The 57,671-nt window shown below is 52.0% G+C and carries 51 protein-coding genes and 1 other annotated feature (1 of these 52 cut by a window edge); of the genes, 29 read left to right on the forward strand and 22 right to left on the reverse strand.

The window, feature by feature from the left end; translation table 11 throughout:
* Nucleotides 1–304: 304 nt before the first annotated feature.
* The 5 genes from tmaR to ACN28R_RS09295 all read right to left on the reverse strand — a co-directional run bounded on the left by tmaR (nt 305) and on the right by ACN28R_RS09295 (nt 4,414).
* Complete coding sequence (gene tmaR, locus ACN28R_RS09275) at nt 305–622, reverse strand: PTS system regulator TmaR (protein ID WP_048639190.1); 318 nt, start codon at nt 620–622, stop codon at nt 305–307.
* Nucleotides 623–721: 99 nt separating this feature from the next.
* The gene (locus ACN28R_RS09280) at nt 722–1,480 is read right to left on the reverse strand and encodes an iron ABC transporter ATP-binding protein (RefSeq protein ID WP_048639191.1); all 759 of its coding nucleotides are present in this window, start codon (nt 1,478–1,480) and stop codon (nt 722–724) included.
* Nucleotides 1,477–2,484: an iron chelate uptake ABC transporter family permease subunit gene (locus ACN28R_RS09285; RefSeq protein WP_095834224.1), complete on the reverse strand. Its 1,008-nt coding sequence runs from the start codon at nt 2,482–2,484 to the stop codon at nt 1,477–1,479. Before ACN28R_RS09285 ends, ACN28R_RS09280 begins: the two co-directional genes overlap by 4 nt.
* Nucleotides 2,474–3,433: an ABC transporter permease gene (locus tag ACN28R_RS09290; RefSeq protein ID WP_048639193.1), complete on the reverse strand. Its 960-nt coding sequence runs from the start codon at nt 3,431–3,433 to the stop codon at nt 2,474–2,476. The genes ACN28R_RS09285 and ACN28R_RS09290 overlap by 11 nt, the downstream gene beginning before the upstream one ends.
* A gap of 21 nt (nt 3,434–3,454) precedes the next feature.
* Complete coding sequence (locus tag ACN28R_RS09295; protein ID WP_048639194.1) at nt 3,455–4,414, reverse strand: siderophore ABC transporter substrate-binding protein; 960 nt, start codon at nt 4,412–4,414, stop codon at nt 3,455–3,457.
* Nucleotides 4,415–4,521: 107 nt separating this feature from the next.
* On the opposite strand from ACN28R_RS09295, the gene ACN28R_RS09300 reads away from it, so the two are divergent.
* Both ACN28R_RS09300 and sbcB read left to right on the forward strand, forming a co-directional pair.
* Nucleotides 4,522–4,803, forward strand: coding sequence for a hypothetical protein (locus ACN28R_RS09300; protein WP_145957971.1), 282 nt, complete (start codon nt 4,522–4,524; stop codon nt 4,801–4,803).
* A gap of 13 nt (nt 4,804–4,816) precedes the next feature.
* Nucleotides 4,817–6,244 (forward strand): exodeoxyribonuclease I, encoded by a 1,428-nt coding sequence (sbcB, locus tag ACN28R_RS09305; RefSeq protein WP_095834226.1) that lies wholly within the window; start codon nt 4,817–4,819, stop codon nt 6,242–6,244.
* A 206-nt stretch (nt 6,245–6,450) separates the two neighbouring features.
* Here the strand turns inward: sbcB and ACN28R_RS09310 are convergent, their stop codons facing one another.
* Both ACN28R_RS09310 and ACN28R_RS09315 read right to left on the reverse strand, forming a co-directional pair.
* Nucleotides 6,451–7,815, reverse strand: coding sequence for an APC family permease (locus ACN28R_RS09310; protein ID WP_095834227.1), 1,365 nt, complete (start codon nt 7,813–7,815; stop codon nt 6,451–6,453).
* A gap of 507 nt (nt 7,816–8,322) precedes the next feature.
* Nucleotides 8,323–9,078, reverse strand: coding sequence for a flagellar brake protein (locus ACN28R_RS09315; RefSeq protein ID WP_145957996.1), 756 nt, complete (start codon nt 9,076–9,078; stop codon nt 8,323–8,325).
* Between the two features lie 600 nt (nt 9,079–9,678).
* On the opposite strand from ACN28R_RS09315, the gene ACN28R_RS09320 reads away from it, so the two are divergent.
* Nucleotides 9,679–11,610 carry a methyl-accepting chemotaxis protein gene (locus ACN28R_RS09320; RefSeq protein ID WP_095834229.1) on the forward strand — a complete coding sequence of 644 codons (1,932 nt, stop codon included), beginning with the start codon at nt 9,679–9,681 and terminating at the stop codon, nt 11,608–11,610.
* 73 nt (nt 11,611–11,683) lie between these two features.
* On the opposite strand, the gene ACN28R_RS09325 is transcribed toward ACN28R_RS09320, so the two are convergent.
* Nucleotides 11,684–12,511 (reverse strand): SDR family oxidoreductase, encoded by an 828-nt coding sequence (locus ACN28R_RS09325; protein WP_048639976.1) that lies wholly within the window; start codon nt 12,509–12,511, stop codon nt 11,684–11,686.
* Nucleotides 12,512–12,678: 167 nt separating this feature from the next.
* On the opposite strand from ACN28R_RS09325, the gene hisL reads away from it, so the two are divergent.
* From hisL to ACN28R_RS09400, 15 genes are all read left to right on the forward strand, one after another.
* Entirely contained in the window at nt 12,679–12,726 is a 48-nt protein-coding gene (hisL, locus tag ACN28R_RS09330) for a his operon leader peptide (protein WP_121514178.1), read from the forward strand.
* Nucleotides 12,702–12,823 (forward strand) — a sequence feature (His leader region). Its footprint overlaps the gene before it by 25 nt.
* Before the next feature lie 124 nt (nt 12,824–12,947).
* A complete protein-coding gene (gene hisG / locus ACN28R_RS09335; RefSeq protein ID WP_048639200.1) occupies nt 12,948–13,847 on the forward strand; it encodes an ATP phosphoribosyltransferase in 900 nt (299 codons plus the stop codon).
* A 5-nt stretch (nt 13,848–13,852) separates the two neighbouring features.
* Complete coding sequence (gene hisD, locus ACN28R_RS09340; protein ID WP_095834230.1) at nt 13,853–15,178, forward strand: histidinol dehydrogenase; 1,326 nt, start codon at nt 13,853–13,855, stop codon at nt 15,176–15,178.
* Nucleotides 15,175–16,245: a histidinol-phosphate transaminase gene (hisC, locus tag ACN28R_RS09345; RefSeq protein ID WP_048639202.1), complete on the forward strand. Its 1,071-nt coding sequence runs from the start codon at nt 15,175–15,177 to the stop codon at nt 16,243–16,245. Before hisD ends, hisC begins: the two co-directional genes overlap by 4 nt.
* A gap of 15 nt (nt 16,246–16,260) precedes the next feature.
* Nucleotides 16,261–17,328, forward strand: coding sequence for a bifunctional histidinol-phosphatase/imidazoleglycerol-phosphate dehydratase HisB (gene hisB, locus ACN28R_RS09350; RefSeq protein WP_095834231.1), 1,068 nt, complete (start codon nt 16,261–16,263; stop codon nt 17,326–17,328).
* Nucleotides 17,328–17,918, forward strand: a complete 591-nt coding sequence (gene hisH, locus ACN28R_RS09355; protein ID WP_048639204.1) for an imidazole glycerol phosphate synthase subunit HisH — start codon at nt 17,328–17,330, stop codon at nt 17,916–17,918. The genes hisB and hisH overlap by 1 nt, the downstream gene beginning before the upstream one ends.
* A 6-nt stretch (nt 17,919–17,924) precedes the next feature.
* Nucleotides 17,925–18,662 carry a 1-(5-phosphoribosyl)-5-[(5-phosphoribosylamino)methylideneamino]imidazole-4-carboxamide isomerase gene (hisA, locus tag ACN28R_RS09360; protein ID WP_095834232.1) on the forward strand — a complete coding sequence of 246 codons (738 nt, stop codon included), beginning with the start codon at nt 17,925–17,927 and terminating at the stop codon, nt 18,660–18,662.
* Nucleotides 18,644–19,420 carry an imidazole glycerol phosphate synthase subunit HisF gene (hisF, locus tag ACN28R_RS09365; protein ID WP_048639206.1) on the forward strand — a complete coding sequence of 259 codons (777 nt, stop codon included), beginning with the start codon at nt 18,644–18,646 and terminating at the stop codon, nt 19,418–19,420. The genes hisA and hisF overlap by 19 nt, the downstream gene beginning before the upstream one ends.
* Nucleotides 19,421–19,431: 11 nt before the next feature.
* Nucleotides 19,432–20,043, forward strand: coding sequence for a bifunctional phosphoribosyl-AMP cyclohydrolase/phosphoribosyl-ATP diphosphatase HisIE (gene hisIE, locus ACN28R_RS09370; RefSeq protein ID WP_048639977.1), 612 nt, complete (start codon nt 19,432–19,434; stop codon nt 20,041–20,043).
* Between the two features lie 311 nt (nt 20,044–20,354).
* On the forward strand, nt 20,355–21,116 hold the full coding sequence (locus ACN28R_RS09375) for an IclR family transcriptional regulator (RefSeq protein ID WP_183096751.1): 762 nt from the start codon (nt 20,355–20,357) through the stop codon (nt 21,114–21,116).
* A 42-nt stretch (nt 21,117–21,158) separates the two neighbouring features.
* Entirely contained in the window at nt 21,159–22,787 is a 1,629-nt protein-coding gene (locus ACN28R_RS09380; protein ID WP_095834234.1) for an OPT/YSL family transporter, read from the forward strand.
* Between the two features lie 52 nt (nt 22,788–22,839).
* Nucleotides 22,840–23,769, forward strand: a complete 930-nt coding sequence (locus tag ACN28R_RS09385) for a DUF1177 domain-containing protein (protein WP_095834235.1) — start codon at nt 22,840–22,842, stop codon at nt 23,767–23,769.
* 11 nt (nt 23,770–23,780) lie between these two features.
* The gene (locus ACN28R_RS09390; RefSeq protein ID WP_236840209.1) at nt 23,781–24,455 is read left to right on the forward strand and encodes an AroM family protein; all 675 of its coding nucleotides are present in this window, start codon (nt 23,781–23,783) and stop codon (nt 24,453–24,455) included.
* A 16-nt stretch (nt 24,456–24,471) separates the two neighbouring features.
* Nucleotides 24,472–25,164 (forward strand): dipeptidase PepE, encoded by a 693-nt coding sequence (gene pepE, locus ACN28R_RS09395; RefSeq protein WP_095834237.1) that lies wholly within the window; start codon nt 24,472–24,474, stop codon nt 25,162–25,164.
* A 33-nt stretch (nt 25,165–25,197) separates the two neighbouring features.
* Nucleotides 25,198–25,839: an aspartate/glutamate racemase family protein gene (locus ACN28R_RS09400; RefSeq protein WP_095834238.1), complete on the forward strand. Its 642-nt coding sequence runs from the start codon at nt 25,198–25,200 to the stop codon at nt 25,837–25,839.
* A gap of 147 nt (nt 25,840–25,986) precedes the next feature.
* Here ACN28R_RS09400 and ihfB read toward each other — a convergent pair whose 3' ends face one another.
* From ihfB to serC, 5 genes are all read right to left on the reverse strand, one after another.
* Nucleotides 25,987–26,271, reverse strand: coding sequence for an integration host factor subunit beta (gene ihfB / locus ACN28R_RS09405; RefSeq protein ID WP_048639213.1), 285 nt, complete (start codon nt 26,269–26,271; stop codon nt 25,987–25,989).
* Between the two features lie 92 nt (nt 26,272–26,363).
* The gene (gene rpsA, locus ACN28R_RS09410; RefSeq protein ID WP_308198086.1) at nt 26,364–28,070 is read right to left on the reverse strand and encodes a 30S ribosomal protein S1; all 1,707 of its coding nucleotides are present in this window, start codon (nt 28,068–28,070) and stop codon (nt 26,364–26,366) included.
* A gap of 84 nt (nt 28,071–28,154) precedes the next feature.
* Nucleotides 28,155–28,832, reverse strand: a complete 678-nt coding sequence (gene cmk, locus ACN28R_RS09415) for a (d)CMP kinase (RefSeq protein ID WP_048639214.1) — start codon at nt 28,830–28,832, stop codon at nt 28,155–28,157.
* Nucleotides 28,833–29,026: 194 nt separating this feature from the next.
* Nucleotides 29,027–30,316, reverse strand: a complete 1,290-nt coding sequence (aroA, locus tag ACN28R_RS09420; RefSeq protein WP_048639215.1) for a 3-phosphoshikimate 1-carboxyvinyltransferase — start codon at nt 30,314–30,316, stop codon at nt 29,027–29,029.
* Between the two features lie 93 nt (nt 30,317–30,409).
* Nucleotides 30,410–31,495: a 3-phosphoserine/phosphohydroxythreonine transaminase gene (gene serC, locus ACN28R_RS09425; RefSeq protein WP_048639216.1), complete on the reverse strand. Its 1,086-nt coding sequence runs from the start codon at nt 31,493–31,495 to the stop codon at nt 30,410–30,412.
* Nucleotides 31,496–31,743: 248 nt separating this feature from the next.
* On the opposite strand from serC, the gene ycaO reads away from it, so the two are divergent.
* The 4 genes from ycaO (at nt 31,744) to pflA (ending at nt 38,190) form a co-directional block, all read left to right on the forward strand.
* Nucleotides 31,744–33,507 (forward strand): 30S ribosomal protein S12 methylthiotransferase accessory factor YcaO, encoded by a 1,764-nt coding sequence (gene ycaO, locus ACN28R_RS09430; RefSeq protein WP_048639979.1) that lies wholly within the window; start codon nt 31,744–31,746, stop codon nt 33,505–33,507.
* Between the two features lie 468 nt (nt 33,508–33,975).
* On the forward strand, nt 33,976–34,833 hold the full coding sequence (gene focA, locus ACN28R_RS09435; protein ID WP_048639217.1) for a formate transporter FocA: 858 nt from the start codon (nt 33,976–33,978) through the stop codon (nt 34,831–34,833).
* Between the two features lie 57 nt (nt 34,834–34,890).
* Complete coding sequence (gene pflB, locus ACN28R_RS09440) at nt 34,891–37,176, forward strand: formate C-acetyltransferase (RefSeq protein ID WP_095834239.1); 2,286 nt, start codon at nt 34,891–34,893, stop codon at nt 37,174–37,176.
* 273 nt (nt 37,177–37,449) lie between these two features.
* The gene (pflA, locus tag ACN28R_RS09445) at nt 37,450–38,190 is read left to right on the forward strand and encodes a pyruvate formate lyase 1-activating protein (RefSeq protein WP_048639219.1); all 741 of its coding nucleotides are present in this window, start codon (nt 37,450–37,452) and stop codon (nt 38,188–38,190) included.
* A gap of 98 nt (nt 38,191–38,288) precedes the next feature.
* Here the strand turns inward: pflA and ACN28R_RS09450 are convergent, their stop codons facing one another.
* From ACN28R_RS09450 to lrp, 6 genes are all read right to left on the reverse strand, one after another.
* Nucleotides 38,289–39,440: an MFS transporter gene (locus ACN28R_RS09450; protein ID WP_095835769.1), complete on the reverse strand. Its 1,152-nt coding sequence runs from the start codon at nt 39,438–39,440 to the stop codon at nt 38,289–38,291.
* 324 nt (nt 39,441–39,764) lie between these two features.
* Nucleotides 39,765–41,060, reverse strand: coding sequence for a serine--tRNA ligase (gene serS / locus ACN28R_RS09455; protein ID WP_048639220.1), 1,296 nt, complete (start codon nt 41,058–41,060; stop codon nt 39,765–39,767).
* 109 nt (nt 41,061–41,169) lie between these two features.
* Nucleotides 41,170–42,513 (reverse strand): replication-associated recombination protein A, encoded by a 1,344-nt coding sequence (locus ACN28R_RS09460; protein ID WP_095834240.1) that lies wholly within the window; start codon nt 42,511–42,513, stop codon nt 41,170–41,172.
* A 7-nt stretch (nt 42,514–42,520) separates the two neighbouring features.
* Nucleotides 42,521–43,132, reverse strand: coding sequence for an outer membrane lipoprotein periplasmic chaperone LolA (gene lolA / locus ACN28R_RS09465; protein ID WP_095835770.1), 612 nt, complete (start codon nt 43,130–43,132; stop codon nt 42,521–42,523).
* Nucleotides 43,133–43,307: 175 nt separating this feature from the next.
* On the reverse strand, nt 43,308–46,637 hold the full coding sequence (locus ACN28R_RS09470) for a DNA translocase FtsK 4TM domain-containing protein (protein ID WP_095834241.1): 3,330 nt from the start codon (nt 46,635–46,637) through the stop codon (nt 43,308–43,310).
* A 116-nt stretch (nt 46,638–46,753) separates the two neighbouring features.
* A complete protein-coding gene (gene lrp / locus ACN28R_RS09475; protein ID WP_005967536.1) occupies nt 46,754–47,248 on the reverse strand; it encodes a leucine-responsive transcriptional regulator Lrp in 495 nt (164 codons plus the stop codon).
* A gap of 194 nt (nt 47,249–47,442) precedes the next feature.
* Here lrp and ACN28R_RS09480 point away from each other — a divergent pair, with 194 nt between their 5' ends.
* The 6 genes from ACN28R_RS09480 to infA all read left to right on the forward strand — a co-directional run bounded on the left by ACN28R_RS09480 (nt 47,443) and on the right by infA (nt 53,701).
* Entirely contained in the window at nt 47,443–47,661 is a 219-nt protein-coding gene (locus tag ACN28R_RS09480; RefSeq protein WP_048639223.1) for a hypothetical protein, read from the forward strand.
* 118 nt (nt 47,662–47,779) lie between these two features.
* Nucleotides 47,780–48,742: a thioredoxin-disulfide reductase gene (gene trxB / locus ACN28R_RS09485; protein WP_048639224.1), complete on the forward strand. Its 963-nt coding sequence runs from the start codon at nt 47,780–47,782 to the stop codon at nt 48,740–48,742.
* 219 nt (nt 48,743–48,961) lie between these two features.
* On the forward strand, nt 48,962–50,728 hold the full coding sequence (gene cydD / locus ACN28R_RS09490; protein WP_095834242.1) for a heme ABC transporter permease/ATP-binding protein CydD: 1,767 nt from the start codon (nt 48,962–48,964) through the stop codon (nt 50,726–50,728).
* Nucleotide 50,729: 1 nt separating this feature from the next.
* Complete coding sequence (cydC, locus tag ACN28R_RS09495; protein ID WP_095834243.1) at nt 50,730–52,469, forward strand: heme ABC transporter ATP-binding protein/permease CydC; 1,740 nt, start codon at nt 50,730–50,732, stop codon at nt 52,467–52,469.
* Nucleotides 52,470–52,661: 192 nt separating this feature from the next.
* Nucleotides 52,662–53,366 carry a leucyl/phenylalanyl-tRNA--protein transferase gene (gene aat, locus ACN28R_RS09500; RefSeq protein ID WP_095834244.1) on the forward strand — a complete coding sequence of 235 codons (705 nt, stop codon included), beginning with the start codon at nt 52,662–52,664 and terminating at the stop codon, nt 53,364–53,366.
* 116 nt (nt 53,367–53,482) lie between these two features.
* Complete coding sequence (gene infA / locus ACN28R_RS09505) at nt 53,483–53,701, forward strand: translation initiation factor IF-1 (RefSeq protein ID WP_002211347.1); 219 nt, start codon at nt 53,483–53,485, stop codon at nt 53,699–53,701.
* Between the two features lie 188 nt (nt 53,702–53,889).
* Here the strand turns inward: infA and clpA are convergent, their stop codons facing one another.
* Entirely contained in the window at nt 53,890–56,166 is a 2,277-nt protein-coding gene (gene clpA, locus ACN28R_RS09510) for an ATP-dependent Clp protease ATP-binding subunit ClpA (RefSeq protein WP_095834245.1), read from the reverse strand.
* 29 nt (nt 56,167–56,195) lie between these two features.
* Complete coding sequence (gene clpS / locus ACN28R_RS09515) at nt 56,196–56,516, reverse strand: ATP-dependent Clp protease adapter ClpS (protein WP_048639229.1); 321 nt, start codon at nt 56,514–56,516, stop codon at nt 56,196–56,198.
* Nucleotides 56,517–56,864: 348 nt separating this feature from the next.
* On the opposite strand from clpS, the gene cspD reads away from it, so the two are divergent.
* Nucleotides 56,865–57,089, forward strand: a complete 225-nt coding sequence (cspD, locus tag ACN28R_RS09520) for a cold shock-like protein CspD (RefSeq protein WP_048639230.1) — start codon at nt 56,865–56,867, stop codon at nt 57,087–57,089.
* 310 nt (nt 57,090–57,399) lie between these two features.
* On the opposite strand, the gene ACN28R_RS09525 is transcribed toward cspD, so the two are convergent.
* Nucleotides 57,400–57,671, reverse strand: the final stretch of a protein-coding gene (locus ACN28R_RS09525) for an ATP-dependent endonuclease (protein ID WP_048639231.1). It continues 1,393 nt past the right edge of the window; 272 of the gene's 1,665 nt are visible here — the last part of the coding sequence; the start codon falls outside the window, past its right edge — the gene reads right to left on this strand; its stop codon occupies nt 57,400–57,402.

Here is a 57,671-nt window from a genome sequence, read left to right on the forward strand (position 1 = left end):
CATCACAGGCATTCAGCGCAGTGCAAAAATCCATTGCTGAGAGGCGGCGCGCAACCAATATTATCCATTGCAACAATGCCCCAGGCGCATGCGGGGAGCGTCCCATTGCGCATAGATAGCGATAGACGGCAGGCATAGTAATACAGCAGCGATCCGCCTCATAAACAGGGAAAACATCATGGAGGGGAAGATAGTAAAAACTCGTCTTGATAGAAAATGGTTTAGGGGCGACAACAAAAAGGGATCGCGAATGCGATCCCTGACAGATTGGATACAGCGACAGCAGCGATGTTCGCTGCTGCGGTTATTTCACTTCACCCATCGCTTTCAATTTCTTGGACAATTCACGACGTTCTTTCGACAGGTCGGCATTCTTAATGATGTAATCGTCAACGCGATCTTCATAGTCGCTGCGCATACTGGCGATGATCCCCTGAATATCTTCAATGCTCATACCCGGCTTGATATAGTCGCTCAGGTTATCAAGCAGTAAAACACGCTTCTGGTTATCACGAATTTTCTTTTCGTTATCAATAATTTCTCGCTGCAGTTTATTTTTACGACGGAACATACGAACAAACTCCAGTACATCCTGGAAACAAGGCTTAGTATCCTTATCCATTTTTCTACCCTTACTTAAGTCATACACAGATTCTTCTATAACGCTAACCATACAGGTTAGCAGCTATCTGCGACAAGATGGATTTTCGGAATCCGGTAATTATCGATAATACACGGCAATACGCTGATTATGAATCTTTTCAATGGCGACCTCGGTGTCGAAAATATCTTCAAGCACCTCGGGAACCATGATTTCTTCCGGCGTGCCATTATAGATAATCCGTCCCTGGCGCATGGCGATAATGTAGTCGGAATAGGTAGAAGCGAAATTGATATCGTGGATAACCAGGACGATGGTTTTTTTCAACTCATCCGCGGCGCGGCGAATCTGTTTCATCATGGCCACCGCGTGCTTCATGTCCAGATTATTGAGCGGTTCATCCAGCAGCACATATTCCGTATCCTGACACAAGACCATGGCGACATAAGCTCGTTGCCGCTGCCCGCCGGACAACTCGTCAAGAAAACGATCTCTGAATTCGGTCAGATTGAGAAATGCCATCGCCGCTTCAATGCGCGCGCGATCGTCAGCATTTAAGCGGCCTTTGGTATAGGGATAACGGCCGAATCCCACCAGTTCGGCAACGGTTAACCGGCTGGTAAACTGATTCTCTTGCCGTAACACAGACAGGCAGGTCGCCAGTTTATCGCTGGGCGTCGTCGTCACGTCCATTCCGTTGACGCTAACCTGGCCCCGATCGGCATCCAGCAATCGGCTGATGATTGACAAGAGCGTCGATTTCCCAGCGCCGTTGGGGCCGATAATTGAGGTAACTCCCCCTCTGGGAATGGTGGCCGTGACGTTTTGCAAAACCGCCACATTATTGTAAGTTTTAGTTACATCACCGATTTCAATCACAGGGAAACCTTCCTAAGTAACAACAAAATAAACAGTGAACCGCCGATAAATTCAATGACCACGGACAACGCGCCGGACATCCCCAACAGATGTTCAAGAATCAACTGTCCGCCGACCAGTGAGATAACCCCCAGCAGAAACGCGGCCGGCAGCAGAAAACGGTGTTGGCTGGAACCGATAATCAAATACGCCAGATTGGCCACCATGAAGCCCAAAAAGGTCAATGGCCCGACCAACGCCGTCGAAACCGACACTAATACGGAAACCAACAGCAGAATCACCGTTACGCTACGTTTGTAATCCATGCCCAGATTAATCGCGCTATTACGTCCCAGCGCCAACACATCGAAGCGGAAACGCATTCGCCAAATCACGATACCGATAATCACCGAGATCACCGCCGCCAGCCCAATCAACTCGGGAGCGGCGCGGGTAAAGGTGGCGAACATTCGCCCCTGCAAAATAGCGAATTCATTGGGATCCAGTAACCGTTGCATCAGGTTGGCGATACTACGGAACAACGTTCCGCAGATAATGCCCACCAATAAAACCAGGTGCAAATTGTTGCGGTTGCCGGTGAACAGCCAGCGATAAAGAACCGCGGAAAACAGCACCATCAACAGCGTTTCAAAGAAAAATTTCCCCTGAACGCCCAATGCGGGAATACCCTGTGGACCAAAAACGAAAATAAATGAGGTTTGAATTAAAACAAACAGCGCCTCAAATCCCATAATGGAGGGGGTCAGGATTCGGTTATTGGTCACCGTCTGAAACAGCACGGTCGATGCGCTGGCGGCAAACGCCACCAACAGCATGGTAATAAGCATCAATCCACGATGCGTTAGGATATAACGCAAGTTACTGCCAAGATTGATGGTCATAAATATCACCATCACGCCCAGCGACAAGACGCCAAGCAGCAACAACCGGCGAGGCGAAGACAACCCACGCCGTTTGGCATGGGTTACGGATGGCGTTACCGAATTAGCTTTATTAACTGACATGACGTTTTTTATTTAACAGCAGAAGAAGAAAAACGATAGCCCCGATAACACCCAGGATGACGCTGACCGGTATCTCAAAAGGATACCGGATTATCCGGCCAACGATGTCACACAGTAAGACTAACCCACCGCCCAGCAGACAAACCCACGGAATGGTTCGGCGTACATTATCGCCCATCAACATGCTGATAAGATTGGGCACAATAAGGCCAAGGAAAGGCAGCGCTCCCGCCACCACCACCACCACGCCGCTGACGACGGCCACTATCGCCAGTCCCATCAGCATAACCTGCCGATAGTTGAGTCCGACATTAACCGAAAACTCACGTCCCATACCCGCAACGGTAAAGCGGTCGGCGATCCAGCAGGCGGCCAGCGTCAGACAACCGACCAGCCACAGCAGCTCATACCGCCCCTGCAAAATGCCGGAAAAATCCCCTGACTCCCAACTGCCGAGCGCCTGCAACAGATCGTAATACATGGCGCCGAACGTGGTGATCGCGCTGATAACCGCGCCAAGCATAATGCCCACCAGCGGCACCACCAATGCGGATTTCAATACAATCCGTCTCAGCAATAGCATGAACAAAAGCGTGCCGCCCATCGCAAACAGACTGGCGACAATCATTTTGACAAACACCGGGGCGGAAGGCGCCAGCACCATCATGACCAGCAGGCCCAATCCCGCGGACTGGGTCGTCCCGGCCAATGACGGCTCCACAAACCGGTTTTGGGTCAACAGTTGCATGATCAAGCCGGCCACACTCATGGCGCTTCCCGCCAAAAGCAGAGCCAGCGTGCGCGGCACTCGGCTGATAAAGAAAATATCGCGCATGGACTGATCGGTCCAGACTGCCTGCATACTCACTCTGCCAGCCCCCAAAAAGAGGCTGGCAACGATCATGGCAAGCAGCAGAATGATACCAAGCGCAAAGTAGAGAGGTTTCATTGTTCCTGCCACGGTCAGCCGTTATTTTTTATCCAATGCGTTGTTTACATCCGCAATCAGATTTTTATAACTTTGCAGGCCTGAAGAGATATAAATGGAAGTGGAGTCCAGATAAACAATGTGCTTGTTTTGCCATGCGTTGGTTTTATGAACCAATGGGTTATCGAGCACCTGCTGCGCCGACTCCCCGCCTGCCCCGGTCCGCCCGATGGCGCTGTCGCGATCCAGTACGAACAACCAATCAGGATTCACGCTCAGTAAAAACTCCGAGGTCACGACGTTGCCGTGCCGCCCGGAACCCGCTTCAGGAAATTCAGCGGCCTGTTTAAATCCCAGTTCATCAAATATAAAACCAAAACGCGATCCCGGACCATAGGCCGACATCTTTCCGCCGGAGACCATCAGCACCAGCGCCGTTCCCGCATTGGCGGATTTTTCACGAGTCTGGGCAATCTGCTGTTTAAATTCTTCCAGCTGTTTTTTTGCTTCATCTTCTTTGCCGAAAATAGAACCCAACTGTTCTACCCGCTGGCTGAAGCTGGTCATAAACTGTTTTGGATCAACGTTAAGGGAGATGGTCGGCGCAATGCCGCTCAACTTCTCGTAAGCGTCCGTGGCTCGGCCGCCGGCGATAATCAGATCGGGCTGGGCGCTGCTGAGCGCTTCATAGTTCGGCTCAAATAATGTGCCGGCATTGATATATTCGCTACCGCGGTATTTGGCAAGGTATTCGGGCAAATGCGTGCTGGTTTGCGGGACGCCGGCGATATCGATTTTCAGGGCATCCATGGTGTCCAGAATCGCGGGATCAAAAACAATGACTTTTTTAGGATGTAATGGAACCTCGGTGGTCCCCTGCGCATGCTCGACGCTTATTGTTTTAGCCGCTTCGGATGAAGAAACCGCCTGATCGCAACCAGACAGCGCGAGTAATGACGCCAGTAATGTAGTCTTCAGCGCAAAAGCCACGTTTACCTGCATTATCTTTTTCTCCCATTGGTTATTATTCTGGACAATAACGTTTAGACAATAAAAAACCTGATTATCATTCGTATTAACAGGAGGAATTGTAACTGAGGATAATGTACATGCCTAGCAATTATGCCCCTAATGAATTTGACCCACGTCAGGAAAGCGACATAGAAAACAGTATTTATAGAACTATTTCTGCCAATAAAAGGACGACCCCGATAACCGGAGCGTTAATGACGACACGAACCGGCATAAAAAACATCCAGGCGCGTTTGACTAGGCTTTTGGGGAGCCGCTTCGTTGATGACGAAACAGGAACGCAACACGGTCATTCAATGATATCCTTGGCATATTCCCAGCTATCTCTGCCAAACCTGGCGCACAAACCAATCATTTAAGCTCAATGTAAATATGGCCGATAAAACACAACCTACGTTTTTTATTCATGATTATGAAACCTTTGGCAAGCATCCGGCCCGCGACCGGCCCGCGCAGTTTGCCGGGATACGAACCGATCTGGATTTCAACATCATCGGCGATCCGTTAGTGATCTATTGCAAACCGGCGGACGATTATCTACCGGAACCGGAAGCGGTCATGATAACGGGGATTACGCCGCAAGCAGCGCTGGACAAAGGCGTGAACGAAGCGGAATTCGCCCGTCAGATTCATGAAGCATTCAGCGTGCCCGGCACCTGCATCATGGGTTACAACAACATCCGTTTCGATGACGAAGTCAGCCGCAATATCTTTTATCGTAATTTCTATGATCCCTACGCCTATAGCTGGCAGAACGGCAACTCTCGCTGGGATCTACTGGATGCGCTGCGCGCCTGTTATGCGCTGCGCCCCGAGGGGATTGTCTGGCCGGAAAATGATGATGGCTTGCCCAGCTTCAGGCTCGAGCATTTAACCGCGGCCAACGGCGTATCCCATGAACATGCCCATGACGCCATGTCCGACGTCTACGCCACCATCGCCATGGCTAAACTGCTGAAACAGGCGCAACCCAAACTTTTCGATTATCTGTTCCAGTTGCGTAATAAAAACAAAGTCAGCGCGCTGATTGATATCCCGCAAATGAAGCCATTGGTTCATGTTTCCGGCATGTTTGGCGCGGCGAGAGGCAATGCCAGTTGGGTGGCCCCCCTCGCCTGGCATCCGGATAACCGTAACGCCGTCATCATGTGCGATCTCGCCGGCGACATAACGCCGCTGCTGGAGTTGGATGCGCCTGCATTACGTGAACGTTTATATACCCGCCGGGATCAACTGACCGCCGCTCAAAGCGCCGTTCCCATCAAGCTGGTTCATATCAATAAATGCCCGGTGCTTGCTCCCGCCAGTACGTTGCGTCCCGAAGATGCCGAGCGGTTGGACATCGATCGTCAACGCTGTCTGGATAATTTAAAACTGCTGCGGCAAAACAGTCAGATCAGGGAAAAAGTGGTGGCGTTGTTTGCCGAATCACCGGCCTTTAGCACGCCGGATGATGTCGACCTGCGCATCTATGATGGCTTTTTTGGCGACGCCGATCGCATGGCGATGAAAATCATTCAGGAAACCGCGCCGAATAACCTTCCCGCGCTGGATCTAAAGTTTGTCGACGACCGCCTGGAACCTCTGCTATTCCGCTATCGGGCCCGCAATTACCCCAACACGCTGGTTGATGGCGAACAGCAACGCTGGCTGCAACATCGCCGGACGGTATTTACCGCAGAGCGGTTGCAGGAATACATCGCGGAGTTGGATACGCTGTATCAGCGTTATGATGGCGATAAACAAAAAACCGATCTCATTAAAGCGCTGTTTGCCTATGCGCAGACCTTAACCAGCTAACGGCCAATTATCGAAAAAAAGCGGAGAGTGATTTCTCCGCTTCAGATTGTCGATAAAGCCTATTATTAGGGGAAACACGGGGGGAAGTTCCCGCAGGGACGCCTCACCCCCGTGGTCGCCCCGGGTATCTCGGCTTCACAGACAGGTTTGTCATCAAACTCAAGAGGAGAATGAATTTTCCGCTTTCCAATTTAAACATCCTGCGCTTAAACCGGTTCTTCACTGCACTGCGGCACCGGTTGACGGAAACTACGCGTCACGAAGGCCAGATAAAGCAGCCCAATCGCCCCCCAAATCAGGCCCAGCGTCATGGAACTTTTTTCCAGGTTGACCCACAGCGCGCCAACGGTCAAGGCGCCCAATACCGGTAAGATAAGATAGCTGAAGGTCTCTTTTAGCGTCCGGTTACGGCGTTCACGAATATAAAATTGTGAAATCACCGATAGATTGACGAAGGTAAACGCAACCAGCGCGCCAAAGTTAATCAACGCCGTCGCCGTATCCAGTTCAAAAGATACCGCCGACAAGGCGATGGCGCCCACCAGCAAAATATTCAACGACGGCGTATGTAATTTCGGGTTGATATAGCCGAAGAAGCGCTCAGGAAATACGCCGTCACGCCCCATGACGTACATCAGGCGAGATACCCCAGCATGCGCGGCCATACCTGATGCCAGAACGGTTACGCAGGAAAAAACCAAAATGATTGACTGGAAAAACTTCCCGGCGACATACAGCATAATTTCAGGCTGAGAGGCTTCTGGCTCCTTAAACCGGGAGATATCCGGGAAATAGAGCTGTAAAAAATACGAAACGACGATAAAAATCAATCCGCCGATTAAAGCCGTCAGAAAAATCGCTTTCGGGATAACTCTGCCGGCATCCTGCGTCTCCTCGGACAGTGAACTGATGCCGTCAAATCCCAGGAAAGAGAAACAAAGTATTGTGGCTCCGGTTATCATCGGCACAACATGCGCATTGTCAGACCAGAACGGCCTGGCGCTGACCAGCGTACCGCTCCCCTCGCCATGATAAACGCCATGAATCACCAGCCCCAGAAACACCGCCATAATCGCGACCTGAACAACAACGATGATAGAATTAAGATTGGCGACAACAGCGATGCCGCGCAGGTTAAATAGCGTCATCAAGCCAACCAGCGCCGCAACAAAAATCCACGAAGGCACGCCGGGGAAAATGGCGGCAAGATAAATTTTTGCCAGCAGAATATTAATCATCGGCATGAACAGATAATCCAGCAATGACGACCACCCCACCATAAAGCCGACGTGCGGGCTGATAGCCTTCTGGGCATAGGTATACGCGGATCCGGCGGAGGGGAAACGGCGAACCAGTTTGCCGTAGCTTAATGCGGTAAACAAAATACCCGCTAACGCAAAAGCATAAGCGGTGGCGACATGCCCGTCGGTCAGCCCGGAGACAATACCGAAGGTGTCAAAAATAGTCATCGGCTGTAAATAAGCCAGCCCCATCATGACCACCGGCCATAGCGTGAGATTTTTTCTTAATTGTGCACGCGGTGAGGAAGAAACGCCGTTATCAAGCGACATAGCATACTCCTCCTTTATTCATGACAGATGCGTTGCCTGCCACGGATACGGCGTGATATGGCCTGGAGAGAGAAGAGATAAACGATGAATTATTTAAACAGGGCTCGCCGAGGTAACGACGAAAGGAGAGAACTGAAACACTGTCAGACATCAACAGCGGCTGGCGAGTAGCGCCATAATCACCGTTTTTGCAACACAAACCGGCGGGCACCGGCACGAAATTTACTGATTGCCCCATCTTTCCTTTCCTCACCGTGGCTCACTGGCACACACAAACAGACTTATCTATCCGGAACGCTATCCGGCCTCTTAGTTGAATACATAAATGCAAAAAAATAACCGACGCGATTAAACGTCGGTTATTTGCAAGGCGCGTATTCTGCACCAGCCACTCCCGTCTGACAAGACACTGAGAGTTTCGGCATCAATTTTATTTATATCTTGTAGTTATATCCGCTTGGATAGCTGCTTCGTCATGCTGTCGGTACAAACGGTACGGCCGCTGACTCACAGCTCCTGAAACTTTTTCTTCTTCTCAATCTGCAATCTTTCAAACTCAAAAATAACCTGCTGCAAGTCACGCTCTTGAGCGGCGGACAGCGACAGGAATTTAAAACTCAGGCGCTGAGTGATTTTCACTTCCCCTTTACTATCCACATCTTTTATCGTCGACTGGCCGACAAACTGCATATCCAGGTGGAAGCCGCCATAATCATTGAGATCCATCTCAACATCACGGATGAGATCCCCTTTATTTAATAGGCCGGAGACATCCCGATCGGTACAAAGGCTCAATCCGCCAAGCGAGAGATCCTTCATCGTGAATTGGAATTGGCTATCATCCGGTAACTTTCCCCGGCACAATAGCGGCGGCCAAAACGGTGTATTGATGCGAAAATAGGTTCTGCGTTGAATAAGATAAAGCTGTTCGGGTATACCAGAACTGAAAGCGGGCAGTCCTTGAAAATCAACCAATTGAGATATATCCGCTTTGAACTCGACTCTCGCCCCCGCCGGTTCGGCGACAAAGGACAACGTTCCTGCGCCCAATGCCCGGCTATTTTCATGCTCAACGCCACCCAGATCAAAAATGAAAATCCCTTCGTTGGGTAATACATCAAGAATTTTACTGATGAACTGGCCGCGAGAATGATAGACCATGAGGGTTATGTCATTTTTCTTTAGATCACGCAGCGTTGCACAGATAGCCAGTTTATTACGTTTAACAAACTGCTCTTTCAAGTTCTCATCCACAACTGTTATCTCCACCATTAGCCAATGGTTTATACCGGCTATTTTTAAATCATTGGCGTCCCTAAATCACAGGCATTGCCCCATCGAAACTGCCGAAAATCCTGGTTAAATCGACGCCCTGCTGATTCATCGCCGCCTATTTAAACGGTACTTGCATAAGCGCGTCAGGATCTTTTCGATTAGCGTCTTGCCGCACCTTGAAATCAATTAACGTTTTATTGCTACGCCAGCCAAATCGCGCGACACAGAAGCCTCCGGATGGTATCGGCAATTTTGCATTCAAATTTAGGACAATCCATCAGAAAAGATATTTTTACAAAAAAATTCAAAAGGTTATAACACATCCCGGAGGACGTCAGGCGTTCGGCCTATCAGCGCCGCAAAGCTCCCCGGTTTCGATCATGACCGCGACCCCTGAGGCTATCGGTTATCCGCATAGTATTTATTGTTTAAACGCCCAACGCAATAATAACTTCGTCACAAAATTTCATCATGCTCATTTATAGCGCTAATACTTTGGTTACCTATACCGATAATTCACTCAGGTCAGAACTCAATTAACCGTTGGCATCGTTTATTACGCGCGCATCTTACTGATGGAGAAAGGCAATGCATTATCTGATTAATCGGATCCGTAATATTAAAATATCTCATAAGCTCTATATTGGATTTGGCGTTATTCTACTACTGGTTATTATTGCATCATTACTCAGCGTTAGCAGATTTAAATCAATCCGACAGATTTATGAAAAAACCAATCTGATATACAATATCAACATTGAGGTTTTCCAGGCAAAAATTAATAGATTAAAATATTTCTATTCCGCAGATGAGCAGTCGCGTCAGGTCATGTCTGACTACATTAAGCATGCATCAGCGCTCACTGATGAGGCCCACCAGCTATCCTGGAGTGACGAAGAGAAAGTCTACGTTGACAATATTGGTCAACATTTAAATGAATTCCAGCAATCAATCAGCAATATGGCAGAAGCGACTAAAAAAGTCGTCGCCTACAGAGAAAATATAAATACGCTCAACCATCAAAATATAGCGCGAAACTCAGACAATCGCTCTGTTAACGAATCACTTGATGGCAATAGCGAGAATAGCCTTGATACGTTTATTTTTTTAATTTCCGGGATTAAAAATCGGGCATACGAGCTTCAGCTCAAAGAAACAGATACGGCATTGAATGAATTATCAGAAAGTTTCGGGAGCGCCGAAAAATTTTATCAAAATTTAATACCGGCGTTATCGATGGAAGACAAAGCCGTTGCCGATGAATTATGGCGTTATGCCCTTAATTATAAAAAACTCAACGAAGATTATTTCACTGCATTGAACGGTCTGAAAAAAGCCGAAGACGCGGTTAAAGTCGCCGGGGATAAAAGCAGCGCCGCGATTAAATCCATCATCAATATCGTCAAAGGGAAAAATGATGCACTGGCCTATGAGTCGGCGAATATCACGACTATCATTGGCTTGATAGCCGTCGTTATTGGCATCATCACCGCCGTCGGCGTTACCCGGCAAATCACCAAGCCGGTTATCCGCAATCTAGCGCTGGCCGAGCAGATTGCCAGCGGCGACCTCACCGCCTCCATTGTTGTTGACCGGCATGATGAGCTAGGGCAATTAACGGCCGCCATGGCGCGGATGAATGAGAACCTTCGGCGAATGATTAGCGATGTACGCGACAGTGTCGACAGCGTCACCGATTCAGCGGCCAAAATCGCCGTCGGGAATAACGACTTATCATCCCGCACGGAACAGCAGTCAGCCGCGGTGGTTGAAACCGCAGCCAGCATGGAACAACTGACGTCAACGGTTAAAAACAATGCGGATAACGCCCGACAAGCCAGCCAGATAACGGCGGAAGCCTCGCAGAATGCCCATAAAGGCGGGGAAGTCGTGCAGAATGTCGTCAACACGATGGATGACATTTCCGCCAGTTCGAATAAAATCGCCGATATCACGGCCGTTATTAACAGTATCGCTTTTCAAACCAATATCCTGGCCTTAAACGCCGCCGTTGAAGCGGCGCGCGCCGGCGAGCAAGGCCGTGGATTCGCCGTTGTCGCCAGCGAAGTCAGAAACCTTTCCCAACGCAGCTCTCAAGCGGCGAAAGAGATCGCCACACTGATATCCGAGTCAGTCTCGCGCATTGATGTAGGCAGCAAACTGGTCGCCGAAGCGGGTACGGCCATGAAGCAGATCGTCTCTTCGGTAGCAAAAGTAAACGACATCATGGGCGATATTTCCTCCGCCTCAGACGAACAGAGCCGTGGCATTGAACAGATAGCAAGAGCAATCAGCGAGTTGGATACGACGACTCAACAGAATGCGGCGCTGGTTATGGAATCGTCCATCTCGGCCAACTCATTGGAAGAGCAATCCTCTTTGTTGGAAAAAATGGTCGCGCACTTTCGTCTGTATGAAAATGAAGACCGCAGCGCGCAGCGCATGGCCAGCCTTGCCTCTTTACAACCCAACACCAACACGTTGCTGCAGGCCAACCTTGATACGGAAAAAGTACGTTAACCCATTGATAGTATAAAATAGTGAATACCGCCCTGATTAGCGGCCGATAATCAGGGCGACATTCGTCCCATCGCTATCCCAGCGGCATGATCATGGGATCCGGATATTGATAATCAAAGCCGAGTTCACGGCAAATACGCTGACCATCAATCAGACGCCCTGCCGACGTATCGTTATCCGCAACAAACTGCGGAGGAGTTAAATGCAGTTTACGCGCCTGAGCGGGGTAATACTCCTGCTTGGCGGGATGTTGCGGCGCGCATAGGTTATACAGATGACCGCCATTCGGCAGCTTTAATAATAGCTGGATTGCCGACAGCACATCTTCCTGGTGAACCAGATTCACACCGTGCGTTCCCCCGCTCAGCCCGGTCTTTCCCGCCAGAAAACGGCCGGGATGACGATCAATGCCCACTAACCCGGCCAGCCGCAGGATATCTACCGAAGTATCAGGTAAATGCTGTAGCCACTGTTCAAGCGACATCAAAACCTTGCCGGCAACCGATACGGGTTGCAACGGCGAGTTTTCCCGCACGTTGCCGGCGGTATTGCCATACACGGATGTCGAACTGGTGAAAATAATCCGCGCGACATTAAAAACCCGAGCCGTATTCACCAACGCCTGTACCGCCAGCACATAGTTTTCACCGCCCTGCACCGTGCGGCTCGCCGGTAGCGTAATCACCAACGCATCAACCTGTAACAGGTTTTTTAACTCATCCGCATCGCATTCCAGTTCCGGCGTCAGCCGGAGCTGATAGCATTCAATACCGCTCAGACGCGCCGCTTCAACGCCATCAATCGTCGTTTTGCTGCCCACCACCTGATAACCATGACCATTCAACGCCAATGCCAGCGGCATACCCAACCAACCCAGACCGACAATCGCCACTTTTTTCATCATTAGCTCTCCCGCATCACCACAAAATACATTTTATTCCTACTATCTGGGACACTCTATATGACTAATCGTCCCACCTGGCGCAAAAAAGGGTTGCGCTGATACCTGCACATGGTTTAGGTTATTCAACGGACAATTGATATATTGATACAACCAAGAGATATTTTATGACAAGCGTTCTGTTTAACCACCATCATCACCATCACCCTGACTAGTCTTTCAGGCGATTGGTGCTGGAAGACGTTTAAATCTTCCAGTGGCGCAGAGCGAAAAGAGAGCCCTCGGAAGATTGACTTCCGAGGGTTTTTTTATGGTGTGCGATCCCGAAACGCCACCCTACGGGCCGTTGCGGCGCAACGTTAAAAAACGTTCCCGACGTTTTTTTATGGCCCTACTTTTTAAAATAGTTTTAATTTGACAGGTTAATGAGGTTTCCATGCTGGATAAAACACGTTTACGGATAGCAATGCAGAAGTCAGGTCGTCTGAGCGATGATTCACGAGAACTGCTGGCACGCTGCGGTATTAAAATCAACTTACATCAACAGCGCCTCATTGCTTTTGCGGAAAACATGCCGATTGATATTCTGCGCGTCCGTGACGATGATATTCCGGGCCTGGTAATGGATGGCGTGGTCGATTTGGGAATCATCGGCGAGAACGTACTGGAAGAAGAGCTGCTCAATCGCCGAGCGCAAGGCGAAGATCCACGCTATTTTACGCTGCGCCGTTTGGACTTCGGCGGCTGCCGCTTATCACTGGCAATGCCGCTGGATGAGCAATACACCGGTCCGGAATGTCTGCAAAACAAACGTATCGCCACTTCCTACCCCCACCTGCTTAAGCAATATCTCGACAAAAAAGACATCAACTTCAAATCCTGCCTGCTGAACGGTTCAGTCGAAGTCGCTCCGCGCGCGGGTCTGGCCGACGCCATTTGCGATCTGGTTTCAACCGGGGCCACGTTGGAAGCTAACGGCCTGCGTGAAGTTGAAGTTATCTATCGCTCCAAAGCCTGCCTGATTCAACGCGACGGTGAAATGTCGGCGGACAAACAGCAGCTCATCGATAAATTGCTGACCCGCATGCAGGGCGTTATCCAGGCGCGCGAATCGAAATACATTATGTTGCACGCGCCGAGCGAACGACTGGATGAAGTCGTCGCCCTGCTGCCGGGCGCGGAACGGCCGACCATTTTGCCGCTGGCCGGCGATCAGAGCCGCGTCGCCATGCACATGGTCAGCAGCGAAACCCTGTTCTGGGAAACCATGGAAAATCTGAAATCGCTCGGCGCCAGTTCAATTCTGGTATTGCCGATTGAAAAAATGATGGAGTGATAGCAATGGCTGACAGCAACACGATGACCAGCTTCAATACCATTATTGACTGGCAACGTTGTTCCGCCGAGGAGCAACGCCAATTACTGACCCGTCCGGCCATCTCGGCATCGGATCGCATTACCGGCATTGTAGAAGACATCCTGAAAAGCGTAAAAAACCGCGGCGATAGCGCCCTGCGCGAATACAGCGCACAGTTCGATAAAGTACAGGTTGATTCAATCCGCGTTAGCGCGCAAGAGATTACCGCCGCTTGCGAACGTCTTGATGAAGAGGTAAAGCAGGCGATGGCGACGGCGGTGCGCAACATTGAAACGTTCCACAATGCGCAGAAGCTATCGGTGGTCGATGTGGAAACCCAGCCGGGCGTCCGCTGCCAGCAGCTAACCCGCCCGATCGCCACTATCGGATTATATATCCCCGGCGGATCAGCGCCGCTGCCTTCAACGGTATTGATGCTGGGAACGCCCGCGCGCATCGCTGGCTGCAAGCGTGTCGTGTTGTGTTCGCCACCGCCCATCGCCGATGAAATTCTCTATGCCGCGCAGCTGTGCGGCATTCAGGAAGTTTTCCAACTGGGCGGCGCCCAGGCGATTGCCGCCATGGCGTTCGGCAGCGAAAGCGTCCCCAAAGTCGATAAAATCTTTGGGCCGGGCAACGCCTATGTCACCGAAGCCAAACGTCAGGTTAGCCAGGATTTGGCCGGCGCGGCGATTGATATGCCGGCCGGGCCGTCCGAAGTGCTGGTCATCGCCGACAGCGGCGCCACGCCGGCATTTGTTGCCGCCGACCTGCTTTCACAGGCTGAACACGGCCCCGACTCGCAGGTGATTCTGCTGACGCCCGATGCCGCCCTGGCAAAAGCGGTGGCCGAAGCGGTAGAACAACAGCTGTTGCTGCTTTCACGCGCCGACATCGCGCGCCAGGCGCTGTCCAGTAGCCGGGTCATTGTGGCGAGAGATCTGGAACAGTGCATTGAAATCAGTAACCGCTACGGTCCGGAACACCTGATCATTCAGACGCGCGACGCGGAAAATTGGGTTGACCAGATCACCAGCGCCGGCTCGGTATTCCTTGGCGACTGGTCGCCTGAATCCGCGGGGGATTACGCCTCCGGGACGAATCATGTCCTGCCGACGTATGGTTATACGGCAACCTACTCCAGCCTGGGGCTGGCCGATTTTCAAAAACGGATGACGGTACAGCAACTAACCCCTCAAGGGTTGTTGCAGTTGGCGCCGACCATTGAGACGCTGGCTCAGGCCGAGCAACTCACCGCCCATAAAAATGCAGTCACCCTGCGTGTCGCGGCCCTTAAGGAGCAAGCATGAGTATTGAGCAACTGGCCCGCGCCAATGTGCGCGCGCTGACGCCCTATCAGTCCGCCCGTCGTCTGGGCGGCAGCGGCGATGTGTGGTTAAATGCCAATGAATACCCGCAGGCGCCGGAATATCAGCTGACGCTTTCAACGCTGAACCGCTATCCGGAATGCCAGCCGAAGATGGTGATCGATCGCTACGCCGACTATGTCGGGTTGCCTCGGGAGCAGGTATTGGTCAGCCGCGGCGCGGACGAAGGCATTGAACTGCTGATCCGCGCATTTTGCGAACCGGGTAAGGATGCCATTCTGTTCTGCCCGCCGACCTACGGCATGTACGCGGTCAGCGCCGAAACTTTCGGCGTCGAGCGTCGTACGGCGCAAAGCACCGAAGACTGGCAATTGGACATGTCTTCCATTGAGCGGCAGTTGGACGGCGTGAAGCTGGTTTATGTATGCAGCCCGAATAATCCGACCGGCAACCTGGTCAAACAGGAAGATCTGCGTCGCCTGCTGGATCTGACCCAGGGCAAGGCGCTGGTGGTGATCGACGAAGCCTACATCGAATTCAGCCCCCAGTCCTCCACCATCGGCTGGCTGTCGGACTATCCGCATCTGGTCATTCTGCGCACGCTGTCAAAAGCCTTTGCGCTGGCCGGGCTGCGTTGCGGCTTTACGCTGGCTAACGCGGATGTTATCGCCTTACTGCTGAAGGTGATTGCGCCTTATCCGCTGTCATTGCCGGTTGCCGACATCGCCGCCCAGGCGCTGAGTACCCAGGGGGTGGCGAAAATGCGGAAAAACGTGGCCGAAGTGGTGGAAAACCGCCGCTGGCTGGCCGAGCAGCTAGCGACGCTGGACTGCGTGGAAACCGTGTTCCCCAGCGAAAGCAACTATTTGCTGGTGCGTTTTACCCCTTCCTGTCAGGCGTTCAAGATTCTGTGGGATCAAGGTATTATCCTGCGCGACCAAAGCAAACAGCCTGGACTGGCTGACTGTTTACGCATCACTGTCGGCAACCGTCATGAATGCGAACGCGTCATCGATGCATTGCGGTCATTGCCCGGAATCAACGCTTAATCTCAAGGAGCCAACGTGAGCCAGAAATACCTCTTTATCGACCGTGACGGAACATTGATCGCTGAGCCGCCCGAAGACTTTCAGGTCGATCGCCTGGATAAGCTGGAGTTCGAGCCGGATGTGATTCCGTCATTGCTGGCATTACAAAAAGCGGGATTCCGCCTGGTCATGATCACCAATCAGGATGGACTCGGCACATCCAGTTTCCCGCAGGAAACGTTTGATCCGCCCCATAATCTCATGATGCAGGTTTTCACTTCCCAGGGCGTTCGCTTCGAGAAGGTGTTGATCTGCCCGCATTTCCCGGCCGATGACTGCGATTGCCGTAAACCGAAAACGGCGCTGGTGACGGAGTATCTGCAAAGCGGCGCTATCGACTCGGACCATAGCTATGTGATTGGCGATCGGGAAACGGATCTGCAACTGGCCCAGAACATGGGCATTACCGGTCTGCGCTATCAGCGTGAAGGTCTAAACTGGCAAACCATCGCCAGCCAGTTGACGAAACGCAACCGTCACGCCCATGTCAGCCGCGTCACGCGTGAAACCGCGATTGACGTCAACGTCTGGCTGGATCAGGAAGGCGGCAGTAAGATCAATACCGGCGTCGGCTTTTTCGATCACATGCTGGATCAGATCGCCACACACGGCGGTTTCCGCATGAACATCGAAGTGAAAGGCGACCTGTATATCGACGATCATCACACGGTGGAAGATACCGCGCTGGCGCTGGGAGAAGCGCTCAGCAAAGCGTTGGGCGATAAACGCGGCATCGGCCGTTTTGGTTTTGTGCTGCCGATGGATGAGTGCCTGGCGCGCTGCGCGCTGGATATTTCCGGGCGTCCGCATCTGGAATACAAAGCGGAGTTCAATTATCAACGCGTGGGCGATCTGAGCACCGAAATGGTTGAACACTTTTTCCGTTCGCTCTCCTATGCCATGGCTTGTACGCTTCATCTGAAAACCAAGGGGCGTAATGACCATCATCGCGTCGAGAGCCTGTTTAAGGTCTTTGGCCGGGCGCTGCGCCAGGCAATCAAAGTTGAGGGCGATACGCTGCCGAGTTCAAAAGGAGTGCTGTGATGAAGGTTGTCATTCTGGATACCGGCTGCGCCAACCTCTCCTCGGTCAACTACGCCGTACAGCGTTTGGGCTATCAGCCGATTGTCAGCCGGGAAGCCGACGTCGTACTGCATGCCGACAAACTGTTTTTACCCGGCGTCGGCACGGCGCAGGCGGCAATGAACCAGTTGGCCGAACGCGATCTGATCGATTTGATTAAAGCCTGTACCCAGCCGGTGCTGGGTATCTGTCTCGGCATGCAGTTGCTCGGCACCTCCAGCGATGAAAATGGCGGCATCCCGACATTGGGTATTGTCGATACGCCGGTCAAGCTCATGAAGGACTGCGGTTTGCCGCTGCCCCACATGGGCTGGAATCAGGTTATACCGCAAGCCGGGCACCGTCTGTTTCGGGACATTGATGAAGGCGCATACTTCTATTTCGTCCACAGCTACGCGATGCCGGTCTGCCCGCATACCATTGCGCAGGCGAACTACGGGGAAGCCTTCACCGCCGCGGTCGAGAAAGACAATTTCTTCGGCGTGCAGTTTCACCCTGAACGTTCCGGCGCGGCCGGCGCCCAGTTGCTGAAAAACTTTCTGGAGATGTAAATCGTCATGATTATTCCCGCATTGGATCTGATAGACGGACAGGTTGTTCGTTTACATCAGGGCGATTATGGACAACAGCGCCAGTACGGCAGCGATCCCCTGCCGCGGTTGCAGGATTACCAGCGGCAAGGCGCCCAGGTGCTGCACCTGGTCGACCTGACCGGCGCAAAGGATCCCTCCGCACGTCAAATTCCGCTGCTGAAAACGCTGCTGTCCGGCGTAAGCGTACCGGTGCAGGTCGGCGGCGGTATCCGCACCGAGCAGGACGTGGAAGCGCTGCTCAACGCCGGCGCCAGCCGCGTGGTTATCGGTTCCACCGCCGTAAAACAACCGGCGCTAGTGCAACAATGGTTTACCCACTATGGCGCCGACGCGCTGGTGCTGGCGCTGGATGTGCGCATTGACGCCCACGGCGTCAAACGGGTGGCTATCAGCGGCTGGCAGGAAAACTCGGAGGCCACGCTGGAGCAAACCGTCGAACAATATCTGCCGTTTGGCCTGAAACACGTGCTGTGTACCGATATCTCGCGTGACGGCACGTTAAGCGGTTCCAATGTCGAACTCTATCGAGAAGTCAGCCAACGCTACCCGCAGGTCGCGTTTCAGGCGTCCGGCGGCATCGGCAACCTGGCGGATATCGCCAACTTGCGCGGCAGCGGCGTACAGGGCGTGATCGTCGGACGTGCGCTGCTGGAAGGCAAATTTAACGTAGCGGAGGCCATTTCATGCTGGCAAAACGGATAATCCCCTGTCTGGATGTACGTGACGGACAGGTCGTCAAAGGTGTACAGTTCCGCAACCATGAAATTATCGGTGACATCGTCCCGCTGGCGCAGCGTTACGCTCAGGAAGGCGCGGATGAACTGGTATTTTACGATATCACCGCATCATCAGACGGTCGCGTTGTTGACAAAAGCTGGGTATCCCGCGTGGCGGAAGTCATCGATATCCCCTTCTGCGTGGCCGGCGGTATCAAGAGCGTAGAAGAAGCGGGGCAAATTCTCTCTTTCGGCGCGGATAAAATTTCCATCAACTCGCCGGCGCTGGCCGATCCGGACTTGATTAGCCGTCTGGCCGATCGCTATGGCGTACAGTGTATCGTGGTGGGAATTGATACCTGGCATGATGCGGCAACCGGCCGTTATCACGTTAATCAATACACTGGTGATGAAAAACGCACCAAAGTGACAACCTGGGAAACCCTGGACTGGGTGCAGGAAGTACAAAAACGCGGCGCCGGAGAAATCGTCCTGAATATGATGAATCAAGACGGCGTGCGCAACGGTTATGATTTAGATCAGCTAAAGCTGGTCCGTGAAGTATGTCATGTTCCACTCATTGCTTCCGGCGGCGCTGGCACCATGGCGCATTTCCTGGCTGCCTTCCAGGATGCTCAGGTTGATGGCGCGCTCGCAGCGTCGGTTTTTCATAAGCAGATCATTAATATTGGTGAACTGAAACACTATCTTAAGCAACAAGGCGTGGAGATTCGGGTGTGTTAAGCGAACAGCGTATTTTAAGTGACGAACAACGAAACCAACTGGATTGGGAAAAAACCGACGGACTGATGCCCGTTATCGTGCAGCATGCCGTTTCCGGTGAAGTCCTGATGCTGGGTTATATGGATCAAAACGCGCTGAAAGCGACCGAAGACAGCGGCAAAGTGACGTTTTTCTCACGAACCAAACAACGTTTATGGACCAAGGGCGAAACTTCCGGCAACTTCCTCAATGTCGTGTCGATTACGCCGGATTGCGATAATGATACGCTGCTTGTTTTGGCGAATCCCATCGGCCCGACCTGCCATCTGGGCAAAAACAGTTGTTTCTCTCCGGCTGCCAGCGAATGGCTGTTTCTGTATGAGCTGGAACAACTGCTGGGTGAACGCAAAAGCGCCGATCCGGCCAGTTCTTATACCGCGCGTCTGTATGCCAGCGGTACCAAACGCATTGCACAGAAGGTCGGTGAAGAAGGTCTGGAAACCGCGCTGGCCGCCACCGTTCACGATCGTGAGGAATTGACCAATGAAGCGGCCGATCTAATGTACCATCTGCTGGTACTGTTACAGGATCAGGATCTATCGCTTGCCAACATTATCAATCGCTTACGCGAACGGCATCAATAATGTTCACCCGAGCATTCCGTGCGCGGAATGCTCGGTTCAACCTCTTCATCGATTATCCCACACGATTCGCCTTCACCTTCCGCTGTCGCCAGACTGCACCGCATTAGTTCAGATAAACGGCCAAAATAGTGCCGCGCACAATAATGATGCATCCATTTTGACCGGTTTCCCAGCCCGTTAATCATCCTGTCGGCGGACAGGGATCCGCATTTTTATTAGTAATCAAATGATAGCGATTGCGGCATAAATCATGGCATAGAACATGCTTAGTTCTATAAAAAGGAACCAGGTTCCATTTTATGAGACTTCATATGAGCATATTAAATACCACCGCCGCCATCCTGAATTTAATGAGTCAGCTTAAACGGGGCATTACCGCCAGTGATGTGATTACGCATTTACAGTTGCCTAAAAGCACGACGTCCCGAGTATTGAAACAACTCTGTGAAACCGGATTTCTGAGCAAAGATCCACATAGCGCAACCTATAGTCCGGCATTAATGTTGCTGGAGGTCGCTTATCTGGCTCACCGCACCTCGTCGCTTACCGACGATATTGAGCAGGCGTTACGCACCTTATGTCACTCCACCGGCCATACCGGCTACCTTTCCGTATTGGACGGACCGGATGTTCTGGTTTTGCGGGTCATTCCCGGTCGTCATGCATTACAGGTCATTACCTATCCGGGAACCCGTTCTCCTTCATGGGCGACATCCACCGGGCGCGCGTTGCTCTCTCGTTATAGCAGTCAGCAGTTGCTGAGTTATTTTGACGAAACGCTGACGCCGGAGAATAAAAATCAGATTCCTTTCGCTCGTCTTCAGGAACAACTCCAAACGGTCAGGCAGCAGCGCTGGTCTTCCGCCATTAACGAAGCGGTCTCGGGCACCGCCTCGATCAGTTGTTCGGTAAAAAATCCGCAAAGCGGTGAAACCATCGCGTTTTGTCTGACCTTTCCAGCCAGCATGGCGAATGAACAGGAGATAGAGAGTCTCGCCAGACGACTCACCAGCGCCGCCATGCCGATTGGCAAAAAATATGGCGACCCGTACTGGTTACAGAACCCTTTATAAAAAATTAAGCGCGTTATTTTTACATTTTAGGAGTGAGATTACATGTCAGGTCATTCATCCCTCCACCAGGCGGAAAAACCGGGGAAAGAACGGCATCACAGCAGTTTTAATCCACTGACGTTGGTGTTTCTGGTCATATTGAGTCTGTTTGGCGCGGTCATCGGCATTCAACTGTTAACGACGCTGGGGGTTACGCCCAACACCTCGATTATCGGCGCATTGATCGCCATGATCATCGCCCGTATTCCACTGCAGTTGTTACGCCGTTTCCGCTCGATTCACATTCAGAATCTGGCGCAGACGGCTATTTCATCGGCGACGTTTGGCGCGGCCAACAGCCTGTTGCTGCCTATCAGCGTAATGTGGCTGTTTGGCAGACCGGATCTGGTGATTCCGGTATTTATCGGCGTCGCGCTGGCCATGCTGCTGGACGCCTACCTGCTTTACCGCATGTTCAATACTTCGGTATTCCCGGCTAGCGGCACCTGGCCGCCGGGAGTGGCGGCGGCGGAATCGATCAAGGCCGGCGATCAGGGCGGCAGTCAGGCAGCAATCCTTAGCGCCGGGCTGGTTATTGGCGCTATCGGTTCCTGGTTTAAATTACCGATGTCGGCGCTGGGTACGGCCTTTATCGGCAACATCTGGGCGCTTTCGATGTTTGGCGTCGGCCTGTTGCTGCGCGGCTATAGCCTGCCCCTTTTAGGCATTGATATTAATAAAAATTATATTCCCCACGGTATGATGATTGGCGCGGGTATCGTGGCGCTGTTTCAGGTTATCGTGCTTATTCGCGGCCGGAAAGACCCCCAGGCCTCCTTAACGGCCGCATCGCTGAAAGCCGCTAATGATGACCGCCGGCACATTCTCAGCGCGATCCGCCTGGGAGCGATTGGCTATATTGCCCTGGCGATGCTGATTGCGGCGGGCACCGGTCTGTACAGTGAAATGTCGGTGGGCATGTTGCTGGCGTTCATTCTCTACGCCGCTTTTGCCGCTTTTATCCATGAGCTGATCGTCGGACTGGCGGCAATGCACTCCGGCTGGTTCCCGGCTTTCGCGGTTGCCTTGATCACCTTGATCATCGGTATGATGATCGGCTTCCCCTTGCTGGGATTAGCGGTGCTGTGTTCCTTCTCCGTCGCCACCGGCCCGGCCTTCGCCGACATGGGCTATGACCTGAAAGCCGGTTTTATCCTGCGGGATAACGGCGCCGATGCCGCTTTCGAATTGGAAGGCCGCCGCCAGCAGCTATATGCCGCGCTGATCGCTTTCGTTATCGCCATCCCGGTGGTCTATTTCTCCTATCAGAGTTACTTCCAGAATAATTTGGTTCCTCCGGTCGCCAAAGTGTATGTCGCGACCATTCAGGCCGGCGTCTCCATGGATATCGCCAAATCACTGCTGATCTGGACGGTGCCGGGCGCATTGATCCAATGGCTGGGGGGGTCAAAGCGCCAATTGGGCGTGCTGCTCGCCACCGGCCTGTTGATTGCCAACCCGCTGGCGGGATGGGCGGTGCTGCTGGGTATCACGCTGCGCTTGCTGATTATCAAAATTGGCGGAGAAAAAATGCGTAATCGGATGGAGGTTTTTGCTGCCGGTCTGATTGCCGGAGATGCGATCTTCAATTTCTTTAGCTCCATTTTTTCCAGCAAAATCAGTGGCAAATAACGGAAATATAACGACGTTATACCTGAATACACTTATTAGATGAGAGAATAAAATGAGTTTTTTTCAAACCTTACAAGCATTCGAAGCCCTTGATAGCGCCGCGGCCAGCGGAAAAACCGTCGTTGAACTGCTGTCCGCCTATCCGGACGTTGAAGTCAGCGTGACGGAATTCAAGGGGGACAAAGGAAAAACGGATTTCGTCAAAATCATCGTTCCCGGCAATAATGGTAAACGCAAAGGCGGCCAGGCGCCGACGATCGGCATCGTCGGTCGGCTAGGCGGCATCGGCGCGCGCCCGGAACGTATTGGTCTGGTTTCCGACGCTGACGGCGCCGTCACGGCGATTGCGGCGGCATTAAAGCTGGCCCATATGCAAACCAAAGGCGACGCCTTGCCAGGCGATGTGATTATCACAACGCACATCTGCCCGGATGCGCCAACCCGCCCGCACGAACCCGTAGACTTTATGGACTCGCCGGTCGATACCGAAGAGATGAACGCACAGGAAGTTATGCTTGAAATGGATGCGGTCTTGTCTATCGATACCACCAAAGGCAACCGTATCATCAACCATAAGGGCTTTGCTATTTCCCCAACGGTGAAACAGGGTTACATCCTGCGTATATCTGAAGATTTACTGCGCATTATGGAGATGACCAGCGGCAAAGCGCCCGTCACCTTCCCTATCACCACACAGGATATTACCCCTTACGGCAACGGCGTGTTCCATCTCAACAGCATCCTGCAACCCTCTATTGCGACCGATGCGCCGGTCGTCGGCGTGGCGATCACCACCGAAAGCGCGGTTCCAGGCTGCGGTACCGGCGCCAGCCATGAGGTCGATATCGCTGCGACCGCAAAATTCGTGGTGGAAGTCGCCAAAGAATTTACCCGCAAAACCTGCCGGTTCTTCGATCAGGCGGAATACGACCACCTACTCGAACTTTACGGTTCACTGGCTCATTTGCAAAAACGCCAATAAGGAAGATGACGATGCCTCTGCTTGGTACATTGACGATTGGTCAGGCTCCGCGCGCCGATATTACGCCGATACTGGAGTCGCATCTGCCGGCAGGAACGCCGTGCATTCATGCCGGCGTGCTGGACGGTTTAGATAAAGCGGCCATTGAGCGGCAGTTCGCGCCACAGCCGGATGATGCGGTTTTGACCAGCCGTTTGCTGGACGGCAGCGCCGTTATTCTCGGTAAAACGGCCGTACATCAGGCGGTTCAACAGAAGCTGGACGATCTGGAGCAGCAAGGCTGCACGCTTATCATACTGCTGTGTACCGGTGAGTTTCATGATCTAGCCTGCCGACAGGCCTGGCTGATTGAGCCAGACAGACTGGTGCCCCCGGTTGCCGCCACGCTAATCGGCCAGCGCCAGGCCGGTATACTGGTGCCGCTGGTAAAACAGATAGCCAGCGAAGGGGAAAAATGGCGCGACATGCAACGTCCGCCACGCTATGCCGCCGTCTCTCCCTATGACGGCAGCCGGGATGAGCTGGTGCAGGCGGCGCGCTCATTAAAAAGTCAGCAGGCAGAGGTCATCATTATGGACTGCATGGGCTATACCGAATGGCACCGGCAACAGGTCGCTGAAGCCACCGGCTTGCCAGTGTTACTGTCCAACGCGCTAATCGCCCGCCTGGTCGCCGGGCTAATTTAACAATAGGAAATAGCTGATGAATCTATTATTGCTCAGTAATGGGACATTACCGGGAAAAGGTTATCTGGAACATGCGCTGGACCCTATTCAGAACATCACGAAAAACCGAAAAAATGCGCTGTTTATTCCTTTTGCCGGTGTGACAATAAGCTGGGATGACTATACGAAAAAAGTACAACAGGCATTATCCACGCTCGATGTCGCCATTACCCCGGTTCACACAACAGAAGATCCGCAACAGGCGGTACGCGATGCCGATATCATCATCGTCGGGGGCGGTAACACCTTCAATCTGCTGAAGTGTTGCCGGGAGCGGAAGCTGCTGACGGCGATCCGCCAACGCGTTCAGCAAGGCGCCGCATATATTGGTTGGAGCGCTGGCGCCAATCTTGCCTGCCCTACGATTTGCACCACCAACGATATGCCCATCATCGACCCGCAAGGATTTGATGCGCTGAATCTGATCGACTTCCAGATCAACCCGCATTACACCAACAAACTTCCCGATGGACATCAGGGGGAAACCCGCAACCAGCGGTTAGCCGAACTGTTGATGGCGCAACCCGAGATCGCGATCGTCGGGCTGCCGGAAGGCGACTGGCTGGTGGTTGACGATAAAAAAATCCGCCTCGAAGGCCCCTACTCCGCAGCCTTGTTTAAGGCGCAACAGCCGCCGCAAACGCTGGATTGCGGGGAATTGCGGCTATAAAGCTCGCTACTCTTTATAATATGAGAGGACATCATGACGCTTGGAATTATTCGTGTACTCACCACGCAGGATCGCTCCCTGCTCGATGAGCACGGCCGCCTGTTACAACAGGAATACGGTTTGCAATCCATCAGTCGCTGTATTCCCGATCAGCATAACGGCATTTTTGACCGCAACAGCGAGGCCATCGCCGTCCCTAAAATCATCGCGCTCGGCCAGTCTTATCAACAAGAAGGATGCCAGGCCATCTTTCTCAGCTGTGCCGCCGATCCCGGTCTGGAGCAACTTCGCCAGGCCGTCTCCATACCGGTAATTAGCGCGGGCAGCGCCTGCGCCCGCATCGCGGCCAACCTTAGGCTGCCCGTTGCGGTTATTGGTATCGGCAGTCAAGCGCCTGCGCCGTTTCGCCGCTTATTGGGGGAAGATGTCCCCTATGCCCGTCCGGATGGCGTAACGCAAACCACGGACTTGCTCACCCGGCAAGGGAAAGAGAGCGCGTTCGCCTGTGCGCAAAAACTCCATCGCGATGGCGCGAAAGTCATCGCGTTTTCCTGCACCGGCCTGTCGACTATCGCTTTAGCGCCGCGGATCAGGGAAGAAATAGGATGTGTCGCCATTGATGCCGTTAGCGCCGCAGGCATGTTTGCAATCGAGTGGTTGGGTGAGCCGGCGTAATATCGAGACAGAGCGCGATTGTCAGCGTTGCTGACGGCGGGCCAAGGTAGGGTTGCCCGCATAAAAAATGGCACCTTTCAGGTGCCATTCTACAAATCATCTTGCAAGCAAAACTACAGTAATTATCAACTGATGATTAAGGTTGAATTAACCGTAGATATTGGCGCGGTCGCGCAGTTCCTTACCCGGTTTGAAGTGAGGGACATACTTGCCTTCCAGCTCAACTTTCTCACCCGTTTTCGGATTACGACCAACGCGTGGTGCACGGTAGTGAAGTGAAAAACTGCCGAACCCACGGATCTCAATGCGATCACCTTCGGCCAATGTTGTGGCCATCTGCTCAAGCATCTCTTTCACTGCATCCTCAACCACTTTGGCCGGGATATGAGATTGCTGTCCAGCAAGTCTTTCAATAAGTTCAGACTTGGTCATGGTTCCTCCAAGTGCATGGATTAGGGTAAATAACCACAATAACTTACTACCGTTTCAAGAGTGAGCAACTCGCGTTGCCCACTCCACCGTTATTACTCGCCTTTTGCTGCTTTGAAAGCTTCAGCCATGGCGTTAGAGAAGTTACCATCTTCCTGTTTGTTAACAGAAGCGATAGCGTCTTTCTCGTCTGCTTCGTCCTTAGCACGAACGGACAGGCTGACAACGCGGTTCTTGCGATCAACACCGGTGTATTTTGCTTCAACGCTGTCGCCAACGTTCAATACCAGCGTTGCATCTTCAATGCGGTCGCGAGAAGCTTCAGAAGCACGCAGATAGCCTTCAACGCCGTCTGCTAATTCAACTGTAGCACCTTTGGCGTCAACAGCAGTAACTTTACCAGTAACAATAGCACCTTTCTTGTTCAGAGACAGGTAGTTATTGAACGGGTCTTCAGCCAGTTGCTTCACGCCCAGAGAGATACGTTCACGTTCTGCATCTACCTGCAATACAACAGCGGCGATTTCATCACCTTTCTTGTATTCGCGAACGGCTTCTTCGCCGGCAACGTTCCAGGAGATATCAGACAAGTGAACCAGGCCGTCGATGCCGCCGTCCAGGCCGATGAAGATACCGAAGTCAGTGATGGACTTGATCTTACCTTCAACGCGATCGCCTTTGTTGTGGGTTTCAGCAAATTGCTGCCACGGATTGGCTTTACATTGTTTCAGACCCAGAGAGATACGACGACGTTCTTCGTCGATATCCAGAACCATAACTTCCACTACATCGCCAACGTTAACAACTTTGGACGGATGGATGTTTTTGTTGGTCCAATCCATTTCTGAAACGTGCACCAGACCTTCAACGCCTTCTTCGATTTCAACGAAGCAGCCGTAATCAGTCAGATTGGTTACACGACCAGTCAGACGAGTGCTTTCCGGGTAACGCTTAGCGATAGCAACCCATGGATCTTCGCCCAGCTGTTTCAGGCCCAGGGAAACACGAGTACGCTCGCGGTCGAATTTCAGCACTTTAACAGTGATTTCATCGCCCACATTGACGATTTCGCTCGGATGTTTAACACGTTTCCAAGCCATATCAGTGATATGCAGCAGGCCGTCAACGCCACCCAGATCAACAAACGCACCGTAGTCGGTAAGGTTCTTAACGATACCTTTGACTTCCATGCCTTCCTGCAGGTTTTCCAGCAGTTGATCGCGTTCAGCGCTGTTTTCAGATTCGATAACCGCACGGCGGGAAACCACAACGTTGTTGCGTTTCTGATCCAGCTTGATAACTTTGAACTCAAGCTCTTTGCCTTCCAGATGCAGCGTGTCACGAACCGGGCGAACGTCAACCAGAGAACCTGGCAGGAACGCACGAATGCCGTTCAGCTCAACGGTGAAACCGCCTTTAACTTTACCGTTGATAACACCGGTAACAGTCGCAGCTTCTTCGTAAGCTTTTTCCAGCATCAACCATGCTTCATGGCGTTTAGCTTTTTCACGAGACAGCAGCGTTTCACCGAAGCCATCTTCGACAGCGTCCAGAGCTACGTCTACTTCATCACCAACCTGGATTTCCAGTTCGCCCTGGGCATTTTTGAATTGCTCTACCGGAATAGCTGATTCAGATTTCAAACCGGCGTCAACCAGTACAACATCTTTATCAATAGCAACAACAACACCACGAACGATGGAACCAGGACGGGTTTCGATTTCTTTCAGGGATTCTTCAAAGAGTTGAGCAAAAGATTCTGTCATGTTGATAATCTTAGGAGTCTTCAATTTAACGTCCATCTGGCGTCCTGCTCGATGGGGTTGTTTAACATGCCTCGCTGTTCATCCTTACAGCAAGGTAAAAATTCATTGGTTTATATGTGCTTACACAAGCACTTCGCGGGAATACGCCAGCGCTCGCGCAATCACTTCGTCGATTGTCATTTCTGTCGAGTCCAGCACCAGCGCATCGGCTGCCGGCACCAAAGGCGCGACGGGGCGATTGCGATCGCGGTCATCACGCTCTCTTATCTCAGATAAAAGACGTTCAAAGTTAACACTAAAGCCCTTCTCTTGCAACTGCAGCATGCGTCTCTGCGCGCGTTCCTCCGCGCTCGCATCCAGGAAAATCTTTACCGGCGCATCGGGAAATACCACCGTTCCCATATCACGCCCGTCGGCAATCAGCCCCGGCGCTTCGCGAAATGCGCGCTGCCGCCGTAATAATGCTTCGCGAACGCGGGGAAAAGCCGCCGCCTGCGAAGCCGTCATGCCTACGTCTTCGGTGCGGATCTCGTTACTGACGTCCTCACCTTCTAAAATCACCTTTAACTGTCTGTCATCAGAAATAAAACGTACATCCAGGTGGGAGGCCAGAGGAACCAGCGCTTCTTCTGAAAGAATATCCACCTGATGGTGTAAAGCCGCCAGCGCCAGAACACGATAAATCGCCCCGGAATCCAGCAGATTCCACCCTAATGCCTCCGCCAACGCCTTACATAACGTACCTTTACCCGCGCCACTCGGTCCGTCAACCGTTATTACCGGTGCAGTCACCGTCATTTCTCTCTCCTATACATAAGGAATTCCGCTAATGTCATTCGCGACATTACGATGCTTCATTATACGCATCAACGGCGGGAAACGTTATATTAATGCCGGACTGAAAAGGAAAAATTAAGAAAATGCCTGATGGTAGAGAACTGATTTTGAGCGCTGAAGGCACGGTTCACACCGTGCCTTGCATGACGAAATGACTACGCCCGTTCGCTCAGCCGGGCAAGCTGTTCAAAATAATCCGGGAAGGTTTTCGCGGTGCACTTTGGATCCATGATGGTGATCGGCGTATCCGACAATGCCACCAGTGAAAAACACATCGCCATACGGTGATCGTTATAGGTGTCGATTGCCGCGGATTTCAGATGGGCGGGTGGCGTGATGCGAATATAATCTTCCCCTTCTTCAACTTCCGCCCCCACTTTGCGCAATTCCGTCGCCATCGCGGTAAGACGATCGGTCTCTTTTACCCGCCAGTTATAAATATTCCGCAACGTAGTGGCGCCACCCGTTGCAAACAGCGCCGTCGTCGCGATCGTCATGGCGGCATCAGGAATGTGGTTCATATCCATATCAATCGCGTGAAGTTCGCCACGCTGGCATTCAATATAGTCATCGCCCCAGCGGATCTTCGCCCCCATTTGCTCCAACACATCGGCAAAACGAATATCGCCCTGAACGCTTGAACGACCAACGCCGGTAACGCGAATCGTGCCGCCGCGGATCGCGCCCGCAGCCAGAAAATAAGACGCCGAAGACGCATCCCCCTCCACCAGATAATCTCCCGGCGAACGGTATTGCTGACGGCCAGATACGTAAAACTGCTGGTAATTGTCGTTGCGCACCTCGATACCAAACGTTTTCATCATGTTCAATGTGATATCGATATAGGGTTTGGAAACCAGCTCACCCTGAATACGGATATGGCTATCCTGGGGAGCCAGAGGCGTGGCCATCAATAGCGCGGTCAGAAACTGGCTGGATACGCTGCCATCAACGCTGATTTCACCGCCCTGAAACCCGCCCTGTAAACGTAACGGCGGATAGTTTTCCTGTTCCAGGTAATCCACTTTTGCGCCGCCCTGGCGCAAGGAATCAACCAGGTGGCCAATAGGACGTTCTTTCATCCGGGGTTCTCCCGTCAGAATGATATCGCCTTTGGTCAAACATAGCGCCGCCGCCAGCGGACGCATGGCCGTTCCGGCATTTCCCAGAAACAGCTCTAAAGGCTTCAGAGCTTTTAATGCGCCGCCCAAACCGATAATTTCACACTGAGTACGGCTGGTAGAGAGGTGATAAGTCACACCCATCGCCTGCAGCGCATTCAGCATATGGCGAACGTCATCGCTGTCCAGCAAATTCGTCAGCCGCGTCGTTCCTTCAGCCAGGGCTGCCAGCAATAGCGCACGATTCGATACGCTTTTTGAACCAGGGAGGTTGATCGTGCCGTTAATCAATTTAACCGGCTGTAGGGTCAGGGATTCCTGCATGTGAAACTTATTCTCCAAACGTGAACACAGAAACCCCGGTTATACCGGGGTTTCTTCATCAATTAACCATAACCGATTTTTTACGGCAAACCATTATCCGTGACGACGTTCGAAGTCCGCCATGAATTCAGTCAGTGCCTTAACGCCTTCCAACGGCATGGCGTTATAGATAGAAGCGCGCATACCGCCCACGGCACGGTGTCCTTTCAGCGCGTGCAAACCAGCGGCCTGAGCCTCTTCCAGGAAGACCTTATCCAGCTCAGCGTTCGCCAGCAGGAAAGGCACATTCATACGGGAGCGATTGGTCACGGCCACATCGTTGCTATAGAAGCCGCTGTCATCAATGGCGCTATAAAGCAGATTAGCCTTATCCTGGTTGCGTTTTTCCATTTCAACCAGGCCGCCTTGCTCTTTCAACCATTTAAACACCATACCTGACAGATACCAGGCAAAGGTCGGTGGGGTGTTAAACATGGAGCCATTGTCAGCCAGAATCTGATAATCAAGGATCGAAGGCAATTCACGACGCGCTTTACCCAGCAAATCCTCGCGCACGATAACCAGCGTCAGCCCTGCGGGACCAATGTTTTTCTGCGCGCCGGCATAGATCACGCCATAACGACTCACATCAATGGGGCGGGATAAGATACTGGAAGAGAAGTCGGCCACCACGATTTTGTCGCCGAAATCGGGTTCTTCTTCGATCGCCAAACCATCAATGGTTTCATTGGGGCAGTAATGAACGAATGCGGAATCATCGGACAATACCCACTCGCGCATCGGTTTTGCGCTGCGCAGGCCATCTACGCGCGTTTTCACATCCACGACATTCGGGGTACAGTATTTTTCCGCTTCTTTAACGGCGCTGTGCGCCCAATAACCGCCGTCGATATAGTCAGCCTGCGTTTTATCTCCCAACAAATTAAGCGGTACCGCCGCAAACTGCGCGCGGGCGCCGCCATGACAGAAAAGCACTTTGTAATTGGCAGGGACTTTCAGCAAATCGCGCAAATCCTGCTCAGATTCGGTAGCGACCTGCATAAATTCTTTACTGCGGTGGCTGATTTCCATTACCGATGTACCCAGGCCATGCCAATTGCACAGTTCCTGTTCAGCCCGACGTAATACTTCAACCGGCAGCATTGCTGGACCGGCGCTAAAATTAAAAACCTGAGTCATTTCCCCTCACCACATCTCAGAAATAGCGATTATTTTATCACAATGGTTCAAGACACACTGTTTTAGTCTAGTATCGGTTTTATCACTCGACACTTATGGCTGCAATGCTTATTGCGTTTTGCCCCACAAAACGACTGTTGATAGGTTGCATCTCATCCTATGTTATCAATCTGTTACAGAATGAATAGAGTCCGCGTTAAAAAGCCCGTATCATGCACCTCTTATTCAAACAGACAAAAGTGAAGACCATGACCCAAACGTTCATCCCAGGCAAAGACGCCGCCCTGGAAGACTCCATCGCCCGTTTTCAGCAACAGCTCCAAAACCTGGGGTTTAATATCGAAGAAGCTTCATGGTTGAATCCTGTGCCTAACGTCTGGTCGGTCCACATTCGCGATCGTGACTGTCCTCTTTGCTTCACCAATGGTAAAGGCGCCAGCAAGAAAGCGGCTTTGGCTTCCGCCCTGGGGGAATACTTTGAACGCTTATCGACCAACTACTTTTTTGCGGATTTTTACCTCGGAAAAGCCATAGCACAGAGCGAGTTCGTTCATTATCCCAATGAAAAGTGGTTCCCCATGCCGGCTGATAACTCGCTGCCGGAAGGGATTCTGGACCCCCGCCTGCGTGAATTTTACGATCCGGAAAAAGAACTCGGCGCCAGCGATTTAATCGACCTGCAATCGGGTAACGCCGATCGAGGGATCTGCGCATTGCCTTTTATCCGCCAGTCCGATTTACAGACGGTCTATATTCCGATGAACATCATCGGCAATCTGTATGTGTCCAACGGCATGTCCGCCGGCAATACGGCCAATGAGGCGCGAGTTCAGGGATTATCCGAAGTCTTTGAACGCAGCGTCAAAAACCGCATTATTGCTGAGTCAATCAGCCTGCCGGACATTCCGCAAACGGTGTTAAACCGCTATCCAGGCGTGGTCGAAGCCATCGCCACGCTGGAAAAAGAAGGCTTCCCCATCTTCGCTTACGATGCTTCTCTTGGTGGACGCTATCCGGTTATTTGCGTTGTGCTGTTCAATCCGGCAAATGGAACCTGTTTCGCCTCATTTGGTGCGCACCCAGACTTTGGCGTGGCGCTTGAGCGTACGGTAACGGAACTTCTGCAAGGCCGCGGGCTGAAAGATCTGGATGTTTTTACCCCGCCGACGTTTGACGATGAGGAAGTCGCGGAGCATGCCAATCTGGAAACCCATTTTATCGACTCCAGCGGTCTGATCTCCTGGGATATGTTTAAGAACCAGGCCGATTATGCGTTTGTGGACTGGGATTTCAGCGGCACCACGGAAGAGGAATTTGCCACGCTGATGGCTATTTTCCAACAGGAAGATAAAGAAGTGTACATTGCCGACTATCAGCATCTGTCCGTTTACGCCTGCCGTATTCTGGTTCCCGGTATGTCGGATATTTATCCCGCGGAAGATCTGCTGTTGGCCAATAACAGCATGGGCGCTCATCTGCGTGAAACGCTGCTAGCGCTGCCGGATAGCCAATGGGAAAAAGAAGAGTATCTCGCCCTGTTGCGGCAACTGGATGACGAAGGTTTTGATGACTTTACCCGGGTACGAGAGCTGCTTGGCATCGCCACGGGTAAAGATAACGGCTGGTTCACTCTGCGCATTGGCGAGTTGAAATCAATGCTGGCGCTGGCCGGCGGCGATTTGGAGCAGGCATTAAGCTGGGCGGAATGGACTCTGGATTTCAACGACTCGATCTTTAGCGCGCAACGCAGTAATTACTACCGCTGTCTGCAAACGTTGTTACAACTGGCGCTGGAACAGGAGCGCGATCCTGCCGGGTATTATGATGCTTTCGTCAAAATGTACGGACGTGAAACCGTAGACGCCGCCAGTGCGGCGATCGCCGGGGAACAAGCCTTTCATGGGCTATTCACCGTTGATGATGCATTCACCGCGCTCCCCGCCCATCGCGCATTGCTGGCTGCGTATGAGAAGCTGCAACGCGCGAAAAGTCGCTACTGGCCAGCAAAATAATGCTGATGGCGACACGGTAAAGACCTAGAATATTCGCTTCGCGGTTTTCACCCCATTACGGCGCGACACTATTTTTATTTTTCAAATTAAGCGCAACAATAACCCTTTTAAAAACAAGGGTTATTGTTGTTTGAAAATTAATATTTCCCGTCAAATTAACTAAAACGAAATCACTTTGTTGTTAAATGGTGAATATTTAGTTAAATTACATTAAAAGTAGCGTACTTAAATTATACAAGGCATGATATTTATTAACGCCAAATCAGGATGAAAACACCTGGTTATTCAAATATTTTTGTAAACTTTAAAATATTTTTTATTATAAAAATCAACAAGATAACCACACAAACCCGGACTTTACACGGCTGTACACCGGTGTTAGTTTCGCGCAATATGATCCACGTCAAATTTTGCTTTATACCGCTTTGTTAGTATCTCGACGCTGATAAATTTTAAGAGAGAGTTAGTGTGAAAGCTGACAACCCCTTCACTCTGCTATTACCGGCCGCAATGGCGAAAGTTGCCGAAGATGCCGGCGTCTATAAAGCAACAAAAAAACCGTGGGTAACGTTTTATCTGGCGATCACCGCGGGTGTTTTTATCTCGATTGCTTTTGTCTTTTATATTACCGCCACCACCGGCACGGCAACGATACCTTTTGGTATTGCCAAACTCATCGGTGGTATTTGCTTCTCACTGGGATTGATGTTGGTTGTCGTTTGTGGAGCGGATTTATTTACTTCCACCGTACTGACCGTCATCGCCAAAGCCAGTGGACGCATCACCTGGAAGCAGCTAGCCTTTAATTGGATTAACGTGTATATCGGTAATCTGATCGGCGCGCTTTTCTTTGTTGCGCTGATTTGGTTCTCCGGCGAACATATGGTCGCCAATGGCGCATGGGGACTCAACATTCTGCAAACCGCGGAACACAAGCTTGAACATACTTTTGTTGAAGCGCTTTGTCTGGGGATTTTAGCCAACCTGATGGTATGCCTAGCCGTGTGGATGAGTTATTCCGGCCATAGTCTGACAGACAAAATGTTCGCGATGATTCTTCCGGTCGGCATGTTTGTCGCCAGCGGTTTTGAACACAGCATCGCCAACATGTTCATGATCCCGATGGGCATAGTCATCAAAAATTTCGCCACCCCCGAATTTTGGCAGGCCGTTGGGATGGCGCCCTCTCAGTTTGAACATTTAACTATTAGCCATTTTATCAGCGATAATCTGATTCCAGTTACGATAGGAAACATTATTGGCGGTGGCTTTCTTGTAGGTTTAACATACTGGGTAATTTATTTACGCGGCGGAGACAAGCATTAACGTGCAATCAGCCGCAACGTCGGATTTTAAAAAATCCATATCAAAGGTAGGTGTAAAATGACCGATCTGAATGAAAAACTGGCCAGCGCATGGCAAGGCTTTAGCAAAGGTGAATGGCAGGATGGAGTTAACGTTCGTGACTTCATTCAGAAAAACTATACGCCGTATGAAGGTGACGAATCCTTCTTGGCTGACGCTACCGCAGCAACGACTGAGCTGTGGGATAAAGTCATGGAAGGCGTCAAGCTGGAAAACCGCACCCATGCACCGGTTGATTTTGATACCAACCTGGCATCAACCATCACCTCCCACGATGCGGGCTACATCAATAAGAGCCTGGAAAAAATCGTTGGTCTGCAGACCGATGCTCCGTTGAAGCGTGCGCTGATCCCATTCGGCGGGATCAAAATGATTGAAAGTTCCTGCAAAGCGTATGACCGCGAGCTGGACCCTTCCATTAAAAAAATCTTTACCGAATATCGTAAAACCCATAACCAGGGCGTATTCGACGTTTATACTCCGGACATCCTGCGCTGCCGTAAATCCGGCGTGCTGACCGGTCTGCCGGACGCCTACGGCCGTGGTCGTATCATCGGTGACTACCGTCGCGTTGCGCTGTACGGTATCGACTACCTGATGAAAGATAAATTCGCTCAGTTCGCTTCTCTGCAACCGGACCTGGAAAGCGGTGAAGATCTGGAAGGCACTATCCGTCTGCGTGAAGAAATCGCTGAACAACATCGCGCACTTGGCCAGCTAAAAGAAATGGCTGCCAAATACGGTTGTGACATTTCTCGCCCGGCGACCAACGCTCAGGAAGCGGTACAGTGGACTTACTTCGGCTACCTGGCCGCGGTGAAATCCCAGAACGGCGCCGCCATGTCCTTCGGTCGTGTATCCACATTCCTGGATATTTACATCGAACGTGACCTGGCCGCTGGCAAAATCAATGAAGAACAAGCTCAGGAACTGATTGACCACCTGGTCATGAAACTGCGTATGGTTCGTTTCCTGCGTACTCCTGAATATGATGAACTGTTCTCCGGCGACCCGATTTGGGCGACCGAATCTCTGGGTGGTATGGGTCTGGATGGTCGTACGCTGGTTACCAAAAACAGCTTCCGCTTCCTGAACACCCTGTACACCATGGGGCCGTCTCCGGAACCGAACATCACTATCCTGTGGTCGGAAAAACTGCCGCTGAACTTCAAAAAATTCGCGGCGAAAGTCTCCATCGATACATCTTCTCTGCAATATGAAAACGATGATCTGATGCGTCCGGACTTCAACAGCGACGATTACGCGATTGCCTGCTGCGTTAGCCCGATGGTTGTGGGTAAACAAATGCAGTTCTTCGGCGCCCGTGCCAACCTGGCTAAAACCATGCTGTATGCTATCAACGGCGGCGTGGATGAAAAAATGAAGATGCAGGTTGGTCCGAAATCCGAACCGATCAAGAGCGAATACCTGAACTTCGACGAAGTTCTGGAACGCATGGATCACTTCATGGATTGGCTGGCCAAACAGTACGTCACCGCGCTGAACGTCATTCACTATATGCATGACAAATACAGCTACGAAGCCGTGCTGATGGCGCTGCACGATCGTGATGTATACCGTACAATGGCTTGTGGTATCGCCGGTCTGTCCGTTGCTGCCGACTCCCTGTCCGCCATCAAATATGCCAAAGTTAAACCAATCCGTGACGAAGACGGCCTGGCTATCGACTTTGACATCGAAGGCGAATATCCGCAGTTCGGTAACAACGACCCACGCGTTGATGAACTGGCATGCGACCTGGTTGAACGCTTCATGAAGAAAATTCAGAAGCTGCATACCTACCGCAACGCCGTACCGACTCAGTCCGTTCTTACCATCACTTCCAACGTGGTATACGGTAAGAAAACCGGTAACACGCCTGATGGACGCCGTGCTGGCGCGCCGTTCGGTCCTGGTGCCAACCCGATGCACGGTCGTGACCAGAAAGGCGCTGTCGCCTCTCTGACTTCCGTTGCGAAACTGCCGTTCGCCTACGCGAAAGATGGTATCTCTTACACCTTCTCTATCGTACCGAATGCGCTGGGTAAAGATGACGATGTTCGTAAAGCCAACCTTGCCGGCCTGATGGATGGTTATTTCCATCATGAAACTGCCAACATTGAAGGTGGTCAGCATCTGAACGTCAACGTAATGAACCGTGAAATGCTGCTTGATGCCATGGAAAACCCGGAAAAATATCCGCAGTTGACCATCCGTGTATCTGGTTACGCAGTGCGCTTCAACTCGCTGACTAAAGAACAGCAGCAGGATGTAATTACCCGTACTTTCACTCAGTCAATCTAATTTCCCTGACTGTTTGAAAAGGCGTAAAATAAAGGCTCCACGCGTGTGGGGCCTTTTTCTCGCCCCGCGTAACGCCAAATCGTAGCATTAAAATCTGTTTTGCCAGCCACCTATCTATCTCAACGCGATGCTGGATGACTGGCAAAATAGATTCGCAGCATTAGCCATACCATGTGTGTTCTATCACCGTTGTGACAGACACGCCGTCTGTTCGCTTATGACTGCGCTTACAAAGACCGCTATTGTTCGGTCAAACCTGGAGAAAACCCTGCAATGTCTGTAACTGGTCGCATCCACTCTTTTGAATCCTGCGGTACTGTAGATGGCCCGGGCATCCGCTTTATCGTTTTCTTTCAAGGCTGCCTGATGCGCTGCCTGTATTGCCATAACCGAGACACCTGGGATACTCATGCCGGAAAGGAAATTACGGTTGAGGAATTAATGAAAGAGGTCGTGACTTATCGCCACTTCATGAACGCATCGGGTGGTGGCGTCACCGCATCCGGTGGGGAAGCGATTCTGCAAGCCGAATTTGTCCGTGATTGGTTTCGTGCCTGCCATGCGGAAGGGATCAATACCTGTCTGGATACCAACGGGTTTGTTCGCCGCTATGAGCCGGTGATTGATGAGCTTTTGGACGTCACCGATTTGGTCATGCTCGACCTGAAGCAGATGAATGATGATATCCATCAAAACCTGGTTGGCGTATCTAACCATCGAACCCTCGACTTTGCCCGTTATCTGGCGAAGCGTAACATACGCACCTGGATACGTTACGTCGTCGTTCCCGGCTGGTCCGATGACGACAAATCCGCCCATATGCTCGGCGAATTCACCCAAAATATGTCGAATGTCGAAAAAATCGAACTCCTCCCCTATCACGAACTGGGTAAACATAAGTGGATAGCGATGGGTGAAGAGTACAAACTGGATGGTGTCAAACCGCCAAAAGCCGAGACAATGGATCGCGTAAAATCGATCCTTGAAGGATACGGACACAAGGTAATGTATTGATTCAAGCGTGCGATAACACGTCCGTGACAGAACACCGTAAAACGCCGTGATGAAATGAGCAGGCCAGAGGAAACTCCGGCCTGTTTGTCATTGTAGACTTAGGCTGTCGCCAGTGGCTTTGGATGATGATCGGCCTTCTTCAACAATATGACCAAATAGCACAACGACACCACGGCGATAAGGACAAACAGCAGGCGATCGGAATACGTTTGCATCAATATCGCCGCCAAGCTGGGACCACTCAGACTCCCCAGCGTATAACTCAGCAATAGCGCCTGATTCATGGCAACCAGCTCGTCAGGGCGCACTTTTTCGCAGGCCCATGACATCGCGACAGGGTATAGCGTAAAACCGGCGCATCCCAACATAAACAGGCCCGGAACCATGGCATAGCGACTAGCACTCAACATGGCGAGACAACCGACAATCACGGCAAAAGTCAGCACCCGCAGAACCAGCAGACGGCCATACCGGTCAGCCATGCGGCCGACCGGCCACTGTCCAACAATACCTGCGCTAATCAGCAACGCCATCCAGTACCCGACCCCGGCATCGCTCATCCCCTGATGAGAAAAATACAGCGGCATTAACCCGTACAACGATCCCAGGATGACGCCGGAAATCACACAGCCATGAACCCCTAACCGGGCATGACGGTATTTCAGCATCTTCCAAATATTAGCCTTGTGCTCTTGTTTTATTGGCGCGGGAATATGCGCAAACAGCAGAGGGAACACGCCCAGAATAATCAATGCCACAGCCCAGGGTAAGACGTTCAACAACTCTGTCGACACCATACCAAGCAGCAACTGCCCCATCACGCTGCCAAAATAGTAGGCCATCATATATGAGGCCAATAGCTGACCTCTATGGGCGGATGAACCACTGCAAAGCAATGCGCTTTCAACCACAACCCAAATTAATGCGCAACCCACCCCGGCCAGAAAACGCCAGAATAGCCAGCTCCATAAATCGACAGAAATACCCAGCCCAATAGTGGCTATGCCAAATAATAATGCGGCAAAATAATAACTGCGATTAAATCCATAATGCCTGATTAATTTACCGGCAAACAATGTCCCAACCAGATTCCCGCCGAAATAAGACGACCCGACAAGCCCTACCTGCCAGGTAGGAAGCTGCTGATAACTCAGCCAAATTGGCACCAGTGTATTCAATACGGCAATACAAATAGTCAGCAGCAAAAGGCCGCAGAGCAATAAAAGCACTGGGCGAGAGTAAGCAGACATAATGAAATGGATAACCAAACAACCAGAAAAGAATGAGCGCATCATGCCACTGCGTATTTAAAAGTCAATCCGGGTAATATGAGCAAATGATGCTTATTTTTTCATTGATTTAAATAATTAATCGAACAAAGCAACTAATGGATAATCAAGGGACCGAGGTAATAGCTACCCCAATGATTTTAAATAGATTTAGCTAAAGGAATAACATTTAAGCGACGGCAGAGGCCTGAAAAAAGAACGTTCTTGATTAAAAAATATTACCGTATTTCCGCATAAAAAAAGCGCCACCAGGCGCTTTTTCATAATGCTTAAAACTTAACTGAATCAACCAATAAATTCCAGTCCGCCCATATATGGACGCAGCACTTCAGGCACTTCAATCCGGCCATCCGCCAACTGATAGTTTTCCAGCACGGCAACCAGCGTACGGCCGACTGCCAACCCTGAACCATTCAATGTATGCACCAGGCGGGTTTTCTTATCGCCCTTACTGCGGCAACGCGCCTGCATACGTCGAGCCTGGAAGTCCCACATGTTGGAACAGGAAGAGATCTCACGATAGGTATTCTGCGCCGGCAACCAGACTTCCAGGTCATAAGTTTTACAGGAACCGAATCCCATATCTCCCGTACACAGCAATACCTTACGATACGGCAACTTCAGCAACTGCAATACGGTTTCAGCATGAGAAGTTAACTCTTCCAGCGCCTGCATGGAATCTTCAGGCCGAACAATCTGTACCAGCTCAACTTTGTCAAACTGGTGCATACGAATCAAACCACGGGTATCACGACCATAAGACCCCGCTTCTGAACGGAAGCATGGCGTATGGGCGGTCATTTTCAGCGGTAATGACTCATCGTCCAGAATTTCGTCACGCACCAGGTTAGTCAGAGGAACTTCAGCCGTGGGAATCAAAGCATAGTTGCTGGTGTCCGCCTCTTCACTTAACGGCTTGGTATGAAACAGATCTTCGCCGAATTTCGGCAACTGACCGGTACCATACAGGGTCTCATGGTTAACCAGATAAGGCACATACGCTTCCTGATAGCCATGCTGTTGCGTATGCAGATCCAGCATAAATTGAGAAATTGCACGATGCAGGCGCGCAATTTGCCCTTTCATGACGACAAAACGGGCGCCGGCCAGCTTCGCACCGGCGGCAAAATCAACCCCATTGGCCATCTCGCCGAGTTCCACATGATCGCGTACCGGGAAGTCAAACGTGCGAGGTTCGCCCCAGCGGCTGACCTCTTTGTTATCGTTTTCATCTTTACCAAGGGGAACGACGTCATCGGGCAAATTGGGAATAGTCAGCGCTATTTCACGGATGGCGTTTTGCAGTTGATCCAGCTCCGACTTGGCAGCATCCAGTCTCTCACCCAACACGTTAACTTCGCGGCGCAACGGCTCAATATCTTCACCACGGGCTTTTGCCGCACCAATCTCTTTCGATCGGGAATTACGTTCCGCCTGCAGATTTTCGGTTTCCACCTGTAAAACTTTACGACGTTCTTCCTGCTTACGCAGGGTATCAACATCCAGTTTAAAACCTCTACGAGCCTGTAGCTTTTCGGCGACTGCGTCGAGCTCATTACGCAGTAAATTGGGATCGAGCATGCTAATCCTGTGCTTATGATTATCAAATGAAATATTGTCGTACACGGCGCATTATTAACGCGGCCGGGTGCCAGAAATTGTCACCGCTAACCTTACCGCAACGCTTAGTTCAGCGGTAGCGTTTTGTCGGGCTATTTTGATCCTGAGCGGCGAGCCAGGCGAGCTTTTCGCCAATTTTCCCCTCAAGCCCGCGCGCCGACGGCATGTAATATTGCGTCTCCGCCATTTCGGACGGGAAATAGTTCTCCCCGGCGGCATAGGCATTGGGTTCATCATGGGCATAACGATATTCTGCGCCCAGCCCCATCTCTTTCATCAAGCGAGTCGGCGCATTGCGCAGATGTTCCGGGACATCGTAATCGGGCTTATCTCGCGCATCCTGCATAGCGGCTTTAAACGCCGTATATACGGCATTGCTTTTCGGCGCGCAGGCCAGATACACAATAGCCTGAGCAATAGCCCGCTCGCCTTCCGCCGGGCCGACACGGGTAAAACAGTCCCAGGCGGCAATGGCCACCTGCATGCCCCGGGGATCCGCATTGCCGACGTCTTCAGAAGCGATAGCCAGCAGACGACGGGCGACGTAGAGCGGGTCGCCCCCTGCGGTAATAATGCGCGCGTACCAATATAGCGCGGCATCTGGCGCAGACCCCCTCACCGACTTATGCAGCGCCGAGATCAGATCGTAATAGCGGTCGCCTTTGTTATCAAAACGAGCGCTGCGCTCGCCAGACACTTCCTTAAGCAGCTCCGGCGTCAGCGTGCGAATGCCTTGCGCGTCGATCTCAGCCATATCGGCCATCATTTCGAGGCTGTTCAGAGCCCTGCGCGCATCGCCATTAACCAGCTCAGCCAGCATACGCCGGGTTTCGTCAGGCAAGACGATATTCTGTCCGCCGTATCCCCGCTGGCTGTCATTCATCGCCTGCTGCAGCACTTGTTCAATATCTTCCGCAGTCAGCGCCTTCAATAAATAGACACGAGCGCGCGACAACAGTGCGGAATTGAGTTCGAATGAAGGGTTTTCGGTCGTGGCGCCGATAAAAGTGATCGTGCCGTCTTCGACATGCGGTAAAAACGCATCTTGCTGGCTTTTATTGAAACGGTGGACTTCATCGACAAACAAAATCGTTCGCCGGCCTGCATGGCGATTTTGCCGCGCCCGTTCGATGGCCTCGCGGATCTCTTTTATCCCTGACGTTACCGCCGAAATACGCTCAACGTCAGCCTGCCCGTAATGGCCGATTAATTCCGCCAGCGTCGTTTTCCCGGTACCTGGCGGCCCCCATAGAATCATGGAGTGCAGCTGTCCGGCCACAATCGCTCTCGGCAACGGTTTGCCGGCGCCCAGAATATGCTGTTGCCCAATATACTGCTCCAGCGTTGCCGGCCGCATACGGGCGGCCAACGGCTGGAACTCATTACTGGAAAAATCAAGTGACAGAGTACTCACCTGGACCTCACTGACGTTGATCGTCCAACGCCACGCCTTGCGGCGGAGTAAACGTAAATTTTGCTGAATCAACCACGCTATTTTGCTGATTCTTCAGCACATAGGTACTGCGTTGTCCGTCCTGCTCGGTGGCGATGAACTGCCTGATAGTGCCGTTGCTCGTCACGCTGATGGCAAATTGCTTAAGATTGCCATTGGCTGATTTCGGCGTGAGTTCAAAATCATCGCCTTTCTGCTTCACCTCATATCTGCGCCAGTCACTGGCGTCGTTGCGGGCGATCAGCATAAATGGCGTATTCCCCGTCGCATCTTTTAACCAGGTAGCGGTCACCTGTTCAACAAACGGGTTGTAAAACCAGAGCGTTTTACCATCGGAAACCAGCACGCTTTCATCCGGCGATGTTGTTTGCCAATTGAACAAATTAGGCCGTTTCAACCACAATTCGCCCTCGCCTTCCTGCACCGCGGTTCCATCTGCGCTCGTTACCGTCTGGCTGAAGCTGGCATGAAAACTGTTCACCTTGCTGAGCCGGCTTTGCAAATCACTGGCGGCATCAGCATACACCGCTGTCGATGTTATTCCCGACACCAGACAACAGGCGACTAACCATTTCTTCATCATACAAAAATCCTTTGAATTTACTGACATCACGGCAATTGCCGTGAAGAAATCAGACTCGCTGCGTAGTCAATACTCTAGCTGAACCCACTCAAACAACGATAGGCGAATTGTCTGCTAATTGCGGCGTTTACGCTTCTTTGCATAAGGGCTGCACATGCAGCCCTTATTCGTTTTACTCCATCGGCGGCGGCGCCAGCACTTCACGGTTGCCGTTATGTCCGGGTGAACTGACGATACCTTGCGCCTCCATCTGCTCCACTATGCGCGCGGCACGGTTATAACCGATACGGAATTGGCGCTGTACGCCGGAAATAGAGGCTCTGCGTTTATCCACAACAAAGGCGACGGCCTGATCAAACAGCGGATCGAGATCCTCATCCCCATCCAGCCCAAGGCTGCCCCCTTCGCCATCGTCACCACCGCTGACGATATTATCAATATATTGTGGTCGTCCGCGGGCTTTCCAATCCTGAACCACGGCATGAACTTCCTGATCGCGAACGAAAGCGCCGTGCACACGCACCGGTATTGATGAGTTGGGCGCCATATACAGCATATCCCCCATCCCCAGCAGCGATTCCGCGCCGCCCTGATCAAGAATGGTCCGTGAATCGATCTTACTGGATACCGTAAATGCGATACGGGTCGGAATATTGGCCTTAATCAGGCCGGTGATCACATCCACGGAAGGACGCTGAGTCGCCAACACCAGATGAATACCCGCAGCACGGGCTTTCTGTGCCAGACGGGCGATCAGCTCTTCCACCTTCTTGCCCACCGCCATCATCAAATCAGCAAATTCATCCACCATAACAACGATATATGGCAGTTTTTCCAGAACCGGCGGCGTCATATCCATATTGTCGGTCGGCTTCCAGAACGGATCGGGAATCGGACGGCCCATGGCATTGGCTTCCATCACCCGCTCGTTATAACCGGCAAGGTTACGGACACCCAGTGCCGACATCAGCTTGTAACGGCGTTCCATTTCACCAACGCACCAGCGTAATGCGTTAGCGGCATCTTTCATATCAGTGACGACTTCCGTCAACAGATGCGGAATACCTTCATAGACAGACAGTTCCAGCATCTTCGGATCGATCATGATAAAGCGCACCTCTTCCGGCGTCGCCTTATACAGCATGCTGATAATCATCGCGTTGACACCGACTGATTTACCGGAACCGGTCGTACCGGCCACCAGTAAATGAGGCATCTTCGCCAGATCGGCCACCACGGGCTGTCCGGCGATATCCTTACCCAGCACAATGGCCAACGGCGAAGGATTATCCCGGAACTTGGCGCAATCCAGCACTTCCCGCAGATAAACGGTTTGACGATGCTTGTTGGGCAACTCCAACCCCACATAGGGCTTGCCTGGAATAACCTCGACGATACGCACGGCGACAACCGACAGCGAACGCGCCAAATCGCGTGACAGGTTGGAAATTCGAGCCGCTTTCACCCCCGGCGCCAAATCCAGTTCAAAGCGGGTAATGACCGGGCCGGGATAGTGATCGACGACCTCGGCTTTTACCCGATAATCACTCAGGCGAGCCTCAATCAGGCGCGCGGTTTGCTCAAGCGCAAAATTATCCACCGGCGCTTCGCTCGCAGGCGGCGGTGTCAGCAAATCCAGCGTGGGCAACGGTGTTGTCGGCTTTTGCAAAGGTTGATCGTTGCGCACTAAGAATGGATGAATCAGGCTATCCATGATCGATTGACGAGCCGCAGGCGCCTGCCCATCCTGTGAGGAAACATCGCTATCCGCCGACGAGCCCGTCTGAACGGGCTGATGCGGGTTGGCCGTTTCGTTAACGTTTCGCGCCGGCGCAACATCGTGACTCGCATGAGCATTTGCCGTCGTCGACTCCAGCGGCGTAAACAGAGGTTCGCTGGGACCGTCATCGACCAAATCAGCCAAAGGAGAAAAGCCGAATATCGGATTGCCGGAGGACAGATCGGATAATGCGGCACGATCCAGCGTCGGTTCATGCTTCTCCGACCGCTGCTCATCTTCCATGTCATAACGCGTCTGTTGCTGGGCGGCAAAATCTTTCGCCAGTTGAGCCTGCATTAATGCGTCTTCATCTTCTTCCTGCAAAGGATACCCTTCGCCATAGCGCTGACGCTGCTGCTCAATATATTCCTGTTGTAACGCCGCTTCCTGACGGGCGATATCGTCCTGCGTCACTTCATCATGCAGTGAAGTCGCGGCCGTATCGCTTTGCGTTTGCGACACCCTGGCCTGCTGTTCGGCTAACCGCTGTGATGGCAATTTAATGCCATAGGAGGCCAGTTCACGGCGAGTGGGAATACGAACCGGATTGGGTCGGGGTAATTCGGGCCCAACGCCCTGTTTGACCTGCGGGTTATCATCTTCATCCGCACCGAAAGCCGGCATAAACGTATTATTGGCCTTGAATACCGTATCCGCGTTTTCCGATGCGGCGGACGGCGTTACGCGGGGCGCCCGATCGATGGGATGTTCGACCAGCGGCTGTGCGATAGGCGGCGTATCCGCACTGCCGTGGGGATGATAAGCATCAGCATTGCTGTCATGGGCAGACATCGCGGAATCAGGGACTTCAAAAGAATACAACGGCGGATTGAGCGTTGAAGCGGCATCAATCTGCTGCGAAACGACAGGTTGCACCGGTTCCGCCGCGTCGGCATGCTGCCCGGCCATCGTTTGGGACGCCCCTGGCGCAGACAGTGGCGGTTCTGCCTGCCGATCCTGCGAGGCGGCATCGGTCATCGAAGGCGCGGAGAGTAACACATCGTCGTCACTCTCCGCCGACGTTGCCGTTGCCGTTGCCGTTGCAGGCAAATTTTCCCAATGATCGGCATCGTCCGGCGATAACGCTTCCGGCTCGTTATCCTTACGTGAACGATTAGACATAAACGTCAGGCAACCTAACACGGCTGAACCTATTTTTTCCGCAATAGTCAGCCACGACCAGCCGGTAAACAGCGTCAGCCCCGCAGCCCAGACGCACAGTAAAATCAGCGTCGCCCCCATGCTATTGAATCGAGGCGTCATGGCACTGCTTAACAAACTGCCCAATACGCCGCCGGATGCGAAATAGTAGAGATCGTCAATATTCAACGCGGCCAAACCGCACGAAGTAAGAATTAACGCCAGCGTACCGATGAGGCGTAACGAAAAGGTAAAGTAGTCGACCGTATTTTGATTATCGCGCTGACGAAAAGCCGACCAGCACAGGCACAGCATAATCGGCGGAATGGCATAAGCCAGCACGCCAAAAATGAAGAACAGGGTATCTGCCAGCCAGGCGCCCGCCACTCCGCCCAAGTTATGGATAGGCTCATGCCAGGCGGTTTGGGACCAACTGGGATCGGACGGGCTGAAACTGAGCAACGCGACGCCGAGATAAACGGCAAAGAGAGCCACAACGATCAAGATCGCTTCAAGTAAACGGCGGGTACCGCTGAGTTTCCTCAGGGTAATGACTTTATCTTCTGTATATTCCTGGCTCAAGAGTCTCTCCAGGGGCCTGTAAAAGGTTATGACAAAGCGCCGAGAAAAGCCCGGCGCTGAAACTGTATAAATTCACAGGAGTGTAGCTGAATTTATCGGGTTTTGCACCCATGCAATTATCGGGTCTTAATGACCAGACGATTGCTCTGTTTAACTTCTTCCATCACCACATAGGTGCGGGTGTCGTTCACGCCCGGTAGTCGAAGCAGCGTCTCGCCCAACAGTTTACGATAGGCAGACATATCCGGTACGCGGGTTTTCAACAGGTAGTCAAAATCACCGGAAACCAGATGACACTCCTGAATCTCTTCAAGCTTTTGCACTGCTGAATTAAACTGTTCAAAGACATCGGGCGCACCGCGATTTAGCGTTATCTCCACAAAAACCAGCAGTGAGGCGTCCAGATAATGCGGGTTCAGCAGCGCGGTATAGCCATTAATAAAACCCTGTCGCTCCAGACGGCGCACCCGTTCCAGACAAGGCGTCGGTGATAAGCCGACCCGTTTGGAAAGTTCAACATTTGAAATACGCCCATCTTTTTGTAATTCGTTCAGGATGTTGCGATCGATACGATCGAGATCTTTTCCTGGCCGCTTTTTAGTATCTACCATTATTATTGTCTCTCTTCACCACTCTTCCTTGCTCCTGCTACACTCCGACCAACTTCAATGTATCAGAGCCACCCTAAAGAAGATCCGCAGTCTATTTTGTATATCAATGTTATAGGCTCCCTCGTTGCTATCCGTCATCGCTATGCGCTATTGGTAAATGTCAAACCAGGCAAAAGCGATTTATCCGTGGCTTAATGACCAGCCAGACAGGCAACGAAGAAAAAGCCGAGCTTTTAACTATTCACATACAAAAAATTTCCTCTTACCCAGATGTTTTCGCAAAAGCGCAGCGGATTGTCAAAGTAAAACAACTAAAATCAGAAGAAAGTACCAAATCTGATAAGGGAGAACAGGATTCCGGACCGCTTCCAGTCATTTTTCTTATGAATATAGCTGTTCTATCAGCAATTTAATGATGTCATCGCCGTTAGCGATTAAACAAATAGCTAACAACTTCGCCACACACTTTTTTTACTCGGGTAATTTCCTTACAATCACCGTCATTGTCCGTTGTCGTGAAATGAGGAACTCATGGGTACCGTTAAACACCACAAGTTATTGATTCTGGGTTCAGGCCCGGCCGGTTACACAGCCGCGGTTTACGCTGCTCGAGCCAATTTAAATCCGGTGCTCATTACCGGGATGGAAAAAGGCGGTCAGTTGACGACCACCACCGAAGTGGAGAATTGGCCTGGCGACGCAGAAGATTTAACCGGCCCGCTGTTGATGGAACGCATGCATGCCCATGCGGAGAAATTCAATACCGAAATCATATTCGACTATATCCAGCGTGTTGATTTGCAAACTCGTCCGTTCCGTCTATTTGGCGATAGCGATGAATACACCTGCGACGCCTTGATTATCGCAACCGGCGCATCCGCCCGTTATTTAGGCCTGCCTTCCGAAGAAGCGTTTAAGGGTAAAGGCGTGTCCGCCTGCGCCACCTGTGACGGATTCTTTTACCGCCAGCAAAAAGTTGCCGTGGTCGGCGGGGGGAACACCGCCGTTGAAGAAGCGTTGTATCTATCCAACATTGCGGCCGAAGTCCATTTAATCCATCGCCGCGATAGCTTCCGTTCGGAAAAAATCCTGATCGACCGACTGATGGATAAAGTGAAAAACGGCAATATTATTCTGCACACCGACCGTACGCTTGATGAAGTCCTCGGTGATGAGATGGGCGTAACCGGCGTGCGCCTGCGCAACACCCGGACCGATGCCACCGAAGAGCTGGAACTGGCCGGCGTATTCATCGCTATCGGCCATAGCCCCAACACCGCCGTCTTCGGCGATCAGCTCGAACTGGAAAATGGCTACATCAAAGTGCAATCCGGCATTCATGGCAATGCGACCCAGACCAGCATTCCCGGCGTCTTTGCCGCCGGCGATGTAATGGATCACATTTATCGTCAGGCCATTACCTCGGCCGGTACCGGCTGTATGGCCGCTCTTGATGCCGAACGTTATCTGGACGGATTAGCGCCCGCCAAATAATGCCGCTTCGCCATTCGGGTTCAGACCATCGTCCCGAATGGTTATTCCCTCCTTAAACCACGCAAAAATTGATCATCTCCCGCCTTTTCGTTTGCAGAGCGCATTTGTCGAGGTAACATGGCGGCATTCTGCGCATTGGCGGACAGGGTTGTTAAATGACGGTTATATAAGCGTTATTTTCTGTCGACAATTCCCCTTCTGAAAACGAACTGGCATCCGATGAAAAAAAACCGACAGCAAGAACTCACTCACTGGCTAAAGCAACAAAGCAAGCTGGCCCAACGCTGGTTGCGGCTCTCACTGTTACTCGGTTTCCTGAGTGGGATACTGATTGTCGCGCAGGCATGGCTATTAGCGTCTCTATTGCATGCCTTGATTATTGAGCACACGCCGCGTGATACCCTGATTTCATCCTTCCTGCTGCTTATCGCCACTTTTGTCTTGCGGGCGCTAAACAGTCTGCTGCGCGAACAAGTCGGCTTTATGTGCGGGAAAGCCATGCGCCAGCAAATCCGCAAATTGGTCTTAGACCGACTGCAACAATTAGGTCCGGCTTGGATCCAGGGGAAACCCGCTGGAAGCTGGGCCACGATGATCCTGGAACAGATTGAAGACATGCAGGATTACTATTCCCGCTATCTCCCGCAGATGTATCTTGCGGCCTTAATTCCGCTGCTTATTCTGGTCGCGATCTTTCCGATCAACTGGGCCGCGGGTCTTATCCTGCTGTTGACCGCCCCGCTGATCCCTCTCTTTATGGCGCTGGTCGGCATGGGCGCGGCCGATGCCAACCGCCGTAATTTCCTGGCGCTGGCGCGCCTGAGCGGCCATTTTCTCGATAGGCTGCGCGGATTAGAGACTCTGCGGCTGTTCAATCGCGGCCGCGCCGAGACGCAGCAGATCAGCAACGCGTCCGAAGATTTCCGTAGCCGCACCATGGAAGTCCTGCGGATGGCTTTTCTTTCTTCCGGCGTGCTGGAATTTTTCGCCTCGATTTCTATTGCCGTGGTCGCCGTTTACTTTGGTTTTTCCTATCTCGGGGAACTGAATTTCGGCCATTACGGCGTTGGCGTAACGCTATTTGCCGGATTTTTGGTGTTGATCCTGGCGCCTGAGTTTTTTCAACCGCTGCGCGATTTAGGCACGTTTTATCACGCTAAGGCCCAGGCCGTTGGCGCCGCAGAGGCGCTGGTGACCTTTCTGGCGGCGGAAGGCGAAACGGTCGGTTTTGGCGAACGTGAATTCAACCGTGATGACGCCATTGAAATTCAGGCCACCGATCTGGTCATTATGGCGCCTAACGGCACCCCATTGACCCAGCCGCTGACGTTCGCCGTGGGCGCCGGCGAACGCATCGCGCTGGTTGGCGTTAGCGGTGCCGGGAAGAGCTCTTTACTGAATGTGCTGCTGGGTTTTCTGCCTTATCGTGGCTCTCTGACCGTTAATGGCTTTGAGTTGAATACGCTGTCTCCGGAATCATGGCGACGACAGTTAAGCTGGGTAGGACAAAATCCTCATCTGCCTGAGCAAAGCCTGCGAGCCAACATTTTATTGGGAAAACCGCAGGCGACGGAGGATGAGTTACAGCAGGCCGTTGAACGGGCTTACGTGCACGAATTTCTACCTCAACTGCCACAGGGGCTGGATACGCTTATCGGCGACAGCGCGGCGCGTCTCTCTGTCGGTCAGGCTCAGCGTATTGCGGTCGCCCGTGCGCTTATCAAGCCGTGCAATCTGTTGCTGCTTGACGAGCCCGCCGCCAGTCTGGACGCCAACAGCGAGCAACGAATAATGACAGCATTAAACGATGCGGCGCGTCAGCAAACAACGCTGCTAGTTACCCATCAATTGCATGACACCACCGATTACGACGCCATTTGGGTAATGGAGAACGGCCGGTTGGTGCAACAGGGAAACTATCAGACGCTCAGCGCGCAGCCTGGTGCTTTTGCTGCGTTGATGGCCCAACGTCAGGGAGAGCTGTGAGATGTCCAAGATAAAAACGATGCAGGTTTTAAAACCCTTTCTGCTGCTATACCGCCGTCATATCTGGCGTCTGAGTCTGGGCATCATTCTGGCGATAGTGACGCTGCTGGCCAGTATCGGGCTGCTTATGCTGTCCGGTTGGTTTCTGGCGGGCGCGGCGTTGGCCGGTATCGCCGGATTATATACATTTAACTATATGCTGCCCGCCGCCGGCGTGAGAGGCGCTGCCATTGCCCGTACCGCCAGCCGCTATGCGGAAAGGCTGGTCAGCCACGATGCGACATTCCGCGTGTTGCAACACCTGCGCGTATTTACCTTTTCACGCATTTTACCTCTGTCGCCCGGCGGAATCGCCCGGTTTCGCCAGGCGGAGTTGCTGAACAGGCTGGTTGCCGATGTTGATACGCTGGACCATTTGTACCTGCGTGTTATTTCGCCGATTGTCAGCGCATTGCTGGTCATTCTGATCGTGACCTATGGCCTTAGTTGGCTGGACGTTTCGCTGGCGCTAACCTTGTGCGCCATTATGCTGGCGCTGTTACTGCTTTTACCGGTGATATTTTATCGGGCGGGTCAGCCTATTGGGCAGGATCTCACGGCATTACGGGCGCAATACCGCCTTCAACTGACAACCTGGCTACAGGGACAGGCGGAGTTGACCGTCTTTGGCGCATTGTCAGCGTCGCGACGGCAATTGGCGCAGCTTGAGACGCGCTGGCTGACGCGCCAACGGCAGCAGACCAATCTAACGGGACAATCCCAAGCGCTGATGCTGCTGTGCAGCGGCGTGACGGTCACACTGATATTATGGCTGGCGGCGGCGGGTATCGGCGGCGACGCGCAGCCCGGAGCATTGATCGCCCTGTTTGTCTTCGCCACCCTGGCGGCGTTTGAAGCACTGGCGCCGGTCACCGGCGCGTTCCAACATATGGGGCAGGTAATCGCTTCCGCCGCCCGCATCGACCAGATTATCCGCCAACCGGCCGAAGTAACCTTCCCCGAACAGGGTCCGGCGATATCGCCGGCAGCGTCGCTTGATTTCAATAACGTGAGTTTTACCTATCCGGACCAGCCATTAGCGGTACTGAAAGATATTTCGCTGAGTATCCGCGCCGGTGAACATCTGGCGTTGCTTGGTCGGACAGGCTGCGGTAAATCAACCCTACTGCAATTGCTTACCCGCGCATGGGATTGTAAGCAAGGCGATATAACGTTGAGCGGACATCCGCTAGGCGCATGGCGTGAAGATGCGTTACGCAGCATGATGAGCGTCGTACCGCAGCGTGTGCATATTTTTAGCGCCACGCTGCGTGATAACCTGTTGCTGGCCGCGCCTGACGCGCGTGACGAACAATTTGTGACAGTGTTACAACAAGTGGGATTGGACAAATTACTGGAAAATGAAGGACTGAATGCCTGGTTGGGCGAAGGCGGCCGTCAACTCTCCGGCGGCGAACAGCGCCGTATCGGCCTGGCACGGGCATTGTTGCACTCCGCCCCGCTGGTGTTGCTGGATGAGCCAACCGAAGGATTGGATGCAGAAACCGAACAACGTATCTTGCGATTATTGCGCCGTCACTGTGAAGGAAAAACGCTGATTGTGATTACTCATCGGCTATATGAGTTAGAATCAATGGACCGTATTTGCGTTATGGACGGCGGGCAGATCGTCGAACAGGGAAATCATCAGACATTGATGGCGTTGCAGGGGCGCTACTGGCAGTTTCACCAACACGTTTAAACATGTTGAGGCCTATCAGTGCAGGCCGCGTTTGATGATAAACCTTCGCAGCCACGCTCATCCTGGCGAAAACGGGGCGCCGCCGGCAAAGTGCGTTGATATCAGAAAAGGCCGGTACGGGCATAACGAATAGGGAAGCGAAATAGATGAACCAGCCCAAAGCAGGCTCTTACTGACTGGTAGTGGGATATTATGCAACTATATCAGCTTTCTTCCGACTCGCTGCGCTTTCCCGACCCGATTCATGCGTTGGACGAACCGAACGGACTACTGGCGGTAGGCGGCGATCTTTCGCCGGCCCGCCTGAGAGCAGCCTATCGACAGGGAATATTTCCCTGGTATTCTCCCGGCGAACCCATTTTATGGTGGTCGCCCAACCCACGCGCGGTATTGTTTCCAAATGAATTCCATATCAGCCGCAGCATGAAGAAATTCCTGCGCAGACAGGATTTTCAGGTCACGATCAATGATTCGTTTAATGACGTTATTGGCGCTTGTGCCGACGAACGCGAGGGCGGAACCTGGATCACGCCGGAAATTATCCGGGCTTATAGTGAACTTCATCAGTCAGGACAAGCACATTCCGTCGAAGTGTGGCAGAATGGCACGCTTGTCGGCGGGCTATACGGCATTTCGCAAGGTAGATTGTTTTGCGGCGAGTCAATGTTTAGCCGTACCGATAATGCATCTAAATATGCGCTGCTGACATTTCAACAGCATTTTATTCGTCATGGCGGCTATTTGATCGATTGCCAGGTGCTGAACGCACATACCGCTTCATTAGGCGTGCGCGAAATTCCCCGCGATCGCTTTTTACAGTTTCTTTTTCAGTTTCGGGATGACCCGGTGGCTGATAGCTGTTGGCTGCCGCAAACCCTGACGCAACCACAGCAATAATAGATGGCCGTCGTTTATAAATAATAATCAGTTTATGAACGCGCCTTTACATAATGCGGGTTTTTCGGCATTATCTTGCCGGTTAAAAACAAAGGTAGTTAAACCTAGAGGATTCGATGGCCAAAGAAGACAATATTGAAATGCAAGGCACCGTGCTTGATACGCTGCCCAATACCATGTTCCGCGTTGAATTGGAAAACGGGCACGTGGTTACCGCTCATATCTCCGGTAAAATGCGTAAAAACTATATCCGCATCCTGACGGGTGACAAAGTCACTGTAGAGCTGACCCCGTACGACCTGAGCAAAGGCCGCATTGTCTTCCGTAGCCGTTAACCGGTTCGCCCATCGCTGACGGACAACAGCGATTCCCGAGGATGTTTCACCTCCGCAGCCCTTTCCGTTACCGGCAAGGGCTTTTGTGCTTACGGTTACCGGCAGGATATTAAAAAAAGCGTCAACAACACAAAGAAAAAGGGTGATGCTCAGGCATCACCCTTTTTTATCATCACCGGTTTTAAGGATTAGTGGACAGCACCTTCCGTTTTACGCTTCTGCGCGCTCTGGAAACCATACGTCAGTTGCTGCGCCTCTTTATCCAGCTCGACCTTGACAGAGCCCCCATCCACTAATAAACCAAACAGCAGTTCATTCGCTAACGGTTTTTTCAGGTTTTCCTGCATCACTCTCGCCATAGGACGCGCGCCCATCGCTTTGTCGTATCCTTTCTCGGCCAGCCAGTCGCGCGCTTCATCGCTAACCTCCAGCGACACGCCCTTCGCATCCAACTGCGCCTGTAGCTCAACGATGAATTTATCCACTACCAACTGAATAACTTCCGCTGACAGGTGGTTGAACCAGATGATGCCGTCAAGACGGTTACGGAATTCCGGCGTAAACACCTTCTTGATCTCTTCCATCGCATCAGTGCTGTTATCCTGCTGGATAATGCCGATAGAATTGCGCTGGGTTTCCCGTACGCCGGCGTTGGTCGTCATCACCACGATCACGTTGCGGAAATCGGCTTTACGGCCGTTGTTGTCCGTCAGCGTACCGTTATCCATCACCTGCAACAGCAGGTTAAAGACATCGGGATGCGCCTTCTCGATTTCATCAAGCAACAGCACCGAGTGTGGATGCTTGATCACCGCATCCGTCAGCAGGCCGCCCTGATCGTAACCGACATAGCCCGGAGGCGCGCCGATCAAACGGCTAACGGTGTGGCGCTCCATATACTCGGACATATCGAAACGCAGCAGCTCAATATCCAACGCTTTAGCCAGTTGCAGCGTAACTTCCGTTTTACCGACGCCAGTCGGCCCGGCAAACAGGAAAGACCCAACGGGTTTGCGCTCCTGCCCTAACCCTGCCCGGCTCATCTTGATTGATTCAGACAGCGCTTCAATCGCCTTGTCCTGACCAAACACCAGCATTTTCAGACGATCGCTCAGATTTTTCAGCACGTCACGATCGCTGGCTGACACCGTCTTTTCGGGAATACGGGCGATACGCGCCACCACAGACTCGATATCCGCCACGTTAACCGTCTTCTTACGCTTGCTGATTGGCACCAGACGGCTACGCGCCCCCGCTTCATCGATGACATCAATCGCTTTGTCCGGCAGATGACGATCGTTGATGTATTTCACGGCCAGCTCAACGGCGGCGCGCACCGCTTTCGCCGTATAGCGAACATCATGATGCGCTTCATATTTCGGTTTCAGCCCGTTAAGGATCTGTACCGTTTCTTCCACGCTGGGTTCAGTGATATCAATTTTCTGGAAACGACGCGCCAACGCCCGATCCTTTTCAAAAATATTGCTGAACTCCTGGTAGGTTGTTGAACCGATAACGCGGATCTTGCCGCTGGATAACAACGGTTTAATCAGGTTGGCCGCATCGACCTGACCGCCGGAAGCCGCACCCGCGCCGATGATGGTGTGAATTTCATCGATGAACAGGATACTGCTCTGATCCTGCTCAAGTTGCTTTAGCAGCGCCTTGAATCGTTTTTCAAAATCGCCCCGGTATTTTGTACCGGCCAGCAAAGAACCGATATCCAGAGAATACAGCGTACAATCCGCCATCACTTCCGGCACGTCGCCCTGCACAATACGCCAGGCAAGCCCTTCGGCAATCGCCGTTTTACCAACGCCTGATTCCCCAACCAGCAGCGGGTTGTTCTTACGGCGACGACACAGCACCTGAATGGTTCGTTCCAGTTCTTTATCCCGGCCAATAAGTGGGTCAATACCGCCAACGCGTGCAAGTTGATTCAGATTGGTGGTGAAGTTTTCCATACGGTCTTCCCCTCCGGTCTGCTCTTCATTGACTGGATTTTCCGGGTTTGGCGCTTGCCCGGACTCTTCTTTACGCGTTCCGTGCGAAATAAAATTCACCACGTCCAGACGACTTACATCATGTTTGCGTAGCAAGTACGCTGCCTGAGATTCCTGTTCGCTGAAAATGGCAACCAGCACATTCGCGCCTGAAACTTCACTGCGTCCTGATGACTGGACATGAAAAACCGCACGCTGCAACACGCGCTGGAAGCTGAGCGTCGGCTGTGTTTCCCGCTCTTCATCACCCTGCGGCAGCGTTGGCGTGGTTTGTTCAATAAAAGTTTCAAGCTCCTGGCGCAGCGCGGCTAAATCCACCGTGCAGGCTTCCAGTGCTTCACGGGCGGCCGGATTACTGAGCAGAGCCAACAACAAATGCTCCACGGTCATAAACTCGTGTCGGTGCTCACGCGCTCTGGCGAAAGCCATGTTGAGACTGAGTTCCAGTTCTTGATTGAGCATAGGCACCTCCCCCAATAAATTGCCTGACTTCAGGCTTTTTCCAGCGTGCAGAGCAACGGGTGCTCATTTTCTCTGGCATAACGATTTACTTGTACAACTTTGGTCTCAGCCACTTCAGCGCTGAATACACCACAGATCGCCTTTCCCTGATAATGAACCGTCAACATCAGTTGCGTTGCACGTTCGATATCATAAGAAAAGAACTTTTGCAGAACGTCAATAACAAATTCCATCGGCGTGTAATCATCGTTGTTCAACAACACTTTATACATTGATGGTGGTTGCAGCTTTTCTTTGTGTTGATCTGCAGTCAGGTTCTCTGATTGTGTCCACGTATTGTTGTTTCCCATTGTCTGTCCACGTCATCTGAATATGATCGTACTTAATGGTATTTACAGTACCACGTCTGCTTTTTATTTTACCATCCGGCGGCCAAAATCATCGCCCGGAAAGCAGGGCTTCCCCCTTCCTCATCCCTCGAATTTACTAAGCAACGCTGAACGAAAGCCGCCAATAGCGTTATCTGCATCAAATTTTGACAAACTGGCGCGAACCTTAAATCTGGATCGCTTGACGCCAGGATCGATTTCACTAAAGTGTAGTGTTGAATTGATGAGGTTTTAATCAATTCTTGTTCATCTTAACCAAATAACCTCGCCTTACTTTTATAAAAATACTCTTGCGTAAGGATGTCATGCATGGAGACAGGTACTGTTAAATGGTTCAATAACGCCAAAGGTTTTGGTTTTATCTGTCCTGAAGGGGGCGGTGAAGATATCTTCGTTCACTACTCAACGATTCAAATGGACGGATACCGAACGCTGAAGGCTGGACAGGTTGTCAGGTTTGATGTTCACCAAGGACCGAAGGGGAATCATGCAAGTCTGATCGTGCCACTGGCCAGTGAAGAAACCGTTGCCTGACACATACTGTCTGTTCTTTGCCCCAAAACCTCTTACCCTCATACAGGTAATATAAAATGCTGGTCTCAATGGCCGGCATTTTATTTTTCCGATCCTGACAAAACCTGCTCTACAACAATCTGGGGGCGGTGAAAAATAAATCAAGCGTCAAATAGCAAAGCATTGACAAAATTGTCGTTCACAACGCCGTTTCCAAACCCGGCCATCTTCTGAAATCCATTCTCTGATAATTTTAGTACAGACAGACAAACCGAACGGGCATAACGAGGGGAACAGCCTGACAGCAGATGATACGGATAAGGGATGCGGCCTAATCGGCGCGTCCGCGAGCCAGCCATAATACCCGGGAAAACATGCCGCGGAGCAACAGTGGGATAGATTCGCCCCCCATTGCCGCGGCCTCCATCGCCACTTCGATGGCTAAATCCGGTTTTGACGAGCGGTGTATCGCCTTGACGATGATTTTGTGCATGGATAACGGCACCTTTTCAGGCAACTGCGCCACCCGGTGATAAACATGCCCGAATCCCTCTCGATACATGTAATGCTCCATATCCAGAGCCGGCAACACCGTCAGGTGGT

The organism is Brenneria goodwinii (genome assembly GCF_002291445.1).
GTDB lineage: Bacteria > Pseudomonadota > Gammaproteobacteria > Enterobacterales > Enterobacteriaceae > Brenneria > Brenneria goodwinii.

Coding starts and splice junctions, on each gene's coding strand:
- tmaR (WP_048639190.1), bottom strand. CDS start 622: ATGGATAAGGATACTAAGCCTTGTTTCCAGGATGTACTGGAGTTTGTT.
- ACN28R_RS09285 (WP_095834224.1), bottom strand. CDS start 2,484: ATGTCAGTTAATAAAGCTAATTCGGTAACGCCATCCGTAACCCATGCC.
- ACN28R_RS09290 (WP_048639193.1), bottom strand. CDS start 3,433: ATGAAACCTCTCTACTTTGCGCTTGGTATCATTCTGCTGCTTGCCATG.
- ACN28R_RS09295 (WP_048639194.1), bottom strand. CDS start 4,414: ATGCAGGTAAACGTGGCTTTTGCGCTGAAGACTACATTACTGGCGTCA.
- ACN28R_RS09300 (WP_145957971.1), top strand. CDS start 4,522: ATGCCTAGCAATTATGCCCCTAATGAATTTGACCCACGTCAGGAAAGC.
- sbcB (WP_095834226.1), top strand. CDS start 4,817: ATGGCCGATAAAACACAACCTACGTTTTTTATTCATGATTATGAAACC.
- ACN28R_RS09310 (WP_095834227.1), bottom strand. CDS start 7,815: ATGTCGCTTGATAACGGCGTTTCTTCCTCACCGCGTGCACAATTAAGA.
- ACN28R_RS09320 (WP_095834229.1), top strand. CDS start 9,679: ATGCATTATCTGATTAATCGGATCCGTAATATTAAAATATCTCATAAG.
- ACN28R_RS09325 (WP_048639976.1), bottom strand. CDS start 12,511: ATGAAAAAAGTGGCGATTGTCGGTCTGGGTTGGTTGGGTATGCCGCTG.
- hisG (WP_048639200.1), top strand. CDS start 12,948: ATGCTGGATAAAACACGTTTACGGATAGCAATGCAGAAGTCAGGTCGT.
- hisD (WP_095834230.1), top strand. CDS start 13,853: ATGGCTGACAGCAACACGATGACCAGCTTCAATACCATTATTGACTGG.
- hisC (WP_048639202.1), top strand. CDS start 15,175: ATGAGTATTGAGCAACTGGCCCGCGCCAATGTGCGCGCGCTGACGCCC.
- hisH (WP_048639204.1), top strand. CDS start 17,328: ATGAAGGTTGTCATTCTGGATACCGGCTGCGCCAACCTCTCCTCGGTC.
- hisA (WP_095834232.1), top strand. CDS start 17,925: ATGATTATTCCCGCATTGGATCTGATAGACGGACAGGTTGTTCGTTTA.
- hisF (WP_048639206.1), top strand. CDS start 18,644: ATGCTGGCAAAACGGATAATCCCCTGTCTGGATGTACGTGACGGACAG.
- ACN28R_RS09375 (WP_183096751.1), top strand. CDS start 20,355: ATGAGCATATTAAATACCACCGCCGCCATCCTGAATTTAATGAGTCAG.
- ACN28R_RS09380 (WP_095834234.1), top strand. CDS start 21,159: ATGTCAGGTCATTCATCCCTCCACCAGGCGGAAAAACCGGGGAAAGAA.
- ACN28R_RS09385 (WP_095834235.1), top strand. CDS start 22,840: ATGAGTTTTTTTCAAACCTTACAAGCATTCGAAGCCCTTGATAGCGCC.
- ACN28R_RS09390 (WP_236840209.1), top strand. CDS start 23,781: ATGCCTCTGCTTGGTACATTGACGATTGGTCAGGCTCCGCGCGCCGAT.
- pepE (WP_095834237.1), top strand. CDS start 24,472: ATGAATCTATTATTGCTCAGTAATGGGACATTACCGGGAAAAGGTTAT.
- ACN28R_RS09400 (WP_095834238.1), top strand. CDS start 25,198: ATGACGCTTGGAATTATTCGTGTACTCACCACGCAGGATCGCTCCCTG.
- ihfB (WP_048639213.1), bottom strand. CDS start 26,271: ATGACCAAGTCTGAACTTATTGAAAGACTTGCTGGACAGCAATCTCAT.
- rpsA (WP_308198086.1), bottom strand. CDS start 28,070: ATGGACGTTAAATTGAAGACTCCTAAGATTATCAACATGACAGAATCT.
- cmk (WP_048639214.1), bottom strand. CDS start 28,832: ATGACGGTGACTGCACCGGTAATAACGGTTGACGGACCGAGTGGCGCG.
- aroA (WP_048639215.1), bottom strand. CDS start 30,316: ATGCAGGAATCCCTGACCCTACAGCCGGTTAAATTGATTAACGGCACG.
- serC (WP_048639216.1), bottom strand. CDS start 31,495: ATGACTCAGGTTTTTAATTTTAGCGCCGGTCCAGCAATGCTGCCGGTT.
- ycaO (WP_048639979.1), top strand. CDS start 31,744: ATGACCCAAACGTTCATCCCAGGCAAAGACGCCGCCCTGGAAGACTCC.
- pflB (WP_095834239.1), top strand. CDS start 34,891: ATGACCGATCTGAATGAAAAACTGGCCAGCGCATGGCAAGGCTTTAGC.
- pflA (WP_048639219.1), top strand. CDS start 37,450: ATGTCTGTAACTGGTCGCATCCACTCTTTTGAATCCTGCGGTACTGTA.
- ACN28R_RS09450 (WP_095835769.1), bottom strand. CDS start 39,440: ATGTCTGCTTACTCTCGCCCAGTGCTTTTATTGCTCTGCGGCCTTTTG.
- serS (WP_048639220.1), bottom strand. CDS start 41,060: ATGCTCGATCCCAATTTACTGCGTAATGAGCTCGACGCAGTCGCCGAA.
- lolA (WP_095835770.1), bottom strand. CDS start 43,132: ATGAAGAAATGGTTAGTCGCCTGTTGTCTGGTGTCGGGAATAACATCG.
- lrp (WP_005967536.1), bottom strand. CDS start 47,248: ATGGTAGATACTAAAAAGCGGCCAGGAAAAGATCTCGATCGTATCGAT.
- ACN28R_RS09480 (WP_048639223.1), top strand. CDS start 47,443: ATGACCAGCCAGACAGGCAACGAAGAAAAAGCCGAGCTTTTAACTATT.
- trxB (WP_048639224.1), top strand. CDS start 47,780: ATGGGTACCGTTAAACACCACAAGTTATTGATTCTGGGTTCAGGCCCG.
- cydD (WP_095834242.1), top strand. CDS start 48,962: ATGAAAAAAAACCGACAGCAAGAACTCACTCACTGGCTAAAGCAACAA.
- cydC (WP_095834243.1), top strand. CDS start 50,730: ATGTCCAAGATAAAAACGATGCAGGTTTTAAAACCCTTTCTGCTGCTA.
- aat (WP_095834244.1), top strand. CDS start 52,662: ATGCAACTATATCAGCTTTCTTCCGACTCGCTGCGCTTTCCCGACCCG.
- infA (WP_002211347.1), top strand. CDS start 53,483: ATGGCCAAAGAAGACAATATTGAAATGCAAGGCACCGTGCTTGATACG.
- clpA (WP_095834245.1), bottom strand. CDS start 56,166: ATGCTCAATCAAGAACTGGAACTCAGTCTCAACATGGCTTTCGCCAGA.
- clpS (WP_048639229.1), bottom strand. CDS start 56,516: ATGGGAAACAACAATACGTGGACACAATCAGAGAACCTGACTGCAGAT.
- cspD (WP_048639230.1), top strand. CDS start 56,865: ATGGAGACAGGTACTGTTAAATGGTTCAATAACGCCAAAGGTTTTGGT.